Below are 46,856 nucleotides of genomic sequence, written 5' to 3' on the forward strand. Positions count from 1 at the left end.
TCTTTTAATGCTAAAATTAAGGCGTTTAGAGCTGCTTTAAGAGGAGTAACGGATATAAAATTCTTTCTTTTCAGACTTACAAAGCTGTATGCTTAATCCCCCAGGTTTATCGGGTGAGCCAATTTTTTGGGTCAGTCCAAAAAACCTGTGGGTATGTTAAATCAGATCAGGTTCTAAATAATGTTCATGCTATTTGGGTTGCAGAAATAAAGGAAAATAAGGTTAATCTATGGCATATCCATCCGGACACGAAAGAGAATAGAAATAAGTTTGGTATATAAATATGAAACAATGAATATTGGAGAATATAAATGAATATAGGTTACAAGGTTGGTGAGTTGATTTATGATGCAAATATATATGATGGATTAAATACCTTTCTATCTGATTTGCAATTCTACAAAAAGTGGCTACCGAAAAATAAGGAGGCTGAAATACTTGAACTGTGCTGTGGTACAGGCAGACTTACGATCCCCATTGCCAAAGATGGATACAGCATTTGCGGAGTAGATTACACACCCTCAATGCTCGAACAAGCAAAGATGAAGGCTATCGAAGCAGAATTAGTGATTGATTTCATAGAAGCAGATATTAGAATGCTCGACTTGCAAGAAAAATTCGACCTAATCTTTATTCCATTTAATTCAATCCACCATTTATACAGAAACGAAGATTTATTCAATGCGTTAGGATGCGTTAGAAATCATCTCAAAGCAGGAGGCTTATTTCTGTTAGATTGCTTTAATCCCAACATCCAGTATATTGTCGAGAGCGAAAAAGTGCAGGCAGTAATTGCCGAATATACAACGGATGATGGACGGGATGTGTTGATAAAACAAACAATGCGTTATGAGAGTACAACCCAAATCAATCGCATAGAATGGCACTATTTTATCAATGGCGAGTTTCATTCATACGAAAAGATACAAAACCAAAGATGAAAATGGACTTTAAAATCAGAATAGCGCAACAATCTGATAGTGCTGAACTGAGAGATTTATATAAGAATACCGTGCTTGTAGTAAACAGGCGTGATTATTCACAGGATGAAGTTGAAGATTGGGCATCATGCGGAGATGATCTTTCCAATATAGAGGAAATGATAAAGACTCACTATTTTATTGTGGCTGTTAATCAACTGTCTCAGATTGTAGGTTTTTCATCCATTACGCCGCAAGGCTATCTGCACTCTATGTTCATTCACGCAGACTTTCAAGGCAAAGGCATTGCAACTATGCTTTTGGAAGAAATAGAACGATATGCTATTACAAAAGGTATTATACAAATCACATCAGAAGTGAGTCTAACTGCTCGTCCATTCTTTGAGAAGCAAAAATACGTGGTGAAGAAGGAACAAAAACGACAGGCAAATAAATTGAATTTGACTAATTTTTGGATGGCAAAAACCTTATCTGTAATAAAACCATATCATGGTCGTATTCCTGCTTGTGGTGTGTTCTGTGGCGGTTGTCCAAGCTACACACGAGATGAAAAAAATTGTCAGGGAGGAGAGGAAAACAAAACCCGCTGTGAAAAATGTAGAACATTTTACCTGTGTTGCGTTGAGAAAGGAATAACACATTGCTACCAATGTCATCTATTTCCTTGCACTAAGTTCAAAGGTTTTACAAAACGTTGGTTAAAGTATGGGCAAGACTTTATTGAAAATCAGAAATTTTTAAAGCAGGTGGGTGAAATGGAATTTTTGAGGTTTTATAATGAAAAGGTTACAGATTAAGTTTAGTCCATTTCTCTTGTATATCTAAAATGAACTAAACCTTTGTTTTTATTGAAAGTTGTTAGCCTATCTCCTTTGAAAGAAATCTCTTGAATTCTTCCTCACTGGGCAACTGGATTTTATACTTTTGTACAAAAATATTTGGGTCTAATCCTGCTGTGGCATAACGAACTAAAGTATCTCCTTTTTCAGTACAAAGCAAAATACCGATTGGTGGATTATCATCGGGCTGCATTACTTCTGCTTTGAAGTAGTTTAGATACATATTCAGTTGGGATGCATATTCATGGTGGAATTTGTCAATTTTTAAATCCACTATGACATGGCATTTCAGTATGCGGTGATAGAAAACGAGGTCAGCAAAGAAGTAATCTTCATCTATCAGTATGCGTTTTTGGCGAGCTTCAAAGCAGAAGCCGTGTCCCATTTCCAGAAGGAACTTTTGTAAATTATCAAGGATGGCTTGCTCTAAATCATTCTCTGTAACTAATGCCCGTTCATTTAACCCTAAGAACTCTAAGGTCAAGGGAGTATTTATTACATTCGCAGGCTGTAGTTGAACTGCCTGTTGCTGTACTAATGCAGAAAGAGCTTCTTTGTTTTTAGATAATCCACTACGCTCGTAGTACAATGAATCAATCTGCCGTTCCAGTTCTTTTACAGTCCAGCATCCCCTAATCGTTTCCATTTCATAAAAGGCACGTTTAATAGGATTGTCAATAGCAGATATTGCATTCAAATGCGTAGAAGATAATCTGTTAAATAGCTTTTCAGCAGCCAATTTCCAGTCATTATTTGCAATTTCTGAAACCATTTGCAATTTGGCGGTTACTGACCGCCGAATCTCTGTTTCAAATTCGGCGGTCGGCAACCGCCGAATTCCCGAACCCGACATAACATAGCCTAAAACCTCTTCTTTCAACTGTGGATAAACAAGATATAAACGTCTGAACTCCCGGAATCTACGTTCGTTAAGTCCTTTGGTATTTAGTTGTTTTTCCAACTTCTTCAAAAGCTGCTCACCATAGGCTGCACGGTCTTCTCCGTTTTGTTCAAATTCCACGATATAACAGCCCATAAGCCAGTTACGGGAAGTTAGTGCAAGGTTTACAGAGTGTGCTGCTTGTGCTTACAGCGTGTCTTGAATGGCACTTCTCCGTATGTTTCAGCCCGCTATGTCCGAGCAAACTGGCTACTGTTTTAATATTAGCACCATTGTTAAGGATATTCACTGCAAATGAGTGACGGGCACAATGCCAGCTTATGTGCTTGTCTATTCCGGATCTTTTCACCCAACGTTTTACTGATTTACAGCAGCTTTCATAGGATGGTAGATTAAATATAAGCACATCTTTGTTGCCATCTGCAGGAGGTTCGCCAATAATAGAGAGTAAACCGTCATTCAAAGGTATGACTACTCCACTAGCAGAAGAATGCCCTTTGGTCTTATTCTGTTCAAACTTCAATAGCTTGTTTGAGTAGTCTACATTCTTATATGTAAGGTCTTTCAGTATCACATCGTGTTCGATGGCATAGCGTATCACTTTCTTGAAACGCTGATAGATACTTTTTGCTCCCTCGCCAACGCTACGGGATTGCAAATAGTCCACAAACAGAACCATCATATCCTTAGTGATAAATTCGGGTTTGATGTTGCATTCATATAATGGGTACTGTTCTTTCAGAAAATCCTTAAAACGACTGAAGGCAATTTGCATCATACGCAGGTCTTTCTTAATATTTATGGCTAATCAGTTAAAGAAATCCCTTTCTTTGGAGATTGAACGGTTCAATGCTTCGCAGAAGAAAGGATTTAGCTTTATGTTTTGATGTAAAATGCTTTTTCATAGTTCCTCTATAATAGAAGCTCACGCTAGTAGCCAAGAGGTAGTGTGGCATGTTTAGAACATGTATTCCCAAAAAGAAGAAGGAATCTGCTCTTTTGTCGAAAAAAAGTCTTATGTTTACGCACGATATGAAAAACAGGGTTTATATAGGCCCTGATATCAGTAAATAACCAACCTTGACATGTGTACAAACAGAGATAAGGCTATCTCTTTTGGGCGGGACGGCGGAGATGTCTGCCGTTTCGTTTTTTGTCTATGAGCCAGTGACGTGGTTGCTGACGAATCGTTGCCTCAAGATATTTTTCTGCAGATTCATTGTTCATATATTGCCAATATTAATCAAGTAAACGCTCACCCGATATTTATTGGGGACAGACTTAATTCAAAGGGATAAGACAAGAATCGCGGATGTCAGCTTAATGCGATGAATGGTATCTTTTTGATTGAAATACCTTCTTTTTCACGACACGGCTCTCTGGCTATAAAAGCCAACGAGCGTAAGCGGGGAGCGCGAACAAGCTACCACAACCGCTTTTTAACACGATAAGCGTCGCTTTTTAACGAATATATACGTATCAACCTACACATATGGCTGTATCAACTCACACATATAGCAGTGTTAACCCACACATATAGTCGCGTCAAGCTACACATATAGTGGCGTAAGCCTACACATATATAGGTATCGGCCCTCACATGCGGTAGCGTTGGGCATTATTACCGCCTAACGACCGTAAAACATGAACTAGGGTGAATTATTTCGGCTGGAACGGAAGGCTGTTTTTCAGCAAACGGCTATCAAACAGAGAATTGCTGTTTTTTTCTCTCGAATTTGGAAGCGAGACGCACTTGGGTACGGAATAATCGATTCTCCGGGACTTCAGATTACAAGTTGTCAAAAAGACAAATGGGCCACTTGTATCTATAGCTCCTCTGCCATTTCCCGATAACCACCGGGGGAGAGACGGTTAATGTATAATTTAGCCTTGTCAGGTGAATAACTTACGGTTTGTCAAGTGAATAACTTACGGCTGGGGGTAGCCGTAAGCTTACGAGTCTGGAAGTGGTTAGTTATTCACTTGGGAAGCCTTTCTCAAGTGAGTTGGTCTGTTGATTAATAGTTTATAAGACAGCGATTTATATGGCAATAGTTATCTCATGATCTCATCTGTTGGCCGACTTATCTTAGGCTGCCGGCTGAAATATAGATGAGCCTGAAGATATCCCCAATGATTATCGGGTGAGCCTATAAAATACCTATAACTCGAAGCTAGCGGTACTATCAATACTTTTGTGTCAAAGAGGAAGCTTGATTCAGATCTTATGCTTTGATAGGTTTACATTATTTTAATGTACACCTGTACATTATATATAGTTAAAAACCTTGATGTTTGACAATCTTTTATGGGATAGAAACGACTAGTTTAAACGATCGTCTAAATCTTGCGTTTTTTTAGTGTCGGAACAGGAGGTTTGTTGAAGGAATCGGTTGTTTCGTAAAGGATAACCTATCCTATTGATAAGAAAGAGGATAAGTGATAAAAAAATAGCCCGGAAGGGTTGCAGGTATCGAAGAAACGCGTACCTTTGCAAATGACTAAAAGAATCGATCGTTTAAACTAGTCGTTTCTACCTATTATATAATGTACGCATGTACATTATATATGGCATCCATCCATAACCGCATAATAAATATAAAATACAAATATTCACATGGTGATCATAGCGAATACCACAAACATATAATTCAAGGCTTGTCTAGTGAATAACGGGGCAGTAGAAACTCAGTCGGGATAGGCGTATCTGTTAGTCATGCGAAATAGGAAGAACTTCGGGCAGTAGCCAATCTTATTTTTTAATACAAAAACAAGGTATCTTAGTTTCATTGAGAAAGTATCCTAAGTTCATTGGCGAAGTATCTTAGGTGCATGGGGAGATGAAACTAAGATACTTTCTTCATGCGCACCTTGTGTGAGTATCGGTGTCGTCATATTACTCACGATACCTAACGGCACTACTGGCGTTGCCTTACACCACCTATCACCATTATATCCCCAAAAAACACGTACGAGTTTTTCCAAAAACATGTACGTGTTTTCCGGAAAAGACGTACGTGTTTTTTTAAAAGCCAAAACTATGCCTTTCGTATTAAGAAACATATGGATACTTTAGACAGAATTCCCTTATTTTTCCCGTTCTTCCCAATCTGGGATTCATCTCTCAAAAAAATAATATCTTTGATTAAACCTTTTTACGAAAGGGCAGTCTAAACTTGCGTTTAGTTATATATTTTGGAGTAACGAGTGTAAATTATCAGTAAATACCATACGAGAACATGATGACAAAGAGAGCGAAATGGGGAGTTACGGCGGCTATCTTATTAATGATAGCGGGAATGATCGCTTACCCTCAATTGAAAAACAAGTTCAAGGCATCCCAAGATGCCGCTTCCGTCGTACCCACATCGGGCACGAGCCTGCGAAACCAGACACTTAACATCAATGCCGAGGTATTGAAATACCAATCATTAACCGATAAGATCATGAGTACCGGAAGTACCCTTCCGGACGAAGAGGTGGATTTGGCTTTCGAGTCCTCCGGTAAGGTGGTAGCCATCTATTTCACGGAAGGTAGCCACGTAAAGGCGGGCGATCTGTTGGCTAAAATCAATGACAAGCCGCTGCAAGCCCAGCTAAAGAAGCTGGAAGCCCAAGTTCCTTTAGCCAAGGATCGTGTCTATCGCCAACGTACCTTGCTGGAGAAAGACGCCGTCAGCCAAGAAGCCTACGAGCAAGTAGCCACCGAATACGAGAAGCTAATGGCAGATATCGAGCTGGTCAAAGCGAATATCGCCCAGACAGAGCTTCGGGCTCCTTTCGACGGGATCATCGGACTTCGCTCCGTGAGTGAGGGCGCGTACGTTACTTCCTCCTCTTCCGTAATCGCGAAGTTGACCAAGATATCCCCGTTGAAAATCGAGTTTTCCATTCCCGAGAGCTACGCGGCCGAGGTACAAGACGGAACCCCGATCCTGTTCCGCATGGAGAAAAACGGTATGATGCAGAACTATAAGGCGACCGTTTACGCCGTGGAAAGCAAGGTCGACATGGCGACCCGTACCTTGAAAGTACGTGCCACTTACCCGAATCCGGGCGAGAATATCTTACCCGGCCGTTATACCTCCGTCGAGATCAGCAAGCGGGAGATCAAGGACGCTTTAGCCATCCCCAGCGAGGCCGTTATCCCCGAGATGGGAAAAGACATCGTTTACTTATATAAGAACGGCGTGGCCGAGCCTCAAGAGATCACGATCGGTATACGAACCGAGAGCCGTGTACAGGTATTGCAAGGGTTGAATGTGGGCGATACGTTGATCACGTCCGGCGTGATGCAGTTACGTACCGGCATGAAAGTTTCTATTGATAACTTGACTGAATAAGGAGAAGAACGATGGCAAATATTTCAGAAACCAGTATAAACCGGCCCGTACTCTCGACAGTGATGATGCTGGTCATCCTCCTGTTCGGCTTTATCGGTTACCGGTTCCTTGGCGTCCGGGAGTTCCCGAGCGTAGACCAGCCGATTATCTCGGTCAACGTATCTTATCCCGGAGCGAACGCCGACGTGATCATGAACCAGATCACCGAGCCGTTAGAACAGAATATCAACGGTATCCCGGGTATCCGTTCATTGAGTAGCGTGAGTAGCCAAGGTAGCAGCCGCATCACGGTAGAGTTTGAGTTGTCCGTGGATATGGAAACGGCGGCGAACGATGTACGTGATAAAGTATCTCGTGCCCAACGCTACCTTCCCCGCGACTGCGACCCGCCTACGGTATCGAAAGCGGATGCCGATGCCTCCCCGATCATGCAGATCGCCATCCGAAGCAACAAACGCTCGTTGATGGAGTTGAGCGAGATCGCCGAGCTAACGGTGAAAGAGCGTTTGCAGACCATCGAGAACGTGAGTGGCGTGGATATCTGGGGACAAAAACGGTATTCCATGCGTCTATGGCTGGACCCAATCAAGATGGCGGGTTACGGAGTGACCCCGATGGACGTGAAAAACGCCGTCGATAACGAGAACGTGGAGCTTCCTTCCGGTAGTATCGAGGGAAATACGATCTCCTTATCCATACGTACCTTAGGATTGATGCATACCGCCAAGGAGTTCAACGATTTAATCATCAAGGAAGACAACAACAACATCGTGCGCTTCAGTGATATCGGACGTGCGGAGGTAGCTCCCGAGGACTTGCGGAGCTTACTGAAGAAGAACGGCGAGCCAATGGTTATGACCGTTATCATCCCCCAACCGGGAGCCAACCATATCGAGATCGCCGACGAAGCCTACAAGCGTATCGAGCAATTACAAAAAGACCTGCCGGAAGATGTCACGATCGAGATGATGTATGACAACACCCGCTTTATCCGGGCCTCTATCGGCGAGGTACAACAGACGATCTACGAGGCTTTCCTCTTGGTCGTATTGATTATCTTCTTGTTCCTCCGTGACTGGCGGGTCACGCTGGTTCCTGTCGTCGTTATCCCCGTATCGTTGGTAGGAGCTTTCTTCGTGATGTATATCTCCGGATTCTCCGTCAACGTATTGACGATGTTGGCGGTCGTGCTCTCGGTCGGTCTGGTGGTAGACGACGCGATCGTGGTGGCGGAGAATATATATGTACGTATCGAGCAAGGCATGTCACCGAAAGAGGCGGGTATCGAAGGATCGAAAGAGATCTTCTTCGCCGTGGTATCTACCACGATCACCCTGATCTCCGTATTCTTGCCGATCGTGTTTATGGAAGGTATGACGGGGCGCTTATTCAAGGAGTTCAGTATCGTGATCGCCGGTTCGGTCGCTATCTCCTCGTTCGTGGCCCTTACGTTTACACCGATGTTGGCTACCAAGCTATTGAAGAGGAGAGAGAAGAAAAACTGGTTCTATCGGAAGACCGAGCCGTTCTTCGAGGGATTGAACACGATCTACGCCAAGTCGTTGAACGCGTTCTTGAACCATAAGATATGGTCGATCCCTATCGTTATCCTTCTTTTCGGATCGATCGGGTACTTCTGGAAGAACATTCGTTCCGAGTTATCGCCTTTGGAGGACCGTTCCATGATCTCCGTGAATATGCGCGGGCCGGAAGGGGCTACCTTCGAGTTTATCCGCGACTATGCGGACCGTATTGAGCAAATAGCCGACTCCATCGCTCCCGAGAAGCAATCCATCATGACCCGCTCGTGGGAAGGAGGAGGTTCGCTAAACCTCATATTAAGCGATATCAAGGAACGGGAACGCTCGCAGATGGAGATCGCCGAGACCTTGTCGAAAGAAGTCCGCAAAGAGACCTTGGCCCGCGCCTTCGTACAACAGCAATCCACCTTCGGCGGACGCCGGGGCGGTATGCCTATCCAATACGTACTGCAGGCCCCGACCTTGGATAAACTGCAAGAGTTCCTGCCTACGTTTATGCAAAAGGTGAACGAGAGCCCGGTCTTCCAGATGGCGGACGTGAACTTGCGCTTCACCAAGCCGGAGGCACGTATCGAGATCGACCGGGATAAGGCTTCCTTATTGGGCGTCAGCACCCGCAACATCGCCCAGACCTTGCAATATGCGTTGAGCGGACAGCGTATGGGCTACTTCTATATGAATGGTAAGCAATACCAGATATTGGGCGAGATCAACCGCCAGCAACGAAATACCCCTGTCGATTTAAAATCGATCTATGTACGTAGTAACAATGGGGAAATGATCCAGCTGGATAACTTGGTTAAGGTTACGGAAAACGTGGCGCCGCCCCAATTGTATCGCTATAACCGTTTCGTATCAGCGACGGTTTCCAGTGGATTGAATAAAGGATACACGATCGGCGATGGTCTGGACGAGATGGACCGTATCGCCTCGGAGGTGCTGGATGGTAGCTTCCGCACCGCTCTTTCCGGCGAGTCGAAAGAGTTCCGTGAGAGTTCTTCCAGTTTGATGTTCGCCATGATCTTGGCCTTGCTGATGATTTATTTGGTGTTGGCCGCCCAGTTCGAGAGTTTCAAGGACCCGTTGGTAGTGATGTTCACCGTGCCTTTGGCTATCGCCGGTGCGTTGATGTTCATGAGTTATTCGGGTATCACGATGAATATATTCAGCCAGATCGGTATCATTATGTTGATTGGTTTGGTGGCGAAGAACGGTATCTTGATCGTAGAGTTCGCCAATCAGCGGCAAGAGTCGGGACTTAGTTTGCCGGAAGCGATCCGCTCGTCCGCGACCCAGCGTCTGCGCCCGATCTTGATGACTAGCGTATCCACCATCCTCGGTTTGGTGCCATTGGTATACGCTACGGGCGAGGGTGCCCAAGGGCGTATCGCCATGGGTGTAGCGGTAGTAGGCGGAATGTTGGTATCGACCTTCTTGACCCTGTTTATCGTACCGGCCATGTATTCATTTATATCCACCAACCGAAAAAAACAAAACACCTAGTTGTAGATTTATGAAGAAATATGTATATACCTTATTATTTGCTTTCTCTTCCCTCTTTATAGCGGAAGCGCAGCAACTATTCGATCTGAAACGGTGTATCGAAACCGGATTAGAGCAGAACTACTCCATCCGTATCATTCGTAACGAGCAACAGATCAGCGACAATAACGCCACCCCGGGAAACGCCGGTTATCTGCCTACCGTAGATATGAGCGGCGGATTCAGCGGAAATATCAATAACAACCGTAACAGCCTGCAAGACGGATCGATCGAGAAGGCGAATGGTATAAACAGCGAGACGGGTAACGTCGGACTAAACGTTAACTGGACGGTTTTCGACGGTTTCGGTATCCAAGCCGAATACTCTCGCTTGAAAGAATTACAGCGAATGGGAGAATTGAACACCCGCATGACCATCGAGGATTTCGTAGCCAACCTTTCCAGCGAGTACTACAACCTGATCCGGCAGAAAATCCGTTTGCGTAACCTCCGTTCCACCTTGGACCTTTCCAAGGAGCGTTTACGGATCGTGGAAGAACGGTATTATATCGGCTCCATGTCCCGTCTGGACTTGCAACAGGCTCAAGTGGACTTCAACTCGGATAGCTCCAAGGTATTAAACCAATTGGAGGTCGTGCATACCTCCCGTATCCGCCTGAACGAGTTGATGGCATTAAATAATGTGGAGGAGGAAATCCAGATCAAGGACTCCTTGATCTACCCGAACCCGTTCCTCGACGAGGTAGATCTATGGAAGAATACCCTCGAAGCTAACGCCTCACTCCTGATCGCCCAAAAGAACCAGACGTTGTCTGAGCTTGATTATAAAAAGGTAAAAAGCCGCTATTATCCCTATGTCAAGCTAAACGCAGGCTACGGCTACACGGCGAACTGGACGGAAGTGGGCAATTACGACCTCCAACAACGGCTGGGGCTTAATTACGGCGTGACCATCGGTATGAGCCTCTTCGACGGTTTCAACCGGAAACGTGAGCAACGCAACGCCCGCATCCAAATCGAGAACCAGCAATTGCGCATCCAAGAACTGGAACTTGCCCTGCGTGCGGACATGAGCAACTTCTGGATGGCCTATAAAAACAACCTCGACCTATGGAGCCTAGAGAAAGAGAACCTCGTAGCCGCCCAAGAGAACTACCGGATCGCCATCGACCGCTATAAACTCGGCGAGTTGTCTGGTATCGAATTGCGTGAGGCACAAAACAGTCTGCTGGAAGCTGAGGAGCGTCTTTCCGTGGCGGAATACTCCACCAAGATCTGTGAGATCTCGCTGCTTCAATTAAGCGGGCAGATATTAACCTATATCCGCCCAGAACCGGAGAAAGCCAGTTTCTAAGATAAAGCCAGTGCCACGCTGATGGCATGACTGTGCCACTGCGATGGCACGCTGGTGCCACCGTTATGGCACGGGTGTGCCATCCGCATGGCACAAGTCATTATAACCCCGTTTAATGACTAGAGGCTTATGCTAATTGCGTTTTTTTATGTAAGTTCGCGGTAAATGGCAAGGTCTCATTGCCCAATGACAAAAAGAAATGCAAATACTACCAAAGGTTAATACATTACGAAAAGGATCGCTCTTGTACCGCAGCATCCGTTACCGTAAAGGATTCGGAGTACATTCGCCTTTCGTTTTTAACCTCATCACGAAGGTCATCGAGGAAAAATGCTCCTATTATAGTTTCTATGATATAGAGCTTTTACGTAAGCAGTTATTATTCAGGGAAGGAGAGATCACCTATCCAGACCGGCAGAACAAAGGGAAACGAAAGACCCGTTCCATCAGCGAGATCGTAAAACGGGAATCCATCCGGCCCAAGCATGGCGCCTTATTATTCCGTTTAACAAACTATTTCAAGTCCAAGAATATCCTCCAGATAGGAACCACGATGGGGCTGTCTACCTTATATCTAACCTCCTATGCCACGGGATTGAAATGTATCGCCTTGGAAAATGTACCGGAATTCGCCACGATTGCCCGTCAAGCATTCGCTAAAGAGGGACGTAATCCCGTCGATTTGCGTATCGGTAATTATAAGGACTTGCTTCCCCAAGCCTTAAATGACATAAATAGCTTAGATTTTGTTTTTTTCAACACTTTATATGAACAACATAACAACCTCTGGCTGTTTAATGAATGTATGAAATACGCGCACAACGATACGGTATTCGTTTTTGAGGGAATCAAGGCGAGCCGTAAGATGCGTGAACTTTGGGAAGAGATCTGCGCATGTCCGGAAGTGACGGTCACCTTAGATCTTTACTCGCTAGGGATTGTCTTATTCAACAAGAAATTGCACAAACGAGATTATATTGTTTATTTTTAGGATTCAAAACAAGTCAGATATGAAGAAGAGTATTATCTATACCGGAACAGGCGATAAAGGAACCACTTCACTGGTAGGTGGACAACGCGTGTCGAAAGCGCACGATCGGATCGAGAGCTATGGCACCGTAGATGAGCTGAACTCCTTTATCGGATTATTAATCACGGCCTTGAATGATGAGAAAGATACTGATTTCTTATCATTCATCCAGCATAAGCTATTCACGATCGGTTCTTACCTAGCCACGGATCAAGCGACCACGGAATTGAAAATCGAGAGCAAGGTAACGCCCGAGAGCATCGAGCGTATCGAGCGGGAGATAGACCGTCTGGATAACGAGCTGCCGAAAATGCATGCGTTCATCCTACCGGGAGGATGCCGCTCGGCCGCCCTCGCACACGTTTGCCGCACCGTTTGCCGTCGTGCCGAGCGACAAATCTATCGCTTGGCCGAGAATTGCCCCGTTGAGGAGCCTGTATTGATATTTATGAACCGTTTATCGGATTATTTCTTCGTTCTGGCACGAAAAGAATGCATAAATAATAACGGTAAAGAAATTATTTGGGATTATACTTGCGTATAATAAATAAAGTCATATTTTCGCGGAAAAATAGAGAACCAAATCGCTTCGGCGGTTATTAATACTTGACAGCTATGTATTGGACATTAGAGTTAGCTTCAAAATTGGAAGACGCACCCTGGCCTGCGACTAAGGATGAACTTATTGACTATGCACAACGTTCTGGTGCGCCATTAGAAGTGATTGAGAATTTGCAGGAAATGGAAGATGAAGGCGAGATTTACGAATGCATGGAAGACATCTGGCCGGATTATCCAAGTAAAGAAGACTTCTTCTTCAACGAGGAAGAATACTAGTTCAATTGAGAATTGAAAATTGAAAATTAAGAAATAGAAGAACGAGGTGGCGGACGATCGAGTTCCCCTGCCTCGTTGTTTTTTTGTGAAAATACAATTTATCCGGATTTGCTGCGTTTGTAGTTACAACGTGAAGTGAATGTTTAAATGAGAAGACGTCTTCTTTCGATCTTGATCCTTTTGTGTACTTGTGCGGGAATCGTACGGGCGCAATATGACGCACGCTTAAGTCAATACTTCATGGCGAAACCGTATTATAACCCGGCCGTGGCCGGAGCTACGGAGGACTTGAATATATTGGCTCTCGCCCGCTTGGAAATGATCGGCGTACATGGGGCACCCAAGTCGTTCTTCATTACCGCGGATATGCCACTCGCTTTAGGCAAGACGAATCACGGTGTCGGATTGGTTGTATTTACCGAGGCGATCGGGCTTTTCCAGAATACGCATGTAGGGGCGCAATACGCCTATAAGTATAAATTATTCGGGGGAGTCTTGAGCGGAGGTCTGCAAATCGGCTTAGTCAACCAATCGTTCGACGGAACCAAGGTGATAAAGGTTGAGTCCGAATACCATCAAGAGACCGACGCCGCCATTCCTGTAGAGCAGGTCAGCGGCATGGGGTTGGATATGAACTTCGGTATTTACTATACCCATAAACGGTTTTACGCCGGGTTTGGCATGACGCATATCACCCAACCGGAGCTTCAACTGGACGAGAACACCTATACCTATATAGGTCGTTCACTTAATTTAATGGGTGGATACAATATTCAATTAAAGAATCCGTTGATAGAATTACAGCCCTCGGTGTTCTTGCTGACAGACATGCAAAGTTTTCATGCGGATATTACCGCTAGGCTGGAATATAATAAGATGTTTAATGGAGGTTTTTCCTATCGGGTGAATGAATCGGTGGGCATCATGTTCGGCGTAAAGCTAGGTCGTTTCCATGCGGGTTACGCCTTTGATTTCCCGACCACGGCCCTAGGCCGGGCAAGTAGCGGTAGCCACGAGCTATGTGTCAAGTATGCCTTAAAGCTGAACAAGACGAAGACAGGGAAAAATAGACATAAAAGTGTACGTATATTATAGTATATGAAAAAAGTATTATTAGTACTTGTAACGGTAGCCTTGCTTACCTCCTGCGGTAAATCTCTCCGGAGTGCCGGCGGTGAGGTGACAGGTGTCAGATCGGTAGCGTTCAATGAACCAGCGCCGTATGGAATGGTCTTGGTTAAAAGAGGTTCGTTCGAGATGGGTCCCGCCGACAAGGATTCCTTGTGGGGAATCATGCCGGAGACGAAAGGGGTCTCTTTCGACGCGTTCTGGATGGATCAGACAGAGGTAACGAACGCCAAATATCGCCAGTTCGTTTATTATGTGAGAGACTCTATTATCCGTGAACGCTTGGCGGACCCAGCTTATGGAGGCAACGATCTGTTCAAGATCACGGAAGACCGTTACGGGGAGCCTGTCACTCCGCATTTGGACTGGAACCGTCCGATTCCTTGGAGACGGGCGAACGAGGATGAGCAACGTGCGATAGAAAGTGTCTATTACACGAATCCCGTTACCGGAGAGAAAGGTTTGGACCCTAAACAAATGATCTATAAATACGAGTGGTACGACTATACCGCCGCCGCCCTTCGCAAGAATCAGTTGAACCCGGCGGACCGGGTTCGTAATACGGATATTCAGGTAGATCCGAACGAGGTAGTCATGATCTCCAAGGACACCGCTTACATCGATGATGAAGGACGTGTAATCAACGAGACGATCACCCGCCCGTTAAGCAGCGAATGGGATTTCTTGAATACCCGTATCGTCAATATCTACCCGGACGAGAATTGCTGGGTGAACGATTTCAAGAATGCGTACAACGAGCCATATACCCGTATGTATTTCTCTCATCCGGGTTACGATGATTATCCTGTAGTCGGTGTTTCTTGGGAACAAGCGACTGCCTTCTGCGTATGGCGTACGAATTTATACAAAGAATCCTTGAGCTTGCCACCGGGACAATTGGTAGAGCCATTCCGTCTTCCGTCCGAAGGAGAATGGGAATATGCCGCCCGTACAGGTAAGAACGAGAATAAGTTCCCTTGGTCTACCGACGAGCTTCAAGACAGCAAAGGTTGTTTCTTGGGTAACTTCAAGCCGGGTAAAGGTAATTATACGGAGGATGGCCATTTGATTACGTCTCGTGTAGGCTCTTTCGCCCCGAATGAGTTCGGGTTATACGATATGGCAGGAAACGTGGCGGAATGGACCTCAACGTCTTACTCCGAGTCTGGCCCGAGCCAAATGAGCGACATGAACCCGGATCTGCGTTACAACGCCGCCAAGAACGATCCCTACGCCATGAAAAAGAAAGTAGTGCGAGGAGGTTCTTGGAAAGATGTCTCACAATTTATCCGTTCGGACATGCGTACTTTCGAGTTCCAGAACGAGAGCCGTTCTTACATCGGTTTCCGTTGCGCACGTACCCAAATAGGATTCTCTCGCTCCAAGGGAAAGAAATAAGCGGGAATTATAAATTTAAAGTTTTGAATCATTTAAGACAATAATACGACGATGGGAAAATATAGAAGATATAAAAACAGACTGGAGATGTTCCTCTCCAGCGAAAGAGGAAAACGAGTATTGAACTTCCTGTATAGTTGGGGTGCGTCCATCGTAATCCTCGGTGCGTTATTTAAGTTATTACATATACCATACGCTAACCAAATCCTGTTCGTGGCGATGATCACCGAGTCTATCGTATTCTTTATCTCGGCGTTCGAGCATCCGAACAAGGAGTATCATTGGGAAGATGTTTTCCCCGTATTGAAATCAAAGAACCCGATGGATCGTCCGGATTTCACCGGTACGCCGATCTCAACCATGATCAATTCTACGGATAATGTAGAAGACGATGAGATAGCCGGGGGAATAAATATCGGTTCGGCAGCGTCTAAGGCGAACGCGCAAAGAGGTGGTTCCTTGAATATCGCAGGTAATCTGGACGTGACGGAAGAAGATACCAAGAACTTATCCGAGAGCATCAAGAAATTAAGCGGAGCGGCCGAGCAAATTTCCAAGATGGCGGAATTGACGGAAGCTACCCAAAAATATCTGGAGCAATTATCTGGCATGTCTGAGAACATGGAGCGTTTCAGCCAAGTGACTAATTCGCTTACGAACGTATCCGATACACTGTTGAACTCTTATAAGAGTATCACGGATAATTCCGATGGCATCAACCAAAACTCCCGTGGTTACGTACACCAGATGGAACAATTGAACCGTAACGTATCCGGATTGAATACCATCTATGAGATCCAGTTGAAGAGTATCAGTTCGCAGATCGAATCTATCGAACACATCAATAGTGGCTTGAATCGTATCCGTGAGATGTATGACGGATCGGTAGTAGATAGTTCCGTATTCCGTAACGAGACGGAAAAGATGACTCGCCAACTGGCCGAATTGAACCAAGTATACAGTCGTTTATTGCAAGCGATGACCGTGAATATGGGCTACCAACAACCGGCGCAGCCGCAACAACAACCTCAACAACCGATGTATCAGCAGCCACAACAGCCCGGTTACCAACAGCAATATCAGCAACCCTATGGTTACCAACAGCCACAACAGGCTCCGTATACAAACAACCCAATGAAGTAAAGAAATATGGCAGGAATATCAAATAATCCCAATTCTCCCCGTCAGCGGATGATCAACCTGATGTATCTGGTGTTCATCGCCATGATGGCACTGAATGTGTCGTCGGAGGTGCTGGATGGTTTTGAGTTGGTGGAAGGTAGCTTGCGAACCTCTATCGATAACTCCTCTCGCCGAAACAAGATCGTAGCGGACGAGATGGAAGCTTATTACCAAGAGAATCCCCAGAAAGTGGGTGAGTGGGCATTGAAGGCCCGTGAGGTGAAAAGAGCCTCAGATAGCCTCTATACGTATATACAAGATTTAAAGATCCGTATCGCTAAGGTAGCTGATGGCGAGAATGCCAACGTAAACAGCATCGAGCATAAGGATGATTTGGAAGCCGCTTCCCGTGTAATGCTCTCTCCTGTAAGCGGAGAAGGTAAAAAGCTGAGAGCGGAAATTGATAAGTATCGTATCTGGATGGGCGGCTTTATCGAAGATTCGGCGAAGACTGCCGTATTGGAGGCGAACCTAAGCACGACTCCCCCTCATAAAGCGGGGATCAATACCCGTACTTGGGAAGAGGCCTTGTTCGAGAATATGCCGGTAGCGGCGGCTGTTACCCTGTTAACAAAAATGCAAAGTGACGTTCGCTACGCCGAAGGTGAGGTCTTATCGAACTTATTGAATAGCGTAGACGTTGGCGATTACCGTGTGAACCAGATCACGGCGCAGGTAATCCCGGAAAGCCAGATCGTAATGCGAGGAAGCCAGTACAAGGCGAATATCGTATTATCGGCGGTAGACTCTACGAAACGTCCTACGATCTATGTAAACGGAAAAGAATTACCTTACGAGAATAAAGGAGTCTTCACGGTGAATACCGGAGCTGCCGGGACATTCCCGATCAAAGGTTATATCGAGATGCCGAATAGCGACGGCAGCATCATGCGCCGGGATTTCGAGAGCGAGTATTTCGTGACCGAGCCGACAGCTACCGTGGCCCCGACATTGATGAACGTATTATATGCCGGTATCGCCAACCCGATGCGTATCGCCGTCCCGGGTGTACCGAGCGGTAATGTGACAGCTACCATGACGAACGGCACATTAACCCGCAGCAAGGATGGTTGGGAAGCCCGCCCGTCTAAAGTAGGAACGGAAGCCGTGATCACGGTAAACGCTCGTATGGCGGATGGCCGGAACATAGAGATGGCAAAGACTACCTTCCGCGTGCGTGCCCTCCCCGATCCCCTACCTTATATCGAGTATAAGGATCAAAACGGTAACGTCCGTAAGTTCAAGGGAGGTATGATCGCCAAACGTAGCTTGGTAGAGGCTGACGGTATTCTGGCCGCTATCGACGATGATTTGCTAAATGTAAAATATACGGTATTACGTTTTGAGCTGACTTTCTTCGACTCCATGGGTAACGCTATCCCGGAAGTGGCCGAAGGAACCAACTTCTCGCAACGTCAGAAAAACTATATCCGCAATTTAAGTAAGGGTAAACGTTTTTATATCACCCGTGTAGTCGCGAAAGGTCCGGACGGTATCGAACGTACCATACCGACTATCGAAGTAATCGTAAATTAAGATTCGCAGTATGAAACATCTGTATTACATAGCCGCTTTGGCCGCCACTTTTTTAACAGCGATGCCTCTTCACGCGCAAGAAGAAGCAGAGAACGATGCTACGCAGCAACAACAAACGCGTCGCCGTTCGCCTCAAGCCAGCCGTGGGGAAAGAAACGATAAGAAAGATACCGGTTTACCCGAACTGACCGTACGGGCCCAAGATATGAACGAGCGTTTGACGCAAGAGATCGGGTACGCTCGCTGGATGCGTATTATCTACCGGCAGGTGGACTTGATGAAAGAGCAGAACGCTCCGCTTTATTACCCGACCCGCCCGATGAACGGACAGATGAATCTTTTCTCCGTAATCTTCCAGCTTTTAGGTGAGAATAAGATCAAGGCCTATGAGTATCTGGACGGATACGAGGAGTTTGACGAAGCCCATTTGATCAACTTCAAGGATTTGCTGGATCGCTTCTACATCCTTTATGAGGAGATACCGGGGAGAGCGGGTGAGGAACCGACTTTCGTAATCAATGAAAGCGATATACCTGCAGCCGACGTACGGTCTTACTATGTAAAAGAAGCATGGTATTTCGACCAGAATAATTCCGCTTTTGATGTCAAGATATTGGCGATTTGCCCGATCCTTACCTCTACAGGTGATATGGGAGAGACAACCATGCCTATGTTCTGGCTTCCTTACGAGAATATACGTCCGTATATCAGCAATTCATACATCATGACGTCTAATATGAATAACGCCATGACTTTTACGATGGATGACTATTTCCGTCGCCGGATGTTCGAGGGGGATATCATCAAGACCCAAAACTTGATGAATCTGCCATTGCAGGCGTATTGCCCGACACCGGATTCCTTAAAGAACGAGCAAGCTCGTATCGAAGGTCAATTAACCGGCTTTGAGAAATCACTCTGGTATCAACCGGATACGACTCAAGTAGCGGTAGACAGCAAAGCCGCAAAGAAGGCCAGAAAGAGCGCCGCAAGAGGAAAAGGTACTACAACCAAAGAGCCTGCCTCCGAAAAGAAAGCTCCCACTGTCAAGGCTCCGAAAGCAGAAAAATCCGCTCCGGTACGCAGTGTTCGACGCAGAAGATAAAAACGGACTCACGATACGGGTCTGAGCGATAACCGGAAATACGCAACATATGAATAAAGAAATCAAGATTAGACCAGAGCAAGAGAACGATTTCCAAGCAGTAAGGGAAGTCGTGGAACTTGCTTTCCGTAACGTGGAGGACAGTGATCAAAGCGAACCGTACCTTGTAGAACGTTTACGAAAAACGGACGCTTATATTCCGGAGCTCTCCTTAGTCGCTGAATTAAACGGCGAAATCATAGGGCATCTCATGATGAGTAAGGTGGAAATCGTATCAGAAGACCAAAGCGTGATCTCTCTTGGGCTAGCACCGGTTTCGGTGGTACCGAAGTACCAAAGGATTGGCGTTGGTAGCGCTTTGATCCGTGAAGCGCATAAGCGAGCGGGAGAGCTAGGCTATAAATCGGCCGTCTTATTAGGACATAAGGATTATTATCCGAGATTCGGATATAAAAGGGCGATTGATTTCGGCATTGAGTTCCCATTCGATGTCCCCAGCGAATATTGCATGGTTGTCGAGTTGGCACCGGAAGGACTCAAGAACGTGCATGGAATGATTAAATATGCCAAACCTTTTATGGAGTGAGAACTGTCTGTAATGAAATGAGACGGGACATACCCCATCTCATTTCACCAGATAATCAGATCCTTATTTAGAACCTACCCATGTCCACTTATGCCAAAGACCTTCCAACGGTCCGTGTTTATGTCTTTCAGCCCACCATTTACAGAAGCGTACTTGCAAGAAGAAAAAGGCGATACCGATGAACATGCTGACCGTATAACCGCAGTAAGGAGCCAGATTCAAGCCGATCGGGAAATAGATCAACGCACCAGCAAAAGATTGTGTCACATAATTCGTCAAGCTCATCTTTCCATAAGAGCGTAAGATAGAGGTAAAACGCTTAAAGGCCTCGCGCTGATACAGTAACACAAAGGAAGCCACCAATACGAACGTAAAAGCGAATTTCTGCCACATATCAAACACAACACCTGCCGTCTGGCGCACGGTAGCGCTGTCCGCCGTATCCATCAACAATACTTTCAGTTGGTATAAAGGACCGAAAGCGATCGCAGTAATGATCAAGGTCTTTATCCAAAAACGGGAATTCTCCTCCGAGGGGATAAATAACTTTTTGCGCCCGATCAACATTCCCAGCATAAATAACCCGCAGGTCTGTACATACCGGCCGGCACCAACAGCCCAGAGCAAACTAGCCTTTTGTCCTAACGTCACGTTCTGCCAGATGAAATTCCATAAATCCCCCCGCTTGGTATGCTCCGCCATCTCTGAGTACATCTCCCCTACTCCTAAATTGGGTAATTGGTAATCCGGATTAAACAGGCTAGCGATATAATGATACCACTCCACCGGCTGCAATAAAAAGATAATAGCCGTTATCAAGACAGCCTTATCGCTCCATTTACGCACGATAAACAAAACAACGCCCACGATCGCATACAGCAGCAAAACATCGCCTGCCGGATAAAAAGCGGCGTTCAACGTAGCGAAGATCGTCAACAGCAGTAATCTTCAAAGGAAGCGGTAACCGAAGTCTTTTCCCTTCACCTGCAGGTTCGAATACTGTATATAAAAGGTAAAACCAAATAACAAGGCAAAAATAGAATACGATTTCCCGGCAAACAAAGCGAATACCACCGTAAACACGCCTTCATTCAATACGTTCAACCATCCCGGCAGCGTAGCCGGGTCTGGATAGACCGGATAGATAAAATGTTCCACATTATGCACTAATAAGATTGCCAAGACAGCGAAACCACGTAGCGCATCCACCACCTCTACACGAGGTGACTTAGAGATTGTTGTTTGTTGCATACTATTTATTTGCTACTTGTTGTTTCTGTTAACCATGCTACCTTTTGATTGGACTCATGCGGTTGGCCTATAATATCCGCATAAAGTTCCGGACGACGGGCATTTCGGTAACGATATCCTCCAGCCTGTCTCAATTTCTCAGGGATAGCCGTAGCGATCACGAAATCATCACCCAGTTTACGGCATTCCGCCACGATATCGCCGAAAGGATCCAGAATCATCGAGCAACCGTTCTTGATCTCATTATAATCACGCCCGATCGGATTGGAGAATACCACATATACCGCATTGTCGTACGCCCTAGCGGGAAGCCATTTCATAAGCCAAGCACGTCCCTTCAGGCCATCGAACTCCTGTCGCAAGGAAGTCGGATCGTTCGCCCGGTTCTCCCATAACACAGGATCTATCAAACCAGCCCCGGGGCGAGGGGAAGGGGTACACATCGTCACGTGAGGCATGAAAATGATATCCGCCCCTAATAAGGCCGTGGCACGGACATTCTCTATGATATTATTATCGTAGCAAATCAATATGCCACATTTCCATCCCTTGATCTCAAAAACCACATATTGATCGCCCGGCAAGATATTCGGATTAATAAACGGATGTAGCTTGCGGTACTTTGCCTTCAAGCCATTGCCATCCACGCAAACTTGCGCTTTATAGATACGATCCCCATCCCGCTCAAAGAATCCGGCCAGTAGCGTGACGCCAAACTCTTTGGCGATGGCGATCAAGGCTTGCGTACTCTCCCCCGTGGGGATCGGTTCGGCAATAGCCAACAATTCCTTGCGAGACAAGTCCTTGGCAAACGTATATCCACAAACCGAGCATTCGTGAAAAGCCACTACATCCGCTCCCTCTACCGACGCTTTCCGGCACATCTCCCGGATGACAGAAAGATTATACGCCTTATCGTTATCCCGTGTCTCGAACTGCACGGTGGCGATTTTCAATGGTTCCATGATATTTTGATTTAATTGGTTTATATATTTTTCGACTAGATTCGCAAAGATAACAATAATATACTACTTTTGCGGGATAACTTTTTCTACCGATCATGAATATCAGACAAACACGACAAGAAGATCTGGCCGAGGTAATGGCTATGTACGATTATGCACGCAGGTTCATGCAAGAGCATGGCAACGGGAATCAATGGATCAACGGATATCCTTCCAAGGAATTGATCTCCAACGAGATCAAGGCCAGCCATAGTTTCGTATGCGAAAATGAGCAGGGCGAGTTAGTGGGGACCTTTTGTTACATCGAGGGAATCGACCCTACTTACCTAAAGATCTATGAAGGCGAATGGCTGAACGATGAGCCTTATGCCGTGATCCATCGCATGGCCTCCAACGGTAAGCAAAAGGGGATCTCGACCGAATGTCTAAAATGGGCATTCGCTCATTGCGATAATATCCGTATCGATACACACCGGGATAATATTGTCATGCAAAACTTATTGAAAAAGCATGGCTTCAAGCAATGCGGTATCATTTACATCGCAAATGGTACGGAACGCATCGCTTTCCACAAAATAGTAAACCCAACAAATAAAGAATCATGAAGCATCCTATTGACCTAGAGCATTGGAACCGGAAAGAACATTTCCTGTTTTTCGGTTCTATGGACGACCCTTTCTTTGGACTGACCACCCAGATAGACGTGACCTCCATCTATAAAGAGGCGAAAGCGGATCATGCCTCTTTTTTCCTCTACTCCTTACATAAGATTATGACAGCCGTTAATGAGGTGAAAGAGTTCCGGTACCGGATCATCGACAACATCCCTGTCTGCTTCGACCGAATCCACGTGGGAACAACGATTGGGCGGGAAGACGGAACATTCGGCTTCGGCTTCTTCAAATATACACCGGACAGGCAACTGTTCCTTCAAAACGCACAGAAAGAGATAGAACGTGTGCAAGCTCTCACAGGCCTTTGCAAAGATAGGGAATCTGACCGGCAAGACTTAGTCCGTTTCTCCCCGGTTCCGTGGATCGCCTTCACGGAGATGAAACACGCTTCCTCTTTCCGTACAGGCGATTCCGCTACCCGTATCTCCACCGGAAAGCTGATCGAGCAGAACGGGCATCGGATGCTCCCTATCTCCGTAACGGCTCATCATGGCTTGATGGACGGCAGACATGTGTCTATCCTCTTAGATCGTATAGCGGATAAAGATTGATAAAACAGCGAGACACCCCCGACAGTCAGCCCAGTACTCCCGGCGGGAGTACCCCAGTACCACGTAGGAAGTACTTCGGTACTTTCATCAAAGTATTCCAGTACTCCTTACGAAGTACTGGGGCAAGTCTATAGGCTATCCAATCGGGCTTATTTACGTACCCGCAAGAAACGTTTGGTCAGGTACCTGCGGACAGGCTCGTCGTATATCCTCAAACTGATATAAGCCAGCGCAATACTTCCGAGAACCAAGGCCAATGCTTCCGGCCACGCCTCGGCAAATGTAAGGTTCTCCTTCTTCACCCACCCAAAATACAAGTATATAAGAGGGTAATGTACCATATACAAAGGATAAGAGATATCTCCCAAGAATTTACAAATACGGGCGGAATGTTTATCGGTTGTCTTCCCGGAAGCCCCCAGATAGACAAGCATAGGGAATATTAGGATCGCGCATACAGAATCATAGATACCGTTCATCCATAAAGCCTCACCGTCACCGACATAGGGCATGGAAAGTAAAACAACGATCGCCAAGCTACAAATCCAAAAAGCACCTTTGACATGAATGGGCTTAAAGACGCGCGACATCAACAATCCCATCGAGAAAGAAAATAACACTCGTAAAAAGCCACCGATCAAATTGTACTCTTCCATCGTCCACCCCACACCTAGGTGCCCCGCACCGGAAAAATTGAATATAGCGAACGAAGCCAATCCGATTCCCGCCAAGACAATAAGTGCCATAAGCGCCTTCGTTGACATCCGACGAATAAACAAGGCATACATAATATTCCCGATATACTCGAAGAACAAAGACCAACTAGGGCCATTTAAAGGAAACATCTCACCATTTCCACGGATCTCAGGCCCGGAACCGGGTACAGCCGGTATCAAAAAAAGGTTGATAAGCAAAGCTAGCATCACCATGGATATAGAGACATGCGTACCATCCCACTTCTCACACCCTTGTATACAAAACGCGATAACTCCCAAAACGGCTCCAAGGACAACCATCGGATGCAAACGGATCAACCGACGTTTGATAAAATCCTTTGTCGTCATGGTTTTCCACCGGTCGTCATAAGCATAACCAATCACGAACCCGGACAGGATAAAGAAGAAATCAACGGCTAAATAACCGTGATTAAATTGTTGATCAATGGGACTCGTAGCAAAGGCTTCGAATACATGATAAAATATAACCATTAACGCTGCGACACCTCTCAATCCATCAAGAAGGTCATAATGAGGTTTTGTGTCCGCAAATGCGGCCGCTGAGATTTTTGAGTTTGACATTAATTGTTTGAGCTTATTTTTGATACTACTATTACTCCTAATTTCCGCAAAAATACAAAAAGGCCCCATCTTTCACGTTATTAGACAGTTCTTTTTTCATTAGTTACACATAAATAAGGTCGCAAAATACGAAGTCCCCAGCAAAGCTTACGCCTGCCGGAGACTTGTTTCTTTATCCGTACTCCATCCTCACGGAGGTACTTACGGACCTCTTAATTTATTACTTTAGTATTAATATTAATCCAACTCCCGCCTGTTCATCCGTCACGGATTACTTGGGATCGAAACCCTCACGGGAATTGTTGATTATCTTATTTCATTATTCCTTTATTGAATATCCTTATTTTACAGCTACTTTCACGGTCTCGTTACCTACCGTTACGAATACTACACCAGCAGGAGCGGCGATAGTAGCGTTGTCGGAAGTAAGAACTGTCTCAGCAACTGTCTGGCCTAATACAGTACGAACGTAAGCAGTCTCGCCTGCGGCACCTTGGATAGTTACGACACCGTTACCGGCTACAACTACGATAGAAGATTCTTTTGCGTCGATAGATTCGTTGGCTGTCGGAACCTCTGTGCCAAGCGTGAAGACCATTGCCTTTTCTGGATTTGTTGTTAAACCTAACATACCATTCAAAGCATATACATAAGCTGTCTTATAAACATCACCCTCTTTGACCTTTCTTTGAGAAGAAACGAAATATTCATCATCTCCCTCCGCAAGTGTGATATTAAACTTGAACGCATCCAATCGATCTGTTGATTTCACGCTCTTGTCATCGTTAAGCTCCTTAACAACCTTAACGGTCTCACCTTTCACGGTAGTAGTGATTGTATCAACCCCCGTAAGGATAGCCGGGCGGAAGATAACCTTCGTCTCAGACTTGCCTGAACCTTCCAAATAATATTTCTCGTCCGTATATTCCTGAGCAGAACCTTCCACGAAATAATGCAAAGAATCTGTCGGATTGAACATGAACATTCTTTCAGCCGGTTTTTCTTCACCTTCAGCCACCTCAATACCCTTAGAGATATAGAATGACGGAGTCTTAGCCTTGCTATCCGCTGTATCCAACCAGAAGATCATGCTTTCAGCGGACAAGATGCCCTCGTTGGAGCCATTCTTATTCAACTGATAATTGATAGAACCTAACATATTGTCGAAAGAAGCGTGACGAGGTTTAGCGGCCAATGACGGGTTGAACGGATTAGCGTCCAAGATCTCAACGTTAGCGTAAGCCTCATTCAAGGCTTTAGCTGCCATATAACGACCACCATCGAAAGAAACCTTCAAATCTGTTGTTCCGATTTTTGCTGTTTTCGCATTTGGACCAGTGGAACCCTCATAACTAAGCTTACCGTCTGTTACATCCTTCACTGCAACTAAAGAATAACCACCAGCGGCATTCTTAACAACAGCGAACTCTATAGCGGCATCAGCAGCCTTATCTCTAGCTGCGCCAGCGCCAAGATATTTAGCATCATCACCTTTAGCCTCCGTATAACGCAAGACATAAGTCGGAACAACCAATGTATCGCCATCAGCCTTCATGATAACCTCACCCTTATCATTCAAATAAGCGAAAGTATTTGTGCTTATCACATAATCCTCAACACCTTGCAGAGATTTAGTAGAATGATCTTTTGCTCCCTTTATTCTTTCCGGATAAAGAACGATTAAATTCTCCTCTTTGGTTGAAGCCTTCATTGTTTTAGTAGCATTGTCATCAATAGCATAAAGAGCTTTCTCTCCGAATAACGCGTCCTTACCATTGAATGTCATCTTAAAGCCTTCAGCGATCTGAGTATCCGTAAATACCTTATATCCGTCCGTACGAGTCGTAGCGATCGTGTTGAACTTAACGGAAGTATTGTTTGCTAAAGCTAACGCTGTTGTTACACCCTTATTTGCGGCGATTGTTACATCAGTGCCGTTGTACTTAGCGTTGACTACCTTATAGCCACCTTCAGCGCCATTAGGTTGTAAACGTAATACTAAATCATCACCAGTCTCACGGTTTGTCAATGTAAATTCATATTTGCCGTTGAAGCCAGAAACGATCCATTGTGATACCGGCATAGTGAAATCTACGCTATTATAAGCGGCGACACTTAAGCTTGAACCATCAGCAGGATCTATTGTCAAATACTTATGGTACTCAGTTTGTGAATCAGCCTCATCATTCTCACTCTTGGTTGAGCTAGTGAAGTAGATATTAACCACATTCTCAATGTTCTTCTTCAACAATACTGAAGCGTCAAGGTAAGAGTTTTCACCTAGTTGAGGATGGATAGCGGAATATTTCGTTCCTGACATTAGAACAGAAGTAACATAAGTTTTCGTATCAGAAACAGATGGCTTAACAGCAGCTACGTAAACCTTCGTCGCAGCTGTTGTTTGATCTTTTTTCTTATAATCAACAGTCAACGTCAATTTACCATCCTCATTCAATACGTCTTTCGCCGTAATCGTAAAGTTTGCGTTAGAGCAAGAGTCAGCGTTGGCCGTAGCAACCGATCCCTTCATCCAATACAAAGCATATCCCTCATTGTCTTGCTTACCATTGATGTCATAACGATTAGAGGGATCTAAAGCTAAGAATGTAATTTCTTGAGCCGCTGTCAAGATTGCGTCATTATCTGGAGTCTCTGCATTTACCGCACTAACAAATGCCTTAACTTTCTTCGAATCACCTTTCACGAAATAAGTACCGGCAGCCAACTTATTCTCATCAGAAGGTTGAGTTGCCGCAACCTCATCCGTAAATGATACGGGAACAACCTTATCAAACAAATTTCCAACCAGTTCATTCGTTGTATAATCGAATGACAATGTTGTGCCATTTGAATTATAGTCATTCAAATAAGCGGCATCAATACCCTCTGAGCAAGAGAATGCTTTCAAGCCTTTCTTTACTTCTTTTGTAGGTACAGTTACTGTATACAAACCTGAGAATTTCAACTTGCCCTCTGATACAGCGAACTTAGCATTCAACTCAGAAAGATTCTTGTCGGTAGCGGCAGTCAACGCATTACCGTCCTTATCGGTAACTACCTGATAAGCCACACCACCAACATTAGCCCACAACTCAAAAGAGTTAGATGAATAATTACGGATAGTAAATACGACTCCTGTAGTTGCATTACCATCAGCATCACCAAAAGAAATAACCTTCTTTTTGTCCTTTGTCGTAAGAACATCTGTAACCTTCAACAATGCACTCTCAGACGCACCTAGATAAAAGCTCATTCCATTAGCAAGAGCCGTCTTATTCTCGCTATAGGAAATTACGGTCTTAGCCGTAAGATCAGTAGCGGCATACGCAGCATTAAAAGCAGGTCCACCTAGCAGTAAACCAGCTGTTAACAAGGTAAAAATCCTTTTGTTCATAAATTCAAAATTTAATATTAATAATAGTGTTAATTAAAGTCCATCCCGTCGTTTAGCACCCTTGTTTTACTCGAAAACGACTAGTCTAAACGATCGTTTAGACTAGTCGTTTACTAATGACGATTAGCCATCGAGAAGAAGGTAAGTGCTTAATAAACACTATTATTAATATTAAATTTTAAATTATGAACAAGAAGTTTACTATGCTTTTGGCTAGTGCCATGCTTGCGACTGCTTTCTCGGCAGGGGCAGCTGTAGACGCTAAAAAAGGGGATGCGATCTTGTTGAAGTCTGGCACTGATAATTTGTCAGCTTTAACGGGGACTAACTTTGGGAAATTGGGCCTAACCAGTACTCCTGCCGATCTTAATGATTGGGAATTAAAGGGCTTAAATGGTGCTACTTGGACTGTTTCTGCAAAGAAGAACACTCTAGGTAGAGATATTTATTCTTTTGAGAATAAAGCTACAGGTTTAACGCTTGCTGTTGATCCTACCATAGCTATTGATGCAGATAAGGCTGGTGTCGGTGCGAAAGCTTTGACTTTGGGCGGTACCGCATCAGAGTGGGTGGCTGAAGGTGATAAGTTGGTTTCTTATTTCACGGGAGACTCTGTTGTTTATATCGCAAAGAACGGAGGTGATCTTTATTTGGAAAAAACAACAAAAGCTAAATTAGGCTCATCTAAAGCTATTGATCTGTCCTCTGCTAAGAATTTTCCTGAATCAATGATTTTGGATGCAGCTGACTTGAACACGTTATTGCAATCAGTTCCTACTGCTACTTTCTTTGGTTTGAATATGAACCCTAGTGTCTCTACTGGCAAAGCAAATCGGTTGACAGACACTCCTCTTAAGGCTACGGACGTAAGTGGTGCTGGTAATTGGGTAACTTTACAAGCCAAAGATAAAAAAGTGAAGGTTGATGGTGAGGATCAAGATGCCTATGTTGTCGTTGATACCGCTTATTATGATGGTACTGAGACTAGTAAGTTCTTGCAACTTAATTACGATGCTTTCAAAGCGGACAATCGTGAAGAAGGTTCTTATTACTTTAAGTTTACTTATAACGCAGCTAAAGATGAATTATATATTCAAGTTCAGAAGGTAGCTTATAAGCTTACGAAAAATGCAGGTGAGACTGATGCGGACTTTGCTAAGTATATCAAAGAGAATAACAACAATTCTTACTGGAGCATTCAAGATGAAGAAAACCCTCGTACGTTAGCGACCAAAACTGATAAGTTTATCTACATGGCTAGATTGGCTGGAACGAATGTCTTGACTATCAATACGGATGAGACAGATCTAACTGGTACTTCTGCACCTGTAGCTATGGCTAATGTTCAGAAAACAGTTGTCAAGCTTGGCACGAACTTCTCCGGATTGACGCTTACTACGATCCCTGATGGCGTATATTTGGTACAGTACAAGGCCTCGGCAGGAAATCCGAAAATCAAACAAAATGGTTTATATGCTTTGGCAAACTTAGCAGGAAACTTGGGTTGGGCTAATTTGGCTCGTAACCAAGAGTTCAAGCATATGCCTGCCGCTCAATGGGTAGTGGATAAGAATGGCACTTCTTCTACTGCTATGGTTACGATTGATAATCGTGAGTTCAGTGATGTTTCTAATACAAGTGTTCTTCCGTCTCAAATGACTCAATTCTATGCGGTGGAAGGTAGTGATGATGTATTCTATTTCAATGGTAGTGTAGCTGATACTTTGAGTTTTATCAAAGTTGATGAGGCATTGGTTAAGGATACAAAATTAGGTTATAAGTATGTAACGGCTGAAGAAGCTTCTGTTCAGACATATTTGTTCAACTATTTGCATGGGCTGGCGTTGAATAAATATCTGTATACTCCGGCAGGAAAAGACTCTATTGTTCGTGTAGACGAGAATGGAGAGAAAGCGAACTTCCGTTTGACTTTGATCGCAAAGGATGACAAATATGGTTATAAGGATGGTTTGGTAAGAAACGCTTACTATGTTTCTGACGGAAAAGGTCGTTATATCTCATTCGACGGTGTAGCGAATAAGTATATGATGAAATCAGTTCCGACTCCTTTCTTCTTGAAAGAGAACAATTGCATTGACGGTACTCATTATTATACTTTGGTAGAAGCTAATTTGCGTTCTGAGGCATTGGTTAAAGAAGGTAACAATGATATCGCATTATCTTGGTACCCTGCTTCGGAAAATGGTAAAAAGGTTGCTGATGCTAAGACTTTTGCTGCACTGAATACAAAGGAGGTAACTCGTAGTTATGAGCAACCGGATGGTTCCACCGTCACAGTAAAATATTACGCCGATGCAAATGGTAATATTGCGAGCGCTCCATATTATGATAAGGATGGTAATCGTTTGATTGTGGATGGTAGTGAAATTGGTGATGTATATGCTTATAAAGCAAAGGATGGCGTTGTATCATTACAAAAAGCATTCAATTCGATTTCTCGTTCAAATTCTTGGGACTATGCATCTGTAAAAGTATCTGTTGACGACAATACTCTTGATTTGACTGAGGGTACTTTAAATGATAAGTTCTATTCAGAGATCCGTACCTCTGCATTCGCCGTATCAAAAGACGACTCTCCATTGTACCGTCGTTTCAACAACGCTGCGTTAGGCGAGAGTGAAACCGCTGATAGCTTGTTCTTCGTTGAAAAAATCCGTAAGGAATATTTGATGGATGAGTGGAACAAGAACTTGACAGACAAGAATGTAGATTACGCTGGTATCTGGAATAAGGAGAAAGCTGACGGTAAATTAGGATTCATCGTTGATACCGCTTGGGTTAACCGTGGTAATGGCGATATCAAGCCGCAATATTTGATCTCTGTCGCTCGCAATGATCAAGCCGGTACTCCGGGTGTTCCTTGTACGTATGAGCATAATCACTTTGATAACGCTGGTAATCCTGTTGACGCAGTGCATTGCTCTCATGCAACTCAAGGCCATTCAGGCTTCGACTACGGTAAGTATTTGGTAAGCTTTGGCGACTCTGCCCTTATTAAGGGCCATGAATTGAAGGTTCCGTATATGGATATCGATGGTGGTTATACTCGCGTAGGTTTTGTTAAGGCAATCCACGCTGGTGACAGCTTGTTCGTCTTGACACAAGGTTTTGAGAACATGGATCCGGCTACATTGGATACAGCTACGATCATCAATGCTTATAAGAAGAGCAAGAGCGAGAACTTTATCGTGAATTTACAGGGTGACAACCACAAGAACGTAACTTGGTCATTCCGCTATGTAAACCCGGATAAGGCTGGTGCTGTAACGGAAGAGGGTGCTGATAACGAATTCTTGTTCGAGTCGAACATCTATAACGAGGCAGGCGTTGCTTCTACTGGTAAGGCTACTAAGGGCTTCGATAAGACCGTTGCCGGTTCAATCGCTCCTTCTTACGCCGCATGGTTGAAGATGCAGAATGGTTGCTTGGTATTGACTCGTGGTGATTCAGAGTTTAGCGCAGCTAAGACTGGCTCTGACGGTGCTTTGATCTTCAACGCATACCAAAAGACTGACGCTGAGGATATGGTAACATCTATCGAAGGCGCTAACGCTGAAGGTGTATCTATCATCGCTGGCAACGGTACTGTAACTGTTCAAGGTGCAGCCGGTAAGTCAGTAGTTATCACGAACATCTTAGGTAAGGTAGTCGCAGAGACTGTTCTTACATCTGATAACGCTACAATCGCTGTACCTGCGGGTATCGTAGCGGTAGCTGTTGATGGCGAGGAAGCTGTTAAGGCTATCGTAAAATAAGATTTATAAAGAAATAAAATAAATCGAAAATACATTCCCGTGCGGGTAACCAAGTACTCCGTGATGGATGAACAAGCGGGAATGGATTAATATTAATACTAAAGTAATAAATTAAAGTTCATCCGTCGTTACCTCCGTGAGGAGAGAGGGCGGTAAGAATAAGTCTTGGTTGGCATTGTATATGCCGCCAAGACTTTATTCCATATGTTGTATTGTTAATCTAAAAATTAAAGGATATGCAGTTTAGTTGGTGGTACCTTTTTGTTTCTATCCCTGTGATATGGTCTTTATGGATAGGTTTCCGGGTCTTTAGGGGGATAAATAAACCAAGTGATTTCTTCTGGTATCCGGAAGGAATGTCATCAGAGAAGTTGAGGGATTCTTTGACCGCATCGAATATCAGTGTAGGTTCTGCTATCTTTGCGTTTTTGAGCTTTGGATATTCTTATAAGCTTGCCGCTTTTATCTCTCCTTTGACATGGCTGCTAGGTTTCTTTATCTTGTATAAGGTATTTCCTCGTATAGAAAATTCGGAAAAGAGAACATTGCATGGCTTTTTGGCCAATCGTTATGATAGTCGATTTATCGGTTATTTCGCTTCTTTGTTATCGATCATCGGATTCTTGGGTACCTATGGTATAGAGATCTTGGTTGGGATAAAGATCGCTAATGTCCTTTTCCCTAATGTCTCCTCTATTTATATTATCTTGGGTTTGAGTCTGGTGGTGTGTACGTATACTGCACTAGGAGGTTTTAAGGCTGTTATTGATACGGAAAAGATGCAATTGTGGTTTTCATACGTCGGGATTGCTGCCGTTTTTGGATTCTTAATATCTCATAATGAGAATGTATTGAGTCTTGAGACATTGGCTTCGGACCATTGGGGATTTTCAAACTTATCAGTGTTATTTGTCCTTTCATTAATTGTGGTGAATGTACCTTGGCAGTTGATCGATATGTCCGTTTGGCAACGAGTCTGTTCCATGCGAGACCAAAAGGATATAAAGAAAGGATTGTCACAATCTATTTACTCAATTGGAATCTCTTGGTGTGTGTTGATTTCATTGGGTGTTTTACTGAATTATTTTCCGGACTTTACGGCTCCTTCGAATAATGATTACGGTTCCTTGCTATTGAGTTATCTCCAAGAACCTTGGGCGTTTGCTCTGTTTGCGGCGGGCTGCTTTGCCGCATTAGTGTCTACGGCAGATACATTATTGATTGCTTCTATACAGACTTTTGTTTTTGATATATTGTATCCTTCACATTCATTGAAGACGATAGAAGATACAAATGACCCGGAGAAAATGAAGGGTTTATTGCGCTATGGAAGGAAAATGGTTTATTTATTCGGACTTATCAGCCCTTTGTTCATTTACTTGGTTAGTATTGTGATACCGGGTGTTCTGGATTTGTTTTTTTTAGTTTATAGTGCTCAGATCATATTGCTTATACCGATTTGCGTGGCGATATTCCGTAAGGATTGTGTACGGATGAGAAAGTATGCGATATTCTCTCTTTCTGCTGGTTTCTTGGCTTCTGTATGCATGATGGTGTGGATGCTTTTTCATCCGGTGGAATACGTTTATCTGTCGGCTCCACTTGTTTCGATTCTGGTTTCTGCGATACCTTGGTTTTTTATTAAGAAAGGAGAGGGTTATGATACTGGAGTTAACAAAAGGTGAGATTTTCGAACTAATGGTTTCAGCTTTAGGAGGATTCCTATTGTTATGTAAATGGATGAAATCTACGAATATGCGAAAAGTAAGGGAATACCTTGAAAAACAGCCCTTAGATGGGCTTTCGGATTGCAGTTGTTTGGGGGATTTTATGAAGCGGTCTTCTTGTAAGAAACTGTTTAACTATTATTTTTTATATAGGCTTGTCTCCATTTCTTATTATTTGCTGCCGGTTGTTTTTTTGTTCTTTTTTCTTGTTGATGCATTTTATTTGTATAACTATTTTCTTGTTGATGGATCTGAAGTATTCGAGAAAGCTTGTGTTCCGATGCAGCAAAGTGTATTGATATTTATTTTTGAATCAGTGGTTGTTATGTTCCCTCTTGTTTTAGGAGAGTGGATTAAAAGAAATACTTATGAGCCTCTTGTATGAGCGACGATTGGAGTCTTGCTATATAGAACGAATATATCCGTATTCGGAATCGAATGCTTTTTTAGGAGTGAGTATTTGCTCTCGTTTATTTTCAGAGAAGACTTTGGTTGCTCTGTTTGATTGGTGCAAGGCAAATGTCAAATCTGTTTATGTATTAATAGCCGATGAGATACAAATGTACACTTTTATGGCTTCTAAAGGTTTGGAACGAAAAGAGGCTTGTGCGAAAGCTTTGCAAATAGGCGATATAAAGTATCGATTCATAGAAAGGGTTATCAAGAAAGGTGACTATGACAATGTTCGATTGCTTTCTTGGAAAGCGGTAGCCTTAGAGCCTCGATTCAAGACTTTATTGCAAAGACTTAGATTATTATATGGAACTGAAATCCTTTTTCGGCGGGAAGTTATCAAGCAGATTCTAGAACGTAACAGGCGGTTGCCGGAAGGTTTTCGTTTTGCAAGGATCGACTCTTCTGATTATGATCTAGCTTCTCTTTATATACTGAACGAACTGGCGGTTATTTTATATTTCCATTTATATTTTGATCCAGCGTGCCAATATCAAATCTCACCTTTACCTATGACCCCTTTATTGGAAATCTTGTATGACGGTACTTTTTTGAAAGACTTGCTTGTCCCTAAAAAGGATATTGGTTATATAGAAATTATGGGGGAGAAGGATCTCACTGGCAGAATGATTAAGGTTAATACAAAAGGGGCGCCCTTATAGATAGAACCGCCCCTCCTTATAGTTGTAGATAACTCCTTTACTTTTTTGTGAGTTCGTTATAGCTTATGTATAACTTTCATTAACTGCTCGCCCAAGCCAATTGTATAGCCTTGAGAGACAAATACGACACGGTTGAACGTATCGGCGATCAAGAAGATCGGCAAGGTATTGGCGTTTTGCAATTTCATCGCTGTAGCCATCTCCTTTTGGATCGCCCCGTCGATATCCAGACCGTATGTGATCGTGCCCGGTAAATCGCCGAACTCTTTCGGATCGAAGTTCTTATAGCCCTTCTCGTCAGGGAAGAGAAGCACGATGCCTCGTCCCCAATCCTCCAGTTCCTTCTTCACGGCGGCGATATCACGCATCGCATGGTTTGTCGGTTCTTGGCGGGAGCCTAGAAGCGCTACGATATAGTAGCCACGTCCGGTAGTAGCTAGCAAGCTAGTTTCCTCGCCGTTGTCCGCACGTTTGAATTTATTCTCGGAGTTGAAATTACCGATCACCTGTATCTCGTCCTTGCTTTCGCGCATCTCCAATTGGATCGGGGTGGTCTTGTCTGCCTCCACATTGAAAAACTCGATCTCGGCCAATACGCTACCGTTTGCCATACGAGTACCGGTCACTAACATATAATTACCTTCATCCATGGATAACGGTTTCTTCAGTAATCCGCTCCAAGTATCTCCCAAGCCCATATCCACATTACCGCCTCTCTCGAAATTCAAGGTCTGTAAAGTACCGTTCGGCAAAACCTTGGCGATCGTGAAGTGACTGTAATATTTCGGGTCTTGCAGCGCCTTGATTGGTTGGTAAGAAGCGATTACCTTGCCTTGTTTAGCGGTCGTCTGTACGGCAGCCTCGAAATCGACGTCTACCCAAGCGTTGTCCTTGAAGTACTGGATCTTGCGGGCTACCGGCTCGATACGTGCCGGAATACCTAAGCTACGAGCCACGGCCACGAAGAAGATATTACGGGAGCCCTTATCAGCGATACGAGATTTCCATACACCCATCGGCATGATCGGAATACGTTGTGCGTTTAGCGCGTCGTTAATGGAGACGTTATTCTTCACCCAATCCACCAATGCCTGTGGATTCTCTATGGCTTGTTTCGCAAGGGAAGGCTCAATATTTGCGACGAAGAAACTCTTATAAGGAGTCAGGAACTCATTGGCCACACGAGGATTCATGATATATTCATTGAACCATTCGCTTTGAACGGCCGGCGTATTATTCAAATGATCCGCGAAGACAGACGCTGGTGTATCACGTAGGTCCTTAGCGGACACGACATCCAATAATGCCATCGCCTGCGCACGCTTCTCGGCGGGAGTCTCCCGTAAGAACTTCTCGATCTCCATCCAGTTACCACGGCTACCAATCATGAAATCCTCCGTCTTCATCGGGTCGATACCCAATTCTTTCGCTAAAGCCTCCGCTTTCTCTTCCGTATAGAAAGTGGCTACATATTTATTACGGATAGCGTCTTCCTCCAATAAGCGTTTGGCGTTCGCCTCCTTTTGCTCCGGTGTAACTTCCGCTGGGATAGAGCCGTCCACCGGTGGTATGATATCTAGGGCGATCGTCTCCACATCTCCCGGTTTCTTGTTCAAGGCGATCGTAACCTCTCCGTCTTTGCCGAAAGAGACCTTGCTGTAGTCGAACTTGCCGTCTTTGCTGGCCCATACCAACATATCCCCTTTTCCGGCGGATAATGAGCATTTGCCATCCGCGTCCGTCTTCTTGCGGGCTACACTGTTAAACTCGGCATAGTTATAAATCTTGAATTCTACCAAAGCGTCCTTCACCGGCTTGCCATTGGCATCCGTAACCGTGATAACAGCTTTAGCCGAAGGCGCATAATTATCGATCACGTTGATCTCGGTATACCCATCGGTACGTTCCATGACATCCTCCGGGCCATTGTATTTACCGAATACTTTCGTATGCATCAACATACCCCGGTAAGCAGGGCCGTTGAACCAACCCAGATTCAATACCGGTTCGGGCTCGCAAGCGCCGAGGAAATACCATTTACCATTCACCCAAGCTTCTACCCATGCGTGGTTATCATCCGTATGCGCCCAGCGAGGCGTATATACCTGACGTGCGGGGATACCCACGGAACGTAAAGCGGCTACCGTGAAGGTAGACTCCTCACCGCAACGACCGTAAGCGGTCTTTACGGATGCCAAAGGGGAACTTGTGCGCCCATCGGAAGGAGTATAGATAACCTTCTCATGACACCAGTGATTCACTTCCAGTACGGCGTCGTACAACGAGAGACCCTTCACCCGGTCTTTCAACTCATCAAAGAAAACCATGCGGCTTTCATCCAGATTCTCATTGTTGATTCGTACCGGCAATACGAAATGGCGGAAGATATCCTCTGGAATGCTATCGCCCCAAGGCATCTCATTCCGTGCTAGGAAAGAGGAACGGATGTTTTTCAAATAGAAATCGCCACTATAGTCCGTGATGTCTCCAATCGGCATATAGGCGTACATGAAGGTTAACGCCTCCCTCTCTTCGGGAGTCATTTGATCGTTAAATACTGCGAAAAGGTCTCCGTTAGGCAGGGCGGCCTGTTTCGCTTGGAAATCGTTCTCGACCTCAGCTCGGTAAGCGGCGTCGGTAATAAAATGTTGTTGGTTGTTACAGCTCGTCCATACGAGTAATGTGAACAACAGCGTAAATAGATGTTTTTTGTTCATAAAGCGGATATGTATGTTTGCCAAAAGTAATGATTCTATGCGAGATAGAAAAATTCTCGAACAATTTGTAAGAAAGATTTGTTTTTCTATAGAAAGAATAAATCTGGTCTTCCTGTAAATTTGGGACCGGATTTCTTCTTTTTGTGTGATTATAATTACAAAAAGTTTACGAACTTTGTAACAAAGTATCAAATCACTAATCATAAAACCCGTTTTGCGTATGTTTCAAAATCCTGAGCAAGTGCTATTAATAGCTTCTGTGATCCTGTTTTTAAGTATATTCGCCGGTAAGGCCGGTTATCGTTTCGGCTTACCCGCTTTGTTGTTGTTCCTTGGTGTGGGAATGTTGTTTGGCAGCGATGGTCTGGGCATCCAGTTCAGCGATCCGAATGTGGCCCAGTTTATCGGCATGTTGGCGTTGAGTATCATCTTGTTCTCGGGTGGTATGGATACGAAAGTTGCGGAGGTCAAACCTATCGCCTCGCAAGGTGTGGTATTGGCTACGCTCGGGGTGCTGGCCACGACTTTTATCACGGGCGGGTTTATCTATTGGTTATTTGGTTTATTTGGCAAATATGTTACGTTGACTTTCCCGGAATCTTTATTGCTGGCGGCGGTCATGTCCTCTACGGACTCAGCCTCGGTTTTCTCCATCTTGCGCAGTAAAGGGGTTTATTTGAAAGAGCGTCTGCGTCCTACCTTGGAACTGGAGAGTGGTAGTAATGACCCGATGGCTTATATGCTTACCTTGCTTCTGATCGCTTACATACAAAGTGGAGGTATGAATATTTGGGAGGCCGGGCTATCCTTGGTCATTCAATTATCGGTGGGAGCTATCGCCGGTTTCTTATTGGGGAGACTGGCTGTGTTGATTATCAATAAGATCGATATAGATAACGAGTCTTTGTATCCGATCCTTTTATTGGCTACGGCTTTCTTCACCTTCGCCGCTACGACCTTATGTAAGGGTAATGGCTATTTAGCGGTTTATATCGCAGGTTTGGTGGTTGGTAACGCTAAGATTGTTCACAAGAAAAGTATGGGGACGTTCTTTGACGGTTTCGCTTGGTTGTGGCAGATCGTGATGTTCCTTACGTTAGGCTTGCTAGTGAACCCGCATGAGTTATTACCGGTGACGGGTGTAGGTGTTATGGTGGGAGTCTTTATGATCTTGATCGCCCGTCCGATTAGCGTGTTCCTTTGCTTGATACCTTATAAGAATTTCTCTTTCAAAGGTAAACTGTATATCTCATGGGTGGGATTACGCGGGGCGGTTCCTATTATTTTCGCTACTTACCCGATGATCGCCGGGATCGAGCATGCCGGTATGTTCTTTAATATCGTATTCTTTATCACGATTCTTTCTTTGCTGATTCAAGGAACCACGGTTACTCAAGCCGCAAAATGGCTGGATATGGTGGATGAGCCGGAACGAAAGGATGAGTTTGGCATCGAGCTTCCCGAGGAGATCAAGAGCGCTATGAGCGAGATCGATATTACCCCGGCAGTATTATCCCATGGAAATAAATTGATGCAGCTGACTTTACCCGATCATACCTTGGCGGTAATGGTGAAACGGGAAGGCCGCTATTTCATCCCGAAAGGAAATACGGAATTAAAGGAGAATGACAAGTTGTTAATGATCTCCGATAATGATGAGGCGCTTTTGCAGGCGTATGATTCCTTGGGGGTGAAGGATTATACGATGAAGAAAAATTGAAATAATGTGCCAATGGGGGAATGTGCCAATATGCCAATGCAGATACTATTTGTGTAGAATAAGCATTGGCATATTGGTACATTATTTTTACCGTACCGGAAATTCAGTTATACGTAAAGTGGTACAGCCATAAGGGATTAACTCGATGCTTTCTTCGTCGCCCATATCATTGCCTTGCTGGGTAAAATACGAGATAGAACCAGAGGAACCTCTATATAAAGACCACCCATTAAGACGTTTGCCTTTCGCCTTGATTGTAATCGGGGCATTCTCTACGTTCCAAGGATAGTCGGTAGTCACTTTCGTTTTCTCTACGACAAAGTTGTCGTTGATTTGGTCTGGTTCCAAGGATTTATGTGTAAGCGCATAGTTCCAAGGAGAATCTGAAGTCACTTGATAATACCAGTTACCGTATTGAGCCGCCTTCTCTCCTTCAAATGTCTTCTTCTCCCATTTCTCGTTCATCTTCAAGGCATAAACCAATGGCCCCCGTTCGATTACCGCACTGCCTCCGTACCAACGGCTGGCCGCTACTTGCATTGGGAGTTCAACGGTTAGGACATCACCTTGTTTCCATTCCCGGTTGATACGGGCGATCTCCCCGGGATATGCATCCACGACGACATTCTCTCCGTTCAGTTTGATCACCGGCTGATTACACCATGCCGGGATGCGAATATGGAAAGGGAAGAAGGCTCTCTTTATTTTTTTATCCTCGAAAGCGAATTTAAAATGCAGAGTCTCGTCAAACGGATAAGCGGTCTCTTCCTCGATTTGCACGGTCACTCCGTTGGCTACCTTAGCTTTGACACTCGAAGGTGCGTATACAAGAGCGGCTATACCATTATCCGCCGTAGCGTACCAAAGGTTTTGAACTAATTTAGGCCAGCCTTGATGTAAGTTTGAGGTACAACAAGGATAACCCGTAAGTTCTCCGAATAAGATATCCGTATCATCGTGTGGCGTGGAGAAATTACGCCACTCACGAGTAACGGCTACTTGGTTGGTTTGCTGATAATATTGGCGGGCAGAGTAATCATCTGTCACTTGAGTCGGCAATGCGTTGTAGGCCACTCGCTCCAGATAATCGGCCCATTGAATATCCCCTGTAATTTCCAGCATCTCTTCCAATGAGAACATCATCTCCACGGCGGTACATAATTCGGAACCGGTAGTCGGCTCACCGAAACGAAGTAGTTCGTCGCCACCCCAAAGCCCGGTCGGGAGACCGATCGTATTATGTATATCCTTTACCGCTTTCTTAACGGCGCATATCTGTTTCGGATCTTGATTCTGTTGATAATAAACAACCGGTTCCTTGAAGCCTTGCGCCAGATTGACACAGTGCAAACTGAGTTGGCGGGATAGATGATCTTGATTTAAGAAGATATCCGTCCAGTTAAACGTCTGCTTATGAATCAACTCTCCTAAATCCAATAAGAACTTGTCGCCTGTGATATTATATAGCCAATAGACGATCATTAAATTATCACCCCCTCTTTGCTCTCCCCAAAAGGTCCATTTACCTAGTGGGTTTTGAGGCAACTCGGCTAATTGGTATTTAAAATATCGAGTAAAGAAATCAATGACCCGTGTATCGCCTGTGGCTGAGTAATATTGTTGCATTACTTTCATCATCACCATCTTAGGCCACCAATCCCGGGAATTGTCCCGTTGTAATCCCGGTTCGTAACTCCGGTCTGTATCCGGTCCGAAATAGCCGTTGGGCTTTTGGGAAGCCAAGGTCCATTCGACCCATGGCTTTACCTTATCGATAAGCGCTTGATCATTGAGTATATAGGCTAGTGGAAGAAGACCGTCTATCCAATAAGGGCCACGTTCCCATACGTCACCATCACCACCTAGCCAACCATTACGAGGGCCCATGACTTTCTCGTATACTTGATCCAAGTTTCCAGTCATGCCGTTCTTCATCCGTACTAATTGCTCCTGCATCCAGCCGGTAGGCCGGATAGAACCGATCGGTAATTCTATGTAAGGTTTCTGTAGCAACGGATAACGGTTGTTTTTGTAATTAACAGAGATAGCTGTTTTTTCATTAGCAAGCTGATTGGCCGCTACGGAAGTGGTAACGACCATAGCGAGCGATAATGCTAATATTTTAGGAAGAAGTTTCATAAGTTAGTAAATTAGTAGTTTATATTATTCGTTATAATCAATCCATACTTTCATTTTCCCCGCTTTCCGGTTATCCCATGTATAATAAGGGATCAAAGTGATTGCCAACTCATTTGTAGTGGCCTTTATGGTTGTGATCCCATTTAATAATTTCGGATTAAACTGGGCATTAAAAGAGGTGTTCGCCGCGATTTTTAGGTTATCAAAATCTTGAGGGTTATCTACCTCTTCCATGCAATATACGAGAGGCCCTCTTTGTATGGCACGCTTACCGATGTTTTGCTTAACTCTAGGGTCTGCGGTTATCAATTTGACTGGCATCTCCATTGATAAGGAGATTACGTCTCCTTGTTTCCACTCTTTATTTAATACGGCGTATCCTTTCTCTGTTGGAACTTTTACTAGTTGCCCGTTTACCGATAAGGTATATTGCTCACACCAACCAGGGATACGTAAACGTATCTCTTTTTTCAACGGATTAGAAGGAGTTACAGTTAGTTTTACAGTTCCATCCCAAGGATAATTGGTCTCTTGTCTCAACGTGACATTTGTGTTGTCTGTGTTTATCTCAGTAGAATTACCTATGTACAGATTTACCCAGATCGCCTCATTGGAGGTTCCGTAAATATAATTACCGATAGATGGAAGGAAGCGAGATATTTGGCTTGGGCAACAAGCGCAACCATACCATGCTTGACGGTGATGGTCTCCTTTAGATTCCAAAGGATTAACATAGAAAAAACGATCTCCTTCCAGCGATATACCGGCTAAAGCTCCATTGTACATGGATCGTTCGAGGACATCAATATACTTGGAGTCACCAGTAAATTGATTCATTCGTTGATTCCACAATACCATTCCAACCGAAGCGCAAGTCTCACAATAAGCATCTAGGTTTGGCAGGTCATAGTCTTCTGTGAAACCTTCGTTATGGCGTGAGGAGCCGATCCCCCCGGTAATGTACATATTTCGGAGTACGACATCATCCCATAACCGATTCAAAGATTCGATATATCCAGAATCTTGCTTTAACGCTGCCACATCCGCCATACCACAATACAAGTACATGCAACGAACGGCATGACCAGCGATATCACTCATCTCACGTACAGGTTTGTCATCTTGGTAGTAGAATGGATCCCATTCACCTTCCCCACCTTTCGAGCCATGCCCGTGTCCTCGTTCCTCGATCAGCCAATCAGCGAAATCTAGGTATTTTTGCTCTCCTGTGGTTTGATATAGTTTGACAAGGGCTAACTCAATTTCCTCATGTCCGGGAACCCAATCTCGTTTTCCCGGTCCAAAGATACTCATCATGTGATCGGTCATTCGTATACAAACATCTAGTAGTTTTCGTTTTCCGGTAGCTTTATAATAGGCCACTCCTGCCTCTATCATGTGTCCGGCACAATACATTTCATGCTTGTCCATATTAGTCCATCGTTTTTCCGGGGCGGTCAATGTGTAATACGTATTAATATATCCATCCGGTAGTTGGGCGGCGGCGAATTTATCGATCCATTCATCCGCTTTTTTCTCCAACTCTGGATTTGGATTGTTGATCAAACTGTATGCCATGCCTTCCAACGCTTTGTATACATCAGAATCATCAAAGAAAATACCGGAATGTTCCCCTTCCCTTTTTGCCGCATTCTCAAAATTGCGGATGCGCCCTGTCTGGTTCTCGATCTGATCAATACAAACAGGCAAAGTGGTCGATATATGTTTCTTTAACCTGGGAGACCAGAAATTATCTTGTATATGAACTTGTGAGAAGTCCACTTGGTCAATCATTTTGAAAGGAGCTTCTTTATGGGGAGCTTGTTTACATCCCCATAATGTTAGACATGTCAAAGATAATAATACGAACTGTTTCATTTTTTTGAGATTTAAAGTTATAATCTAATCAATGCTTTTATAAATCAGACCTATTGATGTTAGTAGGTCTGATTTATAATAAAAAGTTTAAAGTTTACAAACCATTTTTGTCAAAGCATCTGCTGATGCTACTCTTTTTCCGTCGACGAAGATAAAGAATCCTTTCCCGTTACTATATTTTTTTCCTGTTTTATCATATAGAATACATATTTTTTTATGATGATACATTATATGATCTAGGCAAAAATAGTCCCATTTATCTTCTGGTATCAAAGGATTGACGATAAGAACGTCTTCGCTTTGCGGACGAATTCCTACCAGCCCACTTATGACTAAATCACAAAAAGAGGAGTGGTTGTAGTTTCTGCCTCTCTCTTTAGGTTGGTGATTTTTCAACATGGTTCTGGATATCCAATCTCCCGTAAAAGGATTTAGGTTCTCGTCGATCCAAGGAATGACATTACCATTATCGAGTGTGAGATGTTGGCTTTTTGTATATATTTTCAGTAATGTCCAAAAATCGTCTTTGGATATATAGTTTTGTTCTTGATCGTTCAGTAAATTCGCTAACCCTGTCAATGTCATGGCTGTGGCGAAAGGCCAAGACGGACCATTCCATTGGCATTCGTGCCCTTCATAGACAACTTTGAATTTGGGATGACATTGTTCTGCGGTTGTAGGACCATATGGAGCAAAAAAATGGTTTTTGTCCATTAGAAATTTCCATGCGATAGCATAAGAATGATTTGCTAGATCAAAACTCCAAGGCGTGTAACCATGCAATTCCCTGACATCGCGTAATATTGCTTTGCTATCCATAGGCAGTACTTTTATAAAAGAAGCCTGTTCGTCCCATAGTAAATCAAACATTTTGTTACGGATAGCCTCTGCTTTCTCGTGAAAATAGGAACCTTGAGGATCATTCTTTTTCTGAGCGACCCAAGAAAGAGTATTTGCTTCTGCTGCCATATATGAGTTAATGGTAGCCCTATAGCCACTTCCTCCGATAGAAATTTCCATGCCGTCACGGTTGTCTGTTTGCCAGAAAAGACCGGTTTCGGAATTAAATTTCTCTTTTTCCCATCCGTTGAAGTTAGAGACTAGCTCAGGATATAACTTTTTTAATATAGAGTCGTTCCCTGTGACTAAAAAATATTGGTAGATTGCATTCGCTATAGGAAAACTATAGGATCGAACATCACCTCCACCCCTTAACCAGTAATAGGCATAATCATTCAAGTAACGCTGTTCATGTAGCCATCTCCCTTCCCTGAAATGAAACCAAGCTGGACAACAAATTCCGTTATATTTCCCAGCCCAAGAAACATCAGGCAGAAATTCTGTTATTATAAATCCCTCTGGTGTTTCTTTTATATGTTTTCTATAAGTCCACCATCGGAAATAATAAATCTCTTCGATATCTTTATCGGGACATTCGAAAAAAGGAATGTTTTCGGCGAGAAAATCTTTAGCTTGTTTGTTCGATATGGACTGTATGTATATTTCCTTATCTTGCTGGTTGAATTTATCCGCATATAAATCAGATAAATGACGATCTAAAATCTGCCCTTGAATATTTACAGAAAAACAAAGTCCAATAAGTAAATAGAAAATGTGTGTATGACTCCTGCTCATATAATGGTTTTATTGTAGGTGTCCTTCTAAAAGAAGGGCACCTAGGTTGGACATTATGTTTGTTTATAAATAATTAGGATTCTGCTCTAGGTTTGGATTTGAGGTCAATACTGTTTCCGGAATAGGGAATACTGAACGATAATCCCCCTCAGGCTTGTGAGATAACCAGCTCTTTGTCGTATATATACCAAAACGAATGGCATCTCTGCGGCGATGCATTTCCCAAGCAAATTCCCAACCCAGCTCATCATACATCCTTCCGAATTGGACTGGATCAGTGTTTCCTCTATCTACGATTTTATAATCTTCCACATAACCATATTGATAGCAAGTATTTCCCGCTAATTGGGAGTCTGTTACTGTCGCTAATTCAGGATTATCTTTAAACGCCCTTTGGCGCACTTGAGTAACCAAAGTACCAGCCCCGGATTTTCCTGTACGTAACAAGCATTCGGCTTTCATCATCATAATTTCCGCATATCTGAATACAGGAATGTCTGTGTTTGAACTGGAATATGAATTTTCAGCGACCTCAAATTTATTCATTCTGTAGCCTTCCAACTCACTGGTATAATTACCGCTAGGAATATCCTTCGTGTAGATCAGGGGTTCTCCCATTTTATCATAAGTTCCGTATAAAGGAGTACCATCAGCGGCCAATTGTTGCCCCATAAGCCAAGTATCGGCTAAACGTGAATCTTTTTCATTGTAAGTGTCTATGAATTGAGTAACTCCCATGGCAGATCCACATCCCCAAGGTGTATCAATCGTATTGTATTTCTTTTTTAGTTCACCGTGCCAAGAAAACATAAATATACTGTTTCCCGTAGCGAAATTCTCGTCGTAAGGGATTGTAAAAATGATTTCTTTACAGCTTTCGACACCCTGGGTCCTAAAAGGATCTTTGTAATTTTCAGCTAAAGTGAATTTCCCGCTGTTTATAATATCATCACATTGGGTTATACAGTCATTCCAGCGTGCTTCGTTTACGTAAACTTGTGCGTTTAGATATAAGTTGGCTAATAGAGCTTTGGCTGCCCATTTCGTCATTCGCCCGTAATAATTGCCTCCTACTTCTTCGCTTAAATTAGGTATTACCTCTATAAGTTCGTTTTCAACAAAGTCGAAAATTTCTCTGCGTGTATTTTTGGCAGGTAAATCCATCGCAGTTGTTGTTACAAGAGGAGCGTCCCCGAAATTGTCACATATTTGCCAATAGTAGTAAGCTCGCATAGCCCGAAGCTCTGCTAATCCTTGTGTTTTTTCTGTGTCGGAGGGTGTGGGTATTACCCCTGTTTCAATTTGTTCGATAATTTTGTTACATAGTAAAGCCCCTTGATAGAACCATGACCATATATTTTTCACATGGTCTTGCTCTGAGTTCCAGGTTTGATAATGCATACGGCGGTATGCGCCACCATCATCCCAACCAGAGGCATTAGGTGGCATAACGATTGCGTCTGCGCTTACTTCTTGTGCGCAAAAGTATCCCCAATGATCTGATTGGCTACGTAAATAACTATATACACTCGCTATAGAAGGAGTGAAATCATCTACTGTATAATTGTATGTTTGTTCTGTTACTTTCGAATATACGGTCTCATCCAGATTGTTGCTGCAAGAAAGTATGCTAAAAGAGCAGCAAGTGCCTAATAGAATTTTTATATAAGTATTCATTGTATAATAATTTATCGTTATAAATTTGCATAAACATTCAACATCAAAGTGTGGAATAAGACCGAGTTTTCATTAGTCATAAAGACCGTGAATCATGTTCTGTCCCCACACTTTA

Annotated in this window: 29 protein-coding genes and 3 pseudogenes; 21 read left to right on the forward strand and 11 right to left on the reverse strand. The window is 44.0% G+C overall.

Features of this window, described 5'->3' with window-relative positions:
* Window positions 1-311: 311 nt before the first annotated feature.
* A pseudogene (locus NBH16_RS17860) lies at window positions 312-926 on the forward strand (class I SAM-dependent methyltransferase); the annotation flags it as partial.
* 11 nt (window positions 927-937) lie between these two features.
* On the forward strand, window positions 938-1,738 hold the full coding sequence (locus tag NBH16_RS17865; RefSeq protein WP_122377617.1) for a GNAT family N-acetyltransferase: 801 nt from the start codon (window positions 938-940) through the stop codon (window positions 1,736-1,738).
* A gap of 61 nt (window positions 1,739-1,799) precedes the next feature.
* On the opposite strand, the gene NBH16_RS17870 is transcribed toward NBH16_RS17865, so the two are convergent.
* Both NBH16_RS17870 and NBH16_RS17875 read right to left on the reverse strand, forming a co-directional pair.
* The gene (locus NBH16_RS17870) at window positions 1,800-2,816 is read right to left on the reverse strand and encodes a PDDEXK nuclease domain-containing protein (protein WP_250788920.1); all 1,017 of its coding nucleotides are present in this window, start codon (window positions 2,814-2,816) and stop codon (window positions 1,800-1,802) included.
* 73 nt (window positions 2,817-2,889) lie between these two features.
* A pseudogene (locus NBH16_RS17875) lies at window positions 2,890-3,474 on the reverse strand (site-specific integrase); the annotation flags it as partial.
* A 2,449-nt stretch (window positions 3,475-5,923) separates the two neighbouring features.
* Here NBH16_RS17875 and NBH16_RS17880 point away from each other — a divergent pair.
* From NBH16_RS17880 to NBH16_RS17935, 12 genes are all read left to right on the forward strand, one after another.
* Window positions 5,924-7,024, forward strand: coding sequence for an efflux RND transporter periplasmic adaptor subunit (locus tag NBH16_RS17880; protein ID WP_034526630.1), 1,101 nt, complete (start codon window positions 5,924-5,926; stop codon window positions 7,022-7,024).
* Between the two features lie 11 nt (window positions 7,025-7,035).
* Entirely contained in the window at window positions 7,036-10,068 is a 3,033-nt protein-coding gene (locus NBH16_RS17885; protein ID WP_036633203.1) for an efflux RND transporter permease subunit, read from the forward strand.
* 10 nt (window positions 10,069-10,078) lie between these two features.
* The gene (locus NBH16_RS17890; protein ID WP_022191996.1) at window positions 10,079-11,422 is read left to right on the forward strand and encodes a TolC family protein; all 1,344 of its coding nucleotides are present in this window, start codon (window positions 10,079-10,081) and stop codon (window positions 11,420-11,422) included.
* Window positions 11,423-11,621: 199 nt separating this feature from the next.
* Window positions 11,622-12,413, forward strand: coding sequence for an O-methyltransferase (locus NBH16_RS17895; protein WP_005863261.1), 792 nt, complete (start codon window positions 11,622-11,624; stop codon window positions 12,411-12,413).
* A 19-nt stretch (window positions 12,414-12,432) separates the two neighbouring features.
* Window positions 12,433-12,996, forward strand: a complete 564-nt coding sequence (locus NBH16_RS17900) for a cob(I)yrinic acid a,c-diamide adenosyltransferase (protein WP_008772935.1) — start codon at window positions 12,433-12,435, stop codon at window positions 12,994-12,996.
* A 71-nt stretch (window positions 12,997-13,067) separates the two neighbouring features.
* Complete coding sequence (locus NBH16_RS17905; protein ID WP_005633363.1) at window positions 13,068-13,289, forward strand: DUF2795 domain-containing protein; 222 nt, start codon at window positions 13,068-13,070, stop codon at window positions 13,287-13,289.
* Between the two features lie 147 nt (window positions 13,290-13,436).
* A complete protein-coding gene (locus tag NBH16_RS17910; protein ID WP_250788921.1) occupies window positions 13,437-14,384 on the forward strand; it encodes a PorP/SprF family type IX secretion system membrane protein in 948 nt (315 codons plus the stop codon).
* 3 nt (window positions 14,385-14,387) lie between these two features.
* Window positions 14,388-15,815 (forward strand): T9SS ring complex lipoprotein PorK/GldK, encoded by a 1,428-nt coding sequence (gene porK / locus NBH16_RS17915; RefSeq protein ID WP_005863265.1) that lies wholly within the window; start codon window positions 14,388-14,390, stop codon window positions 15,813-15,815.
* Between the two features lie 51 nt (window positions 15,816-15,866).
* Window positions 15,867-16,958 carry a type IX secretion system motor protein PorL/GldL gene (porL, locus tag NBH16_RS17920; RefSeq protein WP_008772938.1) on the forward strand — a complete coding sequence of 364 codons (1,092 nt, stop codon included), beginning with the start codon at window positions 15,867-15,869 and terminating at the stop codon, window positions 16,956-16,958.
* 6 nt (window positions 16,959-16,964) lie between these two features.
* Complete coding sequence (gene porM, locus NBH16_RS17925; RefSeq protein WP_005859860.1) at window positions 16,965-18,533, forward strand: type IX secretion system motor protein PorM/GldM; 1,569 nt, start codon at window positions 16,965-16,967, stop codon at window positions 18,531-18,533.
* Between the two features lie 10 nt (window positions 18,534-18,543).
* Entirely contained in the window at window positions 18,544-19,638 is a 1,095-nt protein-coding gene (gene porN / locus NBH16_RS17930) for a type IX secretion system ring subunit PorN/GldN (RefSeq protein ID WP_250788922.1), read from the forward strand.
* 49 nt (window positions 19,639-19,687) lie between these two features.
* A complete protein-coding gene (locus NBH16_RS17935) occupies window positions 19,688-20,224 on the forward strand; it encodes a GNAT family N-acetyltransferase (RefSeq protein WP_008779107.1) in 537 nt (178 codons plus the stop codon).
* Window positions 20,225-20,287: 63 nt separating this feature from the next.
* Here the strand turns inward: NBH16_RS17935 and NBH16_RS17940 are convergent.
* Together NBH16_RS17940 and NBH16_RS17945 are read right to left on the reverse strand one after the other, a co-directional pair.
* Window positions 20,288-21,475: pseudogene (locus tag NBH16_RS17940) on the reverse strand (DUF418 domain-containing protein).
* A gap of 5 nt (window positions 21,476-21,480) precedes the next feature.
* Window positions 21,481-22,440 carry a nitrilase family protein gene (locus NBH16_RS17945; protein WP_158532700.1) on the reverse strand — a complete coding sequence of 320 codons (960 nt, stop codon included), beginning with the start codon at window positions 22,438-22,440 and terminating at the stop codon, window positions 21,481-21,483.
* 95 nt (window positions 22,441-22,535) lie between these two features.
* On the opposite strand from NBH16_RS17945, the gene NBH16_RS17950 reads away from it, so the two are divergent.
* Both NBH16_RS17950 and NBH16_RS17955 read left to right on the forward strand, forming a co-directional pair.
* Window positions 22,536-23,045 carry a GNAT family N-acetyltransferase gene (locus NBH16_RS17950; protein ID WP_122143842.1) on the forward strand — a complete coding sequence of 170 codons (510 nt, stop codon included), beginning with the start codon at window positions 22,536-22,538 and terminating at the stop codon, window positions 23,043-23,045.
* Complete coding sequence (locus NBH16_RS17955) at window positions 23,042-23,665, forward strand: chloramphenicol acetyltransferase (protein WP_009016571.1); 624 nt, start codon at window positions 23,042-23,044, stop codon at window positions 23,663-23,665. Before NBH16_RS17950 ends, NBH16_RS17955 begins: the two co-directional genes overlap by 4 nt.
* A gap of 149 nt (window positions 23,666-23,814) precedes the next feature.
* Here the strand turns inward: NBH16_RS17955 and NBH16_RS17960 are convergent, their stop codons facing one another.
* Together NBH16_RS17960 and NBH16_RS17965 are read right to left on the reverse strand one after the other, a co-directional pair.
* The gene (locus NBH16_RS17960) at window positions 23,815-24,963 is read right to left on the reverse strand and encodes an acyltransferase family protein (RefSeq protein WP_009016572.1); all 1,149 of its coding nucleotides are present in this window, start codon (window positions 24,961-24,963) and stop codon (window positions 23,815-23,817) included.
* A gap of 340 nt (window positions 24,964-25,303) precedes the next feature.
* The gene (locus tag NBH16_RS17965) at window positions 25,304-28,357 is read right to left on the reverse strand and encodes a DUF6383 domain-containing protein (RefSeq protein WP_009016573.1); all 3,054 of its coding nucleotides are present in this window, start codon (window positions 28,355-28,357) and stop codon (window positions 25,304-25,306) included.
* Window positions 28,358-28,542: 185 nt separating this feature from the next.
* Here NBH16_RS17965 and NBH16_RS17970 point away from each other — a divergent pair, with 185 nt between their 5' ends.
* From NBH16_RS17970 to NBH16_RS17985, 4 genes are all read left to right on the forward strand, one after another.
* Window positions 28,543-32,133, forward strand: coding sequence for a DUF6383 domain-containing protein (locus tag NBH16_RS17970; protein WP_250788923.1), 3,591 nt, complete (start codon window positions 28,543-28,545; stop codon window positions 32,131-32,133).
* A gap of 236 nt (window positions 32,134-32,369) precedes the next feature.
* The gene (locus NBH16_RS17975; RefSeq protein WP_005863249.1) at window positions 32,370-33,818 is read left to right on the forward strand and encodes a sodium:solute symporter family protein; all 1,449 of its coding nucleotides are present in this window, start codon (window positions 32,370-32,372) and stop codon (window positions 33,816-33,818) included.
* Window positions 33,793-34,245: a hypothetical protein gene (locus NBH16_RS17980; RefSeq protein ID WP_005863247.1), complete on the forward strand. Its 453-nt coding sequence runs from the start codon at window positions 33,793-33,795 to the stop codon at window positions 34,243-34,245. Before NBH16_RS17975 ends, NBH16_RS17980 begins: the two co-directional genes overlap by 26 nt.
* Window positions 34,229-34,975 carry a tRNA-dependent cyclodipeptide synthase gene (locus NBH16_RS17985; protein WP_122143846.1) on the forward strand — a complete coding sequence of 249 codons (747 nt, stop codon included), beginning with the start codon at window positions 34,229-34,231 and terminating at the stop codon, window positions 34,973-34,975. Before NBH16_RS17980 ends, NBH16_RS17985 begins: the two co-directional genes overlap by 17 nt.
* A gap of 56 nt (window positions 34,976-35,031) precedes the next feature.
* Here the strand turns inward: NBH16_RS17985 and NBH16_RS17990 are convergent, their stop codons facing one another.
* The gene (locus tag NBH16_RS17990) at window positions 35,032-37,692 is read right to left on the reverse strand and encodes a transglutaminase domain-containing protein (RefSeq protein WP_250788924.1); all 2,661 of its coding nucleotides are present in this window, start codon (window positions 37,690-37,692) and stop codon (window positions 35,032-35,034) included.
* 220 nt (window positions 37,693-37,912) lie between these two features.
* Between NBH16_RS17990 and NBH16_RS17995 the strand changes: the two genes are divergently transcribed.
* Window positions 37,913-39,412, forward strand: coding sequence for a potassium/proton antiporter (locus NBH16_RS17995; protein ID WP_005863241.1), 1,500 nt, complete (start codon window positions 37,913-37,915; stop codon window positions 39,410-39,412).
* Window positions 39,413-39,499: 87 nt separating this feature from the next.
* On the opposite strand, the gene NBH16_RS18000 is transcribed toward NBH16_RS17995, so the two are convergent.
* The 4 genes from NBH16_RS18000 to NBH16_RS18015 all read right to left on the reverse strand — a co-directional run bounded on the left by NBH16_RS18000 (window position 39,500) and on the right by NBH16_RS18015 (window position 46,741).
* The gene (locus NBH16_RS18000; protein WP_250788925.1) at window positions 39,500-41,551 is read right to left on the reverse strand and encodes a beta-L-arabinofuranosidase domain-containing protein; all 2,052 of its coding nucleotides are present in this window, start codon (window positions 41,549-41,551) and stop codon (window positions 39,500-39,502) included.
* A gap of 24 nt (window positions 41,552-41,575) precedes the next feature.
* On the reverse strand, window positions 41,576-43,429 hold the full coding sequence (locus tag NBH16_RS18005) for a glycoside hydrolase family 127 protein (protein WP_250788926.1): 1,854 nt from the start codon (window positions 43,427-43,429) through the stop codon (window positions 41,576-41,578).
* A gap of 87 nt (window positions 43,430-43,516) precedes the next feature.
* Entirely contained in the window at window positions 43,517-45,064 is a 1,548-nt protein-coding gene (locus NBH16_RS18010; protein WP_122377466.1) for an MGH1-like glycoside hydrolase domain-containing protein, read from the reverse strand.
* A 63-nt stretch (window positions 45,065-45,127) separates the two neighbouring features.
* Window positions 45,128-46,741, reverse strand: a complete 1,614-nt coding sequence (locus NBH16_RS18015; protein ID WP_195471993.1) for a RagB/SusD family nutrient uptake outer membrane protein — start codon at window positions 46,739-46,741, stop codon at window positions 45,128-45,130.
* Window positions 46,742-46,856 lie beyond the last annotated feature (115 nt).

The organism is Parabacteroides sp. Y3-G-102 (assembly GCF_023656845.1).
Lineage (GTDB): Bacteria > Bacteroidota > Bacteroidia > Bacteroidales > Tannerellaceae > Parabacteroides > Parabacteroides distasonis.

Excerpts from the sequence above, each read along its gene's own strand:
- NBH16_RS17970 (WP_250788923.1), top strand. The coding sequence starts at position 28,543 with ATGAACAAGAAGTTTACTATGCTTTTGGCTAGTGCCATGCTTGCGACT.
- NBH16_RS17910 (WP_250788921.1), top strand. The coding sequence starts at position 13,437 with ATGAGAAGACGTCTTCTTTCGATCTTGATCCTTTTGTGTACTTGTGCG.
- NBH16_RS18015 (WP_195471993.1), bottom strand. The coding sequence starts at position 46,741 with ATGAATACTTATATAAAAATTCTATTAGGCACTTGCTGCTCTTTTAGC.
- NBH16_RS17990 (WP_250788924.1), bottom strand. The coding sequence starts at position 37,692 with ATGAACAAAAAACATCTATTTACGCTGTTGTTCACATTACTCGTATGG.
- porK (WP_005863265.1), top strand. The coding sequence starts at position 14,388 with ATGAAAAAAGTATTATTAGTACTTGTAACGGTAGCCTTGCTTACCTCC.
- NBH16_RS17950 (WP_122143842.1), top strand. The coding sequence starts at position 22,536 with ATGAATATCAGACAAACACGACAAGAAGATCTGGCCGAGGTAATGGCT.
- NBH16_RS18000 (WP_250788925.1), bottom strand. The coding sequence starts at position 41,551 with ATGAAACTTCTTCCTAAAATATTAGCATTATCGCTCGCTATGGTCGTT.
- NBH16_RS17955 (WP_009016571.1), top strand. The coding sequence starts at position 23,042 with ATGAAGCATCCTATTGACCTAGAGCATTGGAACCGGAAAGAACATTTC.
- NBH16_RS17960 (WP_009016572.1), bottom strand. The coding sequence starts at position 24,963 with ATGTCAAACTCAAAAATCTCAGCGGCCGCATTTGCGGACACAAAACCT.
- NBH16_RS17890 (WP_022191996.1), top strand. The coding sequence starts at position 10,079 with ATGAAGAAATATGTATATACCTTATTATTTGCTTTCTCTTCCCTCTTT.
- NBH16_RS17975 (WP_005863249.1), top strand. The coding sequence starts at position 32,370 with ATGCAGTTTAGTTGGTGGTACCTTTTTGTTTCTATCCCTGTGATATGG.
- NBH16_RS17905 (WP_005633363.1), top strand. The coding sequence starts at position 13,068 with ATGTATTGGACATTAGAGTTAGCTTCAAAATTGGAAGACGCACCCTGG.
- NBH16_RS17870 (WP_250788920.1), bottom strand. The coding sequence starts at position 2,816 with ATGGGCTGTTATATCGTGGAATTTGAACAAAACGGAGAAGACCGTGCA.
- NBH16_RS18010 (WP_122377466.1), bottom strand. The coding sequence starts at position 45,064 with ATGAGCAGGAGTCATACACACATTTTCTATTTACTTATTGGACTTTGT.
- NBH16_RS17895 (WP_005863261.1), top strand. The coding sequence starts at position 11,622 with ATGCAAATACTACCAAAGGTTAATACATTACGAAAAGGATCGCTCTTG.
- NBH16_RS17885 (WP_036633203.1), top strand. The coding sequence starts at position 7,036 with ATGGCAAATATTTCAGAAACCAGTATAAACCGGCCCGTACTCTCGACA.
- NBH16_RS17865 (WP_122377617.1), top strand. The coding sequence starts at position 938 with ATGAAAATGGACTTTAAAATCAGAATAGCGCAACAATCTGATAGTGCT.
- NBH16_RS17945 (WP_158532700.1), bottom strand. The coding sequence starts at position 22,440 with ATGGAACCATTGAAAATCGCCACCGTGCAGTTCGAGACACGGGATAAC.
- porM (WP_005859860.1), top strand. The coding sequence starts at position 16,965 with ATGGCAGGAATATCAAATAATCCCAATTCTCCCCGTCAGCGGATGATC.
- NBH16_RS17935 (WP_008779107.1), top strand. The coding sequence starts at position 19,688 with ATGAATAAAGAAATCAAGATTAGACCAGAGCAAGAGAACGATTTCCAA.
- NBH16_RS18005 (WP_250788926.1), bottom strand. The coding sequence starts at position 43,429 with ATGAAACAGTTCGTATTATTATCTTTGACATGTCTAACATTATGGGGA.
- porL (WP_008772938.1), top strand. The coding sequence starts at position 15,867 with ATGGGAAAATATAGAAGATATAAAAACAGACTGGAGATGTTCCTCTCC.
- NBH16_RS17880 (WP_034526630.1), top strand. The coding sequence starts at position 5,924 with ATGACAAAGAGAGCGAAATGGGGAGTTACGGCGGCTATCTTATTAATG.
- NBH16_RS17900 (WP_008772935.1), top strand. The coding sequence starts at position 12,433 with ATGAAGAAGAGTATTATCTATACCGGAACAGGCGATAAAGGAACCACT.
- NBH16_RS17965 (WP_009016573.1), bottom strand. The coding sequence starts at position 28,357 with ATGAACAAAAGGATTTTTACCTTGTTAACAGCTGGTTTACTGCTAGGT.
- NBH16_RS17995 (WP_005863241.1), top strand. The coding sequence starts at position 37,913 with ATGTTTCAAAATCCTGAGCAAGTGCTATTAATAGCTTCTGTGATCCTG.
- porN (WP_250788922.1), top strand. The coding sequence starts at position 18,544 with ATGAAACATCTGTATTACATAGCCGCTTTGGCCGCCACTTTTTTAACA.
- NBH16_RS17985 (WP_122143846.1), top strand. The coding sequence starts at position 34,229 with ATGAGCCTCTTGTATGAGCGACGATTGGAGTCTTGCTATATAGAACGA.
- NBH16_RS17980 (WP_005863247.1), top strand. The coding sequence starts at position 33,793 with ATGATACTGGAGTTAACAAAAGGTGAGATTTTCGAACTAATGGTTTCA.